Below are 57,671 nucleotides of genomic sequence, written 5' to 3'. Positions count from 1 at the left end.
AAATTTTTTAGTTTTTAATTTAAAATCTTTGTCTGCATCATAATTATTTTTGTCTAAAACTTTAGAACTAAAAATATACAAAAGAATTAAGTACAATTCCTCTTCAGAAAAGGTTATACTGTAACTTTTTTCGATACTTAAAATATCTTTTTTTAATATCGGAATATATACATCATAATTAGTGAGCTTATCTTTGATCTTTCCAACAGATGTAATATTTTTCCCAAGTTTTATTCTTTTTACTGATATAGCTAAATGTATTAGTAGGTTTTTTTTGGATTCAATTGTAAATTTAATATTAAAGTCATATTCAAGCTTATTAATAAATTCTATTAATGGATTTAGATCAATATTAAATAATTTATTAATATATAGTGGGACATCATTTTTTAATATCTCATTTTCTAAATTAAAGTCTGACTTCATAAATATGAGTTTTGATAATACTTTTCGCTTTGTTACTTCATCACCTTCAATTTTAAATATTTCATGTTTTTTTTATTATCTTTATATTATATTGGGAAAGAAAATTATTATTTATCTGGTTAATATCTCTACTCACAGTGCTACGACTAATAAAAAAATTTGCAGCTATATCTTTTACATAAGATTCATGAATAAACACATACAAGCAAATATCAATTTGTCGCATTGTAATTTCAAATTTGTTACTTGAAAGATTTTCAAAGATATAATTTTTTAATTTCTCTTTCTGCTCTGAAGAGCCAGTAATTTTTAATCCAGTTCCGGGCTTTTTCTTAATATTTAGTTGAAATTTACACAATACCGACTCTAATTTTTCAAGATCATTAAAAATCGTTTTAGTAGAAACTGAAAAGATATTAGATAATTGAGCACTAGAGAGATAATTATTCGATTCTATTAACTTAATTAATAATCTTGCTCTTCTTTCCATATCTATCACCTAATCGTCTAAGTCAATCTATTCTTAATTAACTCATCATAGTCATCATTTGCATTACGATTTGGATCTAAACCTAAGTAGGTAGGTATATAGTAAGCAAATAATTGGAAAACAATTCCAATAGTTATTGCCTCTAAGTAATATTTATGCTTTTTTATATTGAAATCTCCATTTTGCTTATCTACGGTATTAATTAGAATCATATTATTAATTTTTGTTTGAAAATAATTAGTAGTTTTTTCTAATGGATAAGCAGTACTATTAATTAAAAAAATGTTGCTATTTTGGTTAACTGGACGATGAAAACCATGTGGAAATTCCTCAGCAGTTGTAAATGAACTTTGAACTAACATAGTTTCTGACATTTTCAATGCTGCTTCTTTAGTAGCACCTAAATATGGTTCCGCTCCAACAACTAAAATATTGTTCATTCTAACTAATTCATGATGCTTACTAAACCAAAGCGGGAAACTTTCAATTAAATCTTTGATCTCTTTTTTTATTTCTTCAATTTCTTTAATCAACTTGCTACTATCAAAAGATGTATTAGCAAGCATAGTTCCTAATAAGTAAAGTAATATTAAATTATTTGTATAACCCTTTGTTTTTGCATTGCAGTTTTCCTCCCCACAACAAAAATTAAAATAATAATCACAATTATTCGCTAATGGTGAATTTTTATATTGTGTAAGAGCAATTGTTTTATAGCCATCTTTTCTAGCTTTGCTCAAGGCCATATTTGTATAAGTACTTGTTCCTGTTTCAGAAACTACCACTATTAGAGTACTTTGTTTACTTAAATTTAACTCTCTAATACTTAAAAAGGTATCAGGATAATAAACTTGAGTATTAAGTCCTAGATAATTTTCATAAAAAAATGTTACCTGACAGGCTGTGTTAAATGAGCTTCCTGAACCAATAAAAACTATATTTTTGGCAGCCGGAAGTTTATCTTTTGAGTAAACTCTTTCAAAAGTATCAAGAAGATCAGTAATTGCATTCGGCGTATCTTCAATATATCTCAACATTAAATCTGTATTCATTTTTCATCCCTTCTGTTTTCATGGATGCATCCCTAATTACACAATATATTTGAAAGCGCTATAATTCAATAGTATAAGTAACCAAAATAGTTCTACATTTATAGAACAATTTTTATTTATCACTATAATTTGACTATAGTTAGCATGCCAAAGGCTTATAATCTAAAATAAAATAAAAAGATTGTTTCCTTTTGTATATTGGAAACAATCCAGACTTAAGTATTTATAGTTTTTATCTAATAATTTTTTTACACCCTTTAGCCATCATATTTTACTCTTTGCATTTGTTTTATCTGGCCAAATACTTCTCCGCGTCGGCCAGCATCTAGTGTTAAAACTAATGAATCACCGGCTTTAATTAATGTTTGTCCGTTGGGAATTAGATACTGGCCATCATGATACACTGCCTTAACCAATGTATGTTTAGGCCATTTAATCTGCATAATCTTTTTGCCTGCAAGTTGACTATCCTCATAAATTGGTACCGTTAGTTGATCAGTTTTGCCTGATATTGCGGGAGTATTCTTCTTATTATTTGCAACCATTGCTCGCGCCAAAGTGCCATAAATTGGGTCTCCATTAAGCAATTCATCAACCAGTAAGGCAACAAAAGCTACCACAGCCAAAGGCATTAAATGCAGCAGCGACCCCACCATTTCCGTAATTAATATAATGGCTGTAAATGGGGCTCGAATTACAGCAGCAAAGAACCCAGCCATTGCAAAAATAACCAAGTTTATCACCAGCTTTGCAGGCAATAAATGTAATTGAACCAAAATAAGGCCGTAGCTTGCTCCAATTACAGCACCCATTGTCAATATGGGCAAGAAAATACCACTAGGCAAGCCTGAATCATAAGAAATAATAGAAAATATAATTCTCACAATAAAGAAAAATAGTAACATACCAACTATTTTCCAGCTACTTTGTTTAATAATTTGTGGTAAAGCTAAAATCAATCTATTTCCCGGACCAGTAATTAAGGGCCAAAAATAAGCAATTGGTATCAATAAAACAAGAGGTATTAACCCATATAGCCAACTAGGTAAGAAAGTGATTTTAGCATATAACTTTTTTACTTTAAATAAACCAACTTTATAAAGGTGACCTAGTAAGCCCAAAATTAAGCCTAAAAGTAACAAATAACCATATAGCTTTACGGGAAAAGTATGACGATAAATGAGAGACAAAGATGGCTTTTGGCCAAAAATATTTGATACGACAAAATCTGATACTAATGCTCCTGCCAATGCATTTAGCCAAACGCGGGGAGAGAAATTATGAAAAACTTCTTCAAGTACAAACAACGCACCACTTAATGGTGCTCCAAAAGCTGCGGCTAATCCACTAGCCGCTCCGGTAGCTAATAGTACTCGAGCATTAGTTTTCGACTCCTTAGTGCCCTCGCCAATACCTTGACCGATAGTTGAGCCTATCTGCAAAGAAGGTCCCTCAGGGCCTAAAAATAGGCCTGTACTGATCACTAAAATGCCCCCAATAACTTTACGCCATAATGTAGGCCACCATTGTAAAGTTAAATTTCCCTCAAGTTGCAATTTAACTTCCGGGATACCAGACCCACCAACATGGGGATATTGTTTAACAAAATAACCTGCGATTAATCCAACTAAAATAAGACCAAATATAATTGGGACGAACCACAATTCATTTTGATGTGCCACGTGAAACAGAGTAAGCCACAATTTCGTCATCTTGGCAATGCCAAAGCGAAAGATTCCCACGACAAAGCCACTAGCAAGCCCTACTAGTATAGCTTCTACTAAGAGTTTTATCTGTACTTTTTTATCTCTCATTTTACCTCCACTTTCTTTATTTAACACTAGCAAAAAACCAGTTAAAGTCGCGACTTAACTGGTTTTAGTTGTTACACGTGTAACATTATTTTTCTTCATACCATTCTGTGTGATAAACACCATCACGGTCATTTCTGAAGTATGTGTGAGCACCAAAGTAATCACGTTGACCCTGAATTAAGTTTGCAGGTAGACTAGGATTGAAAATTGATTCCAAGTAGTTCAATGATGCACTTAATGTTGGTGTTGGAATACCAGCTTTAGTTGCCAGCACAATTACATTTCGTAATGCTGGGATATTTTTATCCATTAAGTCTTTAAAGTAAGGATCTTGGAACATGTTGTCGAGCTTTTTACCCTCAGCAAATGCTTTTTCAATATCTTTTAGCATTGATGAGCGAATAATGCAGCCTGCTTCCCAAGATTGAGCAATTGCAGGATACCGTAAATCCCAGTTATATGCATCTGCAGCCATTTTTAGTTGTTGAAAGCCTTGAGCATATGCAACAGCTTGGCTTAATTGCAGTGCTTTACCCAAATTATCAACCAGGTCCTGTGGAACCTCACCATTCCACTTTATTTCTTTACCTTCACGAGTAGTGGCCTTAGACATGAAGCGACTAATAACTGCTTCTGCAATGACACTAATTGGAGCTCCTAAGTGAACGCCGTCTTCCAGCATCCAGTTCCCAGTACCCTTATAAGAAGCCACATTTAAAATATGGTCAACAACATGGTCAGGCGTCAGATTGTCTTTTTGTTTTAAAACCTCAGCCGTAATCTCACTAAGGTAGGCTTTAACCAGTCCTTCGTTCCAGTGAGCAAAAATAGCTGACATTTCATCATTTGTTTTGCCTGCAACTTTACGTAGGATATCATAAACTTCAGAGAATTCCTGCATAATGCCATATTCGATCCCATTATGCACCATCTTAACATAGTGACCGCTGCCTTCAGGTCCAATAAAGCTGACGCATGGATGACCTTCAGAGTTTTTAGCTGCAATTGCTTCTAAAATCGGAGCGACTTTCTTATAAGCATCTTCATCTCCACCTGGCATCAGAGCTGGACCTTTTAACGCACCCTCTTCACCGCCAGAAACACCCATACCAATAAAGTGAATACCATGTTGTTCCATTTCATGATAGCGACGGTTAGTATCATGAAAATTTGAATTTCCACCGTCAAGCAAGATATCGCCTTTATCTAAAAGCGGCAAAAGTTTTTGTAAAGTTTCATCAACTGGTTTACCAGCCGCAATTTGAATTAAAATCTTACGTGGTTTTTCCAAAGAATCAACAAATTCTTCCCATGAATATGTTGGCTTCAACTTATCATCTTCATATTTGGCAAAAGCATCTACTTCTGGTTTATCAATAGAAAAGCCAGAAACGGAAAAGCCATTATTTCTTACATTCAAAGCAAGGTTCTTACCCATTACTGATAAGCCTATAATCCCGAACTGTTGCATTTATAGTCCTCCATCATTTAAATTTCATACTCTATCATTATACTTGTAAGACCGCAAAAAAGCGAAACTTTCAAAAAGTTTCGCTTTTTTTCAAACCAATATATATGGCTATTAGTGAGCTGAAGCACCTGAAGTTGTGTCAGGCTCTGGTTCTGGCTCCGGTTCCTCTTCTTCAGCTTCTGAAGCACCTGAAGCAGCATCTGCTACCACACCGTACTTGTCAGCAAAGTAGCTAAATGGTTTCAATGCTTCTGCTTGATACTTCTTAACAAATTCTGGATCATCAAGAGTATTCAATTCACTTGAGTAAGGCATGTCATGAGTGAACTTAATGTCAACCAACATTGGTCCATCCATTTGCTTGAATTCCTTAACTGCGTCTTCGAATTCCTTCTTAGTACGTACAGTTACACCCTTCACGTTCATACCTTCAGCAACCTTAGCCCAGTCGTTATTAGGCATAATAACACCTGATAATGGTTGGTGTGATTCATCAACTTGCTCAGCTTCAATGTAACCTAAAGTTTCATTTGTAAAGACAACGTTTAAGATGTGCATGTTGTAGCGAGCTTCAGTCAACAATTCTTGGCTCATCATCGCAAAACCACCATCACCACTCAAGTTCCAAACTTCGCGTTCTGGGTGAGCAGTTGCAGCAGCAAGTGCAGCTGGTGAACCAAAGCCCATAGTTGCGTACAAGCCTGAAGTTGCCCAAGTTTGTTCATCGTGCAAGTTTACTAAACGTTGGAAGTCAATGTTGATGTTACCAACATCAATAGCAAATTGGGCATCATCAGCAGCGTATTTGTTAATAATATCAAAGATTGGTTCACGGCGAATTGGCATTTCGTCTGAATCGTCAAAGCTGTGTTCCCATTCTTCCCAGTTTTGACGGTCAGCAATAGCAGCCTTATAAAGTGGTGATTCTTCACGAGCTTGACCAGCATCAATAATAGCTTGTAAAGTCTTAGCACCATCAGCCAAAATTGGAACATCAACAGCGTGACGCTTACCTAATTTTTCTGAGTCAACATCAATTTGTACAACTTTAGCCTTAGGGTCAAAGAAGAACAATGAGAATGGTGAGTCATTACCTACCCAGATAACAGCATCTGCATGAGTTTGAATATCGTCACTTGGCTTAGGAGCTACACGACCAATTGAACCCATGTAAGCTGGGCATTTATCTTCAACAACACCCTTAGCCATAACTGAAGACATCAATGGAGTCTTGAATTTTTCAGCAAATTTTTCTAAGACATCGCCATGACCCTTCATACCTAAACCGAAGTAAACAACTGGGTTCTTTGCTTCTTCAAGAACCTTTACAGCTGCTTCAACTTCGTCTTTTCTTGGAGCTGCATAATTAGGAATTGCTTGCAATGCATTGTAATTTACACGGAAATTGTCATCAATCTTGTCCCAGCCAAAGTCCTTAGGAAGGATTAAGACAGCTGGACCCTTCTTAGCATATGCTTGACGGATTGCTTCATCCATCATTGAAGGAATTTGATCTGCGCGCTTAATTTGGTGATCCCAAACAGCGACTGGATCAAACCAAGGCTTTTCATCAAAAGCTTGGAAGAAATCCATATCCTGACGACCAGTTGGAACGTTAGCTACGATAGCAACCATAGGAACCTTGTCGTATTTTGCGTCATACAAACCGTTCATCAAGTGAACAGCACCAGGGCCGGCTGAACCAAAACATACGCCGACCTTGCCAGTAAATTTATACTCAGCTGAAGCTGCTAAAGCACCGGCTTCTTCATGCCGAACTTCAATATACTTCATCTTACCCTTAAAGTCATGGATAGCGTTCATTGTTGAGTCAAATGAGCCACCCGGAAAACCATAAATATGATCAATATGCCAGTCCAATAGAACTTGGAGCATGGCATTTGCGCCATTAATTTTTGCCATTTTAAAGTGCATCTCCTTAAATACATGTTTACTTACATATTGTATTAAAACATATAATTTCACAATTTCAAGTGAGCAAAATTTACGATTATCGCAAGATGTAAGCGCTTTGTAAAAATATTATCTTCACAAAGTTAAGCAATTAATTTATAACTTTTAGGTAATAGCAATAATCATATTTGTGATTATTTGATCATTACCACAAAATTTGTGTATCCTTTTGTGTGCATTATTTAAAGAAAAATATTTTTTATAAGTTTTAAATTTTTACTAAATTTATTTATGAATTTTAGCGTAGCGACCATTTTGCACGTAAACGCTTAGAATTGCCATGTCTGCCGGATTAACTCCAGAAATCCGTTCAGCCTGCGCAATTGTTTCTGGCCTGATTTTGGCAAATTTCTCGCGCGCTTCCGTTGCCAAGCCATCAATTGCATTATAGTCAATATCTGCAGGAATTTTCTTTGCTTCCTGCCGGTGTAATTTATTAATTTGCTGCTGTTCCTTTTTGATATAGCCAGCATACTTAACGTTGATTTCAATCTGCTCTCTGACATAGCGTTCATTCGAAATAGGCATCCCCGTCAAGCGCTCAATATCCGCTACCCTAACTTTGGGCCTTCTCAAGAAAACATCTGCTTTAACACCGGCTTTGAGCTTGTCTTCTCCGATACTGGCAAGGTAGTCCTGTACCTCCTTAGTGGGGTGAACAGTAATCTTTTTAACAGCATTAGCAGCTTGCGCAATTTGCTCTTTCTTTGCTAAAAACTGAGAATAGCGCTCTTCAGAGATTAAGCCCAGTTGAAAACCGTAATCAGTCAACCGCAAATCAGCATTGTCATGACGCAGAATCAAGCGATACTCTGCTCTTGAGGTCAACAAACGATAAGGCTCTTCTGTCCCCTTAGTTACTAAATCATCGATTAAAACACCGATATAAGCTTCATCACGACCTAATGTAAAGCCCGGCTGACCAGCAGCACGCAAAGCCGCATTAATACCGGCAATCAGTCCTTGTCCTGCTGCTTCTTCATAGCCGGACGTACCATTCATTTGTCCAGCGGTGAATAAATTTTTGATATTTTTCGTTTCCAAGGTATGTTTTAACTGCCAGGGATCGATTACATCGTATTCTATAGCATAACCTGGCCGCATCAATTCCGCATCCTCAAGACCAGCTACCGAATGCAACATCTTTAACTGAATTTCTTCTGGCATGGAGGTGGAAAAATCACCAACATAAACTTCTTTAGTATTTCTTCCTTCCGGTTCCAGAAAAATCTGGTGACGTGGCTTGTCTGCAAAACGAACAACTTTGGTTTCAATCGACGGACAATAACGCGGTCCCACTCCCTTAATTTCTCCTGAAAACATCGGGGACCGGGTCAGATTTTGGTTGATTATTTTATGTGTAGTCTTATTAGTATATGTCATCCAGCAGGAAACCTGATTTTTGAGGTAGTCTTCATCTTTAGTTTCATAAGAAAAATGACGCGGAACTTTATCACCAGGTTCTTCTTCAGTTTTAGTGTAGTCAATGGTGTTACTGTTAACACGTGGCGGTGTGCCCGTTTTAAAACGGCGCAGTTTGAATCCTAATTTTTCCAGATTCTCTGATAATTTAATTGCGGGTACTGTGTTATTGGGACCGGAAGAATAATTTAATTCACCAATAAAAATGCGCCCGCGAGCTGAAGTACCAGTGGTTAAAACAACGCTTTTAGCGTGATATTTAGCCCCCGTATTGGTAACTACGCCTTTGCAGACCCCATCTTCGACAATCAGTTCATCAACTGTCGCTTGCCTTAAAGTCAAGTTGGGCGTTTCTTCAATCACTTTTTTCATCTGCTCATGGTACTGCCATTTATCGGCTTGTGCCCGTAGTGCTCTTACAGCTGGTCCTTTACCCGTATTTAACATGCGCATCTGAATATAAGTTGCATCAATATTTTTACCCATTTGGCCACCTAAAGCATCAATTTCCCGCACTACCGTACCCTTGGCAGGACCGCCTACTGACGGATTGCAGGGCATAAATGCTACCATATCCAGACTAATTGTTAAAAGCAATGTCTTTTGGCCCATTCTGGCACTAGCTAAAGCTGCCTCACTGCCAGCGTGACCAGCACCAACAACAATGACATCATAATCATTTGAGTCATAACTTTTAATCATTAACTTACACCTATTTTCCTAAACAAAATTGACTAAACAATTCATTAACTAATTCATCAGGACTACTTTCTCCTGTAATCTGACCCAATGTATCCCAAGCACCGTTGAAATCTATTTGGACAATATCTAAAGGTACTTCGTCCTTTAATGCCTGAACGACATCTTGAAGCTGCTTTTTGGCCTTTTCCAAAAGACCAACTTGCCTCTGGTTAGTTACCATAACTTGATCATTAGAATTCTCGATACCCTGGAAAAACAGTTCCTTTATTGCATCTTCTAACTGAGCAAGATTTTGTTTCTGTAAAATTGAAATAGCAATTACCGGACTCTTGGTTAACTGTTTAACCTGAGCAACAGAAACTTTTTGCCCCAAATCCGTTTTGTTTAAAATGACAATACGCTTTTTCCCACTAGTAGCATTAATTAAGTCATAGTCTTCTTGAGTTAATTCCTTACTTGAATCAAACAAGAGCAAAACTAAATCTGCTTTTGCCAGTGCTTTTTTGGACCGTTCGACTCCTATTTTTTCTACCTTATTATCAGTATGTCTGATGCCGGCAGTATCAATTAATTTTAAGGGAACACCTTTAACTGAGACATATTCTTCTAATGTGTCACGGGTCGTGCCGGCGACATCGGTCACAATAGCGGTGTCGCTTTGGGTCAGATAATTAAGCAAAGATGATTTCCCGACATTAGGCTGACCAATGATTGCAGTGGCTAAGCCGTTACGTAACGCCGTTCCTTCCGCTGCCGTTTTGAGCAACTTATCTATTTTAGCAATAACCGCTTGGGAAACACTCATCATCTGCTTGGCTGTGACAGTATCTGCATCATATTCTGGATAATCAATATTAACTTCTACATTGGCTAGTGTATCTAAAATTTCCTGCCGCATTGCCCTGATTTTCTCAAGCAGGCCGCCTTGCAGCTGATTTTCAGCCACTTGTCTGGCCTTATCAGTTTTTGCGCGCACAATATCCATCACGCTTTCAGCTTGCGTTAAATCAATCCGGCCATTAACAAACGCCCTTTTAGTAAATTCACCAGGATCTGCCATGCGCGCTCCAGTTTTTAATAATAATTGCAAAATACGGTTAGTAACAACAATACCGCCATGACAATTAATCTCAACAATATCTTCCCTAGTAAAAGTCTTGGGTGCCAGCATCACGGACACCATAACTTCGTCAATCACCTGCTCACTTGCAGGATCAACTATATGCCCATAATGAATTGTATGCGTTGGCACTTTAGTTAAATTCGCACCCTTGAAAACCTGATTGGCAATTTTAACTGCTTCTTCACCCGACATGCGGACAATAGAAATGCCACCTTCACCAATTGGCGTTGAAATCGCTGCAATCGTATCAAACTCCGTTAAAGTTTGTGCCATGATTTTCTCCTTTTCAATAAAAAAAGCGCATTATTCCACCATGAATAATCATGATGGATAAAGCACTTTGACTACTTTATCTAAATCATTAATTTAGATTAATATTATTTTCTGCGTTTTAACCGTTTATACGTTCTTCTCAGTTGCCGTTTACGTTCGCGTTCTTGGCGCTCTTTTTCTTCCTGCTCACGCCGATATTTAATTGGATTCTGCAGAATAAAAGTCTGAACTACTTGGAATAAATTGGAAATTACCCAGTAAACTACGATAGCTGACTGGAAGTAAATACCCATTACACCAACCATAATTGACATACCATAAGTCATAATTTTTGATGACAAAGTCTGTGATTCCTTTGGCATTGAAAGTTGACTGATGTATGTTGACGCAAATGTCAAAACCATTGATAAAATCGGCATAATATAATATGGGTCAGGCTTACCTAAATCCATCCACATAAAGTGACCGGTCATCAGTTGTGGAGTTTGAGCAATCGCTCCGTATAATGCAAGCATAACTGGCATCTGAATAATTAAAGGCAAACAGCCGGCATAGGGATTAATCCCAGCTTCTTTATAGAGCTTATTCGTTTCTTGCGAAAGTAAAGTACGTGACTCTGTATCACTGCCCGGATATTTTTTACGCAAAGCGTCCATTTCCGGCTGAATTTTCTGCATCTTGGTAGTGCTCTTAATCTGAATTGCACTAAGTGGATACAAAATTAGCCGTACAATAATCGTAAAGATAATAATTGCCCAGCCATAATTATTGCCAATCAGCTTCGACAGCCACAATAAAAACGTGGACATGTAATAAATGACCCAGCGATCCCACCAGCTGCCACTTGTATGTGAAACTGGTTTTAGCGTGCCAGTTGATGCACAACCTGTTAAAACAACCGCTAATGCAACTACTGTCAACAATACAAGTAGACGCTTGACATTCTTTTTAGTTAAAATGTCTTTCACTCTAATCTTCCTCAACTTTATTCGGTATCTCTTCAATTATATTGGCTAAAAAGAGTGCATGCAAGAGGTTCTTACGAACATCATCCCATCCAAAATTGCGTGCATACGGTCTAGCAATCACTAGAAAGTCAATATGCGGCTTAATTAAAGGTTTATTTTCCGTAAGAACAGCACGAATATAACGTTTGAGGCGATTACGCACTACAGCAGTATGTCCAACCTTTTTACCAACAGAAATACCAACGCGAAAATGCTTATTTTCCGGTTTATCTAGTTGATAAATAACAAAAGCCCGGTTGGCTACTGAATTACCTGATTTAAAAACTGTTTGAAAATCATTTTCTGTTTTAACACGATAAGACTTTCTCAAAACGTTTCATTCCACTCTTATAAATTAAAAAAACCACTGGGATTTCAGTGGTTTAAGCAGATAAGACTTTTCTACCTTTTGCACGGCGTCTAGCCAAAACCTTACGGCCATTAGATGTACTCATCCGTTTCATAAAGCCATGAACTCTTGAACGGTGACGCTTTTTAGGTTGGTAAGTTCTTTTAGTTGTCATTAAACTACACCTCCAATTTTTTGTATGCAGACTGCACAATTTAGTATCTAGAATATCATGATTAAAGTAAAAAACCAAGTAAAAAGACAAAAAAATGCGAATTTATACCTAAATATATGGTCTCATTCTAATAGGTCTTGACCTTTTCCATTAAAGTGCTTGATCAACCTTATAATCTTATTTCCCCTTTCAAAGATGCAGTCTGTTTTTATTTTTTACCTTTAATATCTAGAACTTTTCCTGGGACAAGTCATCTTGCGTAATTTCAATTAAACGAATAGTGCCCGAGATCTGGTAAATATTTATCTAAAGGGCAGCTATAAACCATGTAATAGTTTCCTTTTTTTACTGGCATTTAATTCACATAAGTTTTGTTTTATTTTTCACAAATTGCTCTAAATGATATCATGTTCTTGCTTTTGAAACCTTTTGCAAATAGGGCTTTCACTTTGCTGCAATAACATCATTTTAAGATCAATTTGATTTACACATTATTTCACATTCTTTACACTTTTTTAATCATTGTATTACTTATTGATGATAAAATTATCTTTGTAGGCAAGCGTTTTCCATAGCGCTTAAAATAATTTTGATATAAAAAAGGAGATTTTTATGGTAAGTGGTGTTTTTAAAGGTGCTGCTCAAGGCTTTCACAGCTTATTAACCAGTAATGTTAGATTAAAGGACGGTAAAATAATCAAAGTTGCTGTTGACGGTGTCCAACCATATACGGTTGGTTCCTACGCAATACCAACAATGATTAACAGAATTGAAAAAGCAGGCAATACTGATGTTGATGTTGTTACATCAGCTTCAGTAAGCACCTCAGCAATTGTTAATGGCGTAAATAAAGCTTTAGAAGTTGCCCAAGGAAAATTATCTGCAGACGATGCCGTTAATCCTAAAGTAAAACCAAGTAAAAAGCCTAACTATCCGGTTTATGCCAAAGTAAACAATAACAAGTATATCGAATCTCAAGTGCAATTTGATGATACCTATGACGTGATTGTTGTTGGTTCAGGTATCTCCGGATTATCAGCTGCTATTGAAGCCAAAAAGCACGGTAACAGCGTAGTTATTTTTGAAAAAACAGGTATGGTCGGCGGTACCAGTAATTATTCCGCTGGTGTCATTCAAGGTTCTGGCGATAAATATCAAAAAGAATTTACGAAATATCAAAATGACAATCCTGAACTACACGCTCAAGAGTTAATTCAAGCAGGTGAAGGCAGAGTAAATCCTCAGATGATAAAAGAACTAGCTGAAGATTCTGCTAATAACATTGAATGGTTGGCCAGCTTAGGGATAAAGTGGACCTCTGTTTATGGCCACAGAGTCATTCCTTATGAAAACAAAGATTACTTTGCGCAAAGAATTCACGTTTATGAACACGGCGGTGGTTTAGGCAGCGGCTGTGTAATGATTGACGCAGTCAGAAAAGAAGCTGACCGTCTGGGAATAAAGATTTTCTTTGATACTCCTGTAATTAATTTGGTAACCACCAGCTATACTGACAAATCAATTGTTGGCGTAGTAACAAATTGTAAAGGCAAAACTAGTTATTATCGTGCTAATAAAGGAGTAGTCCTGGCTACTGCAGGTATTGACTATAACGAAAAACTAGCCAAAGAATATGCTCCGCAACAATATCGTGATATTAAAAATCATGCCTTGACTAATTCTAAATACGATACTGGTGACGGCATTTTGATGGGATTAGCACTTAACGCCGCAACTGAAGGTTTGGGTGGCTCTATGGATGTTGATTTCAAGAGCAATGTGGGTGCAGCAGATAATCTGCCGACACCACCAATGTTTTACGTAAATGGCAACGGTAAACGTTATGTCAACGAAGATACTACCTACGGCTATCTAACTCGTGCTACCTATCAGCAAGAATTAATTTGGAATAAGCCAACTTGGCAGATCTTCGATTCATCGACTTTTTCTGCTCCATTTTCACCTTGGAAATCTGACGCAGATACGCAAAAAGATATTAATTCCGGTCAAATGTATAAAGCAGACTCAATTGCAGAATTAGCTGCTAAAATCAAAGTACCAGCTGAAAACTTAAAGCGCCAATTAGACACCTGGAATGAGAACGCCGCAAATGGTGCAGATACAGAGTTTGGCCGTAAAGAAGGCTTGCAAGAATTACATGCCCCATTCTATGCTTACGCTCATAAGGACAGCAACTTTGGTGCAATTGGCGGCTTAAAAGTAACTACTAATTATGAGGTAGTTGATCAAGATGACCAAAAGATTGCTCACCTGTATGCTATCGGTTGCAATTCTGGTGGTTGGAACGCAAATTATTACCCATCATCAGGTACTGCCTTAGCCGAAGGGATGCATTCAGGCCGCAGAGTCGGCAAAGTTCTGTCCGGTCTGGTAGAAGAAGTTGGTGTTACTCCTGTAGAAACTGATGTAACAACAGGTTCATCAGAATATTAAAAGACTAATTTTTTAGAAAACTGCAAAAAGTGTTTTTACTAATTTTATTTTAGTAGAAACGCTTTTTATTCATTTACAAGTTTTAATAGACTTACAAATTCTCTTCAAAATATTCATAAAAACTATCTGCGGTTCATGAACAAGCAAGTATAAGCTTTATATTATTAACAGTAAAAATTTTAAAAGTAAAAATTGCTAATTGTAGTAGCATTTATTACTTTTTATTTTATGTTAAGACAAAAAGTAATTTTCCATTTAGCCTTCGTTTTATTTGTTTAAAATAGCAGCCCTTAAATTATCCACATGTTTCTAACTCACAGCATTTTGCACAAACTTATCCACAATCTACAGCCTGTTTAAAAAGTTTTGCACACTATGTGGATAATATGTTTCACGTTTCACGTAATATACTGCTACAACAGCAAAAGATTTCCACAGTTAAAATTGTAAATAAGCAAAACCATCTCAAATTTACTCATTTTTTTGTGTATTTTTCTGTAAATTATATCCACAGCTTGTTAATTCTGAATTCTTTTTGTGCACTTGTGGAAAACATTTTTAATAGATGGTAAAATAAGTTTTGCTTAACGTACGCGGAGGGAATTATTTTGTTTGACATTAATAAATTTTGGCATCATTTCAATAGTGAGATGCGTGAACATTTTAATGAAGTTGCTTATAATGCATGGTTTAAAAATACCAGACCAATTTCCTACAATAAGGATACGCACGAACTAAAAATTGCCGTGCAAAATCCTGTAACCAAAGGATATTGGGAAAAAAATTTAGCTTCGCAATTAATTCAGTCTGCATACGGCTACGCTAATATTGAGGTCATGCCGGTTTTTCAAATTGAAGGTGAAAAAAGTAGTGAACGACTGGTAACACCTAAGCCAAAAAACGAGTCAATATCGGAAAATACACGCCCACAAATGGAAAACGCGTTTGTGCGCAATCTTAAGCTTAATGAAAAGTACACTTTTGACAATTTTGTTCAGGGTGAAGGCAATAAGTTGGCCGCCGGTGCAGCCTTAGCTGTTGCAGACAGTCCCGGCAGCTTTTACAACCCACTTTTTATTTTTGGTGGCGTGGGACTAGGAAAAACACACTTGATGCAAGCTATTGGACATCAAATGCTGGCAGAGCGGCCCAACGCCAAAGTTGTTTATATTCAAAGCGAAACTTTTGTTAATGATTTTATAAACTCAATCAAAAACAAAACCCAAGATCAATTTCGTGCAAAATATCGCACTTGCGACTTGTTACTTGTAGATGATATCCAATTTTTCGCTAAAAAAGAGGGTATCCAAGAAGAATTTTTCCATACTTTTGAGACCCTTTATAATGATCAAAAGCAAATAGTCATGACGAGTGATCGCCTTCCAACTGAAATTCCTGATCTGTCAGAACGGCTGGTATCAAGATTTACTTGGGGCTTGCAAGTTGAAATTACTCCGCCCGATCTAGAGACGCGCATCGCGATTTTACGCAAAAAAGCTGAGGCTGAAAATTTAACAATCGACGACAGCACTTTAGACTACATTGCTTCGCAAGTTGATACTAATATTCGTGAACTCGAGGGGGCTTTGGTAAAAGTACAAGCCCACGCTACAATTGAGCATGAAGATATCAATGTTAATTTGGCTCGCGAAGCATTGGCAGATCTTAAACTAGTTCAAAAGAATCAGGGACTGCAGATTTCTAAAATTCAAGAAGTTGTTGCTAATTATTTCCAAACTTCAACAACTGAGTTGAAAGGAAAAAAGCGGGTCAGGCAAATTGTGGTTCCTAGGCAAATTGCAATGTACTTGTCCCGTGAACTGACTGATTCCAGCCTGCCTAAAATTGGTCAGGAATTTGGCGGTAAAGATCACACAACCGTGATGCATGCTTACGAAAAAATTAGCAGAGAAATTAAAACGAATTCTGATATTAAAACTGCAGTTTTTGACTTAAAGCAAATGCTTGACCGCTAAAAGTTATTAACTGTGGATAAGTAACGAACTTGTACACATTTTCTTAACCGTAATAATTACGTTATTTTAAGAGTCATATAACTTTTCAACAGAAATCACAGGACCTACTAATACTACTAATTAAATATATAATTAATATAAAGGAAACAGACAAAATAACAGGAGGCACCAAATGAAATTTACAGTAAACAGAAATCTTTTCTTAGACAATTTAAACAATGTAATGCATGCAATTTCTTCAAGAGCAACAATTCCCATTCTTAGTGGCATTAAGCTTAACTTAACGGAAACGGAATTACTCTTAATTGGTAGTGACACTGATATTTCAATTGAGATAAAGATACCGGTAAGTGAAGACTTAACTGTTGAATCAACAGGTTCAATTGTCTTACCAGCTCGTTTTTTTAGTGAAATTATTAGAAAATTACCCGGAAAAGAATTTTCATTAGAAGTTAAAGAAAGTTTTCAAACCCAGATTATCTCTGAAAACAGTGAATTTACTATTAATGGCTTAGATGCGAATAACTATCCAAGATTACCGGAAATTCCAGACGAGTCCTCTTTTGTTATTTCGGGAAAAACTTTTCGGGAAATTATCAACGAAACCCAATTTGCAGTGGCAACTCAGGAAAGTCGCTTAGTTTTGACTGGAGTGCACTTTACTTTTAGTCCTGATAAAATCCATGCTGTGGCCACAGACTCGCATAGGTTGTCTAGCCGCGCTTTGACTTTAGAAAATGGGCCACAAACGAAAACAGATCTGATTATTCCTGGAAAAAGTTTACTTGAATTAGCACGAATTATTGGTGAAACCGATCCTGAAATTAAAGTTTGTCCTGGTGAAAATCAAGTACTTTTTGAGATTGGCAATATTCTGTTTTATTCACGCTTACTTGAGGGCAGTTATCCCGATACTGAGCGCTTAATTCCGACTGACAGTACAACAACTGTAGAATTTGATTTAATGGAACTTTCCAGTGCATTAGACCGAGCAAGTCTATTGACGCATGCGGGACGTAATAATGTGGTTGACCTAACATTAGATATAGAAAAACAAAGTGCTAAATTATCTGGTGAGTCAGCAGAAATTGGTAATGTGGAAGAAGACGTTAGTTTTAAAAAACTTGAGGGCAACAATTTAAAGATTTCCTTCAACCCGGATTATCTGCGAGACGCACTAAAAGCCTCAGTAACAGATTCCGTCATCATGGATTTCACGCAGCCGCTACGTCCATTTACTGTCAATCCAGATAAAACTGATATTAATTTTGTTCAATTAATTACACCTGTTAGAACATTTTAATCATTGTCAAACTTAACAAAAAGAAAAAGTCATCAATTGATGGCTTTTTTTCTGGCAGAATTTTTATAATCGACCACAAAAGCTTGCTGGTTTATTTTTGAGGTCAATCACTATGAATTGTTTATTTGAAAAAAATCCGTTTATATGGCTTTATATGGGCTTTTAGTTGTTTTTTGCTTGTGAAACGAATATACTTATTATAGGTATTTAAAGGTTGAAGGTGGTTATGATCAAAGAAATAAAGTTAACGAGTGATTATATTACTCTGGGTCAATTTCTAAAAAAAGAAAGTATCATTTCTTCTGGTGGTCAGGCTAAGTGGTATTTGCAGGACAATCCAGTTTTATTAAACGGAATAAAGGAAAATCGGCGGGGTAAGAAGTTGCGCTCTGGCGATAAACTTGAAGTTAACCAAGAATCTTACGAATTGCGGTAGGTTATGTATCTCAAGCATTTTATCGCTCAAAATTACCGCAATCTGCAGCAATTCGAAGTTGATTTTGATCCTAATGTCAATATTTTTATAGGACAAAATGCGCAAGGCAAAACTAATCTGCTTGAAGCAATTTATTTTTTGGCCTTAACACGGTCCCACCGGACCAGTAATGACAAAGAACTAATTGCTTTTGGTAAAGATTATGCCAATGTTTCTGGGCACATTTATAAAAGTCAAGTTGATTTATCCTTGCGGGTTCTAATTACCACTAAGGGTAAAAAAGTTTGGGTAAATCGAGTTGAACAAGCGAAATTATCCAAGTATGTCGGACAATTAAACGCTATTTTATTTTCTCCTGAAGATTTAGACCTGATTAAAGGTGCACCTAATTTAAGACGACGTTTTATGGATCAAGAATTTGGACAAATTAGTGCGGAATACCTTTATTTTGCCGGCAAGTACAAGCAGGTCTTGCAGCAGAAAAACAATTATTTAAAGCAGTTAGCTAAAGGCGAAGCCCATGACACTATGTTTTTAGAAGTCCTATCAGATCAGCTGGCAGGTGTGGCTGCAGAAGTTATTGTTCGTCGCTTTCAATTCTTAAATTACTTAGATCAATACGCTCGTGATGCCTATGCTCACATTAGTACCAGTGCTGAAAAACTTGAAGTTATCTACCGGCCATCGGTAAAAGAAATTTCGGTAAAAGACAGCGTCGAAGAAGTTTATCATAAAGTATTAAATAATTTTCAAAAAAATCAGAAGCTTGAAATTCTCAAAGGTACGACATTGAGTGGCCCCCACAGGGATGACATTGAATTTGAACTTGACGGTAAAAATGCACATTTGTATGGCTCTCAGGGCCAACAAAGAACTATCGCGCTTAGTATTAAATTAGCTGAGATCCAGCTTGTGCACCAATTAACCGATGAATATCCATTATTACTACTTGATGATGTTATGAGTGAGCTTGATCATAACCGTCAAAGTGCCTTACTTGACTACATTCACGGCAAAACGCAAACATTTATTACGACAACAGATCTTGAGGGTATTTCCTGGGAAATAATTAAGAAGCCGAAAATATACCGCATAAAATCTGGACAAATTTATTTAGAAGAGGGGAAATTGCATGGCAGATAACAACAAAGAAAATCTTAAGCAAATTAAGCAATATGAAAAAGAAGCCGATAAATATAATGCCAGTCAGATTCAGGTCCTAGGCGGACTTGAAGCAGTTCGTAAACGTCCAGGAATGTATATTGGCTCAACTAGTTCTCAGGGTTTGCACCATTTAGTATGGGAAATAATTGATAATGGTATCGATGAAAGTCTAGCCGGTTTTGCCAGTAAGATTGAAGTCACTATCAATGAAGATGGCAGTGTCACTGTTCAAGATGATGGGCGTGGTATTCCGGTAGATATTGAAAAGAAAACCGGGCGGCCAGCTCTTGAAACGGTTTTTACTGTCTTGCATGCAGGCGGTAAATTTGGTGGTGGCGGCTACAAAGTATCTGGCGGTTTGCACGGCGTTGGTGCGTCTGTCGTTAACGCTTTGTCAACTAAACTTGACGTTACAACAATGCGTGATGGTAAAAAGTATTTTATTGACTTTAGTCGTGGTCGCGTAGTTGATGAAATGAAAATGATTGGAAGCGTGCCCTTATCTGAACATGGAACAATAGTACACTTTTTCCCAGATCCTGATATTTTTACTGAAACTACTTCTTTTGATGATAAAATTCTCAAAAATCGTATTCGTGAACTTGCCTTTTTAAACAAAGGCTTGAAATTAACCTTTACCGACAAGAGAAAAGATAGCGCAGAAACCGATGTTTACCACTATGAAGGTGGCATTCAGGAATATGTGTCATTCTTAAACCGTGATACAGAGGTACTATTTGATGAGCCAATCTATGTCGAAGGTAACGACAACGATATTAACGTTGAGGTATCTTTGCAATATACAAAAGGTTATAAAACAACGTTAATGACCTTTGCCAACAACATCCATACTTATGAAGGTGGAATGCATGAGGCAGGGTTCAAGACAGCTTTAACTAGGGTAGTTAATGATTATGCTCATAAGACTAAGCTGTTAAAAGATAATGATGACAACCTTTCCGGAGAAGATATTCGGGAAGGAATGACAGCTGTAGTTTCTGTCAAGCACCCTAACCCGCAATTCGAAGGTCAAACTAAAACTAAATTAGGAAATTCGGATGCTCGAACAGCCGTTGATCATGCTTTTTCTGAAACCTTCAACCGTTTCTTAATGGAAAATCCGCAAGTTGGCCGCAAAATTGTTGAAAAGGCTCAGTTAGCTGAACGTGCTCGGACAGCTGCTAAACGCGCTCGTGAGGTTACACGTAAAAAATCAGGACTAGAAATTGCCAATCTGCCTGGTAAGTTGGCTGACAACACCAGTAATGATCCTAGCATTTCTGAATTATTCATAGTTGAGGGTAACTCGGCTGGCGGTTCTGCTAAACAAGGACGTTCAAGATTAACTCAGGCAATTTTGCCGATCCGTGGTAAAATTCTGAACGTTGAAAAAGCTTCAATGGATCGTATTTTGGCTAACCAAGAAATTCGTTCACTTTTTACAGCTTTAGGTACCGGTTTTGGTGCAGACTTTGATGTTTCTAAGGCTCGTTATCATAAGTTAATCATTATGACAGATGCTGATGTCGATGGGGCTCATATTCGGACCTTGCTCTTAACCCTCTTTTATAATTACATGCGTCCGATGATTGAAAAAGGCTACGTTTATATTGCACGTCCGCCTCTATATCAAGTGCGCCAAGGCAAAGTCGTCAGATATTTAGATACCGACGAAGAATTGCATGACTATTTAGGTAGTTTACAACCAAGTCCTAAGCCACTGGTACAGCGCTATAAGGGACTAGGTGAAATGGATCCGGAACAGCTATGGGATACAACCATGAATCCTGAAAATAGAAGGCTTGACCGTGTCAGCCCAGAATATGCTAAAAATGCCGATGAGGTATTTGAATTGCTGATGGGCAATGAAGTAGGACCGCGGCGCAATTTTATTGAAACTAACGCTAAATACGTTGAAAACTTGGATGCATAGGAGGTTTAAATGGATAACGACAATCAAGGTCAGGATCACAGAATAAGAAACGTTGATTTGACCAGCGTAATGAATAGTTCATTCTTGGATTATGCCATGTCTGTTATCGTAGCACGGGCTTTACCCGATGTACGTGATGGCTTGAAGCCGGTTCAGCGCCGGATTCTTTATGGTATGAGTGAACTAGGAGTTACACCAGATAAACCGTACAAAAAGTCAGCCAGAATCGTTGGGGAAGTCATGGGTAAGTTTCACCCCCATGGTGACTCTTCAATTTATTTAGCGATGGCCCATATGGCACAAGATTTTAGCTACCGCTATATGCTTGTCGACGGACACGGCAACTTTGGTTCTGTTGATGGTGATGAGCCAGCCGCAATGCGTTATACTGAGGCACGTATGAGCAAAATTGCGGTTGAAATGCTGCGCGATATCAATAAAAACACTGTTGATTGGCAACGCAATTATGATGATTCTGAAAACGAACCAGTAGTTCTGCCGGCTAGAATACCAAATCTTTTGGTTAATGGTACTAGTGGTATTGCGGTTGGTATGACTACCAACATTCCACCGCACAATTTATCAGAAGTGATTAAGGGACTGCACATGCTAATGAACAATCCTGATGTCACTACTAAAGAACTAATGAAGGCAATCCCGGGTCCAGATTTTCCTACAGGTGGTACTATCATGGGTCGCGGTGGCATTTATCGCGCCTATGAAACTGGTCGTGGCAATATTGTTGTTCGTGCCAACACTAGTATCGAAACTGAAAAAAGTGGTCGCGAAAGAATAGTTGTTTCTGAAATACCTTACTTAGTTAATAAGGCTGAATTGGTTAAGAAAATTGCTGATTTAGCGCGGGCGAAAACAATTGATGGTATTACTGGTGTGCGGGATGAATCAGATCAAACGGGGATGAGAATCACTATTGATATCCGCCGTGATGCCAGTGCTAGTGTAGTTTTAAATAATTTGTTTAAGCTGACCCAAATGCAGGCTAATTTTGGCATGAATATGGTAGCAATCGTCGATGGTGCACCGCATTTTCTTAGCCTCAAGCAAATGTTGCAATACTACTTGGAACACCAAGAAGATGTTGTTACTCGCAGAACTAAGTTTGAACTGGAAAAGGCTGAAGCCCGGGCTCATATTCTTGAAGGCCTGCAAATTGCTCTTGATCATATTGACGAAATTGTCCATATCATTCGTCAAAGTCAATCAAGCGATATTGCAAAAGCTGCTTTAATCAGTCGCTTTGGTCTTGATGACAAGCAGTCACAAGCTATCTTAGATATGCGGCTGGTACGATTAACCGGTCTTGAACGAGACAAGGTTGAGGCTGAATATAAAGATTTACAAGCCAAGATCGCTGATTATAAAGATATTTTAGCAAAACCAGAGCGCATTAATGAAATCATTTATAATGAATTACTGGATATTCAAAAACGTTTTGGCGATGCTCGCCGGACTAAAATTGGCGCTAGCGAAGTTGTCTCAATTGAAGATGAGGATTTAATTGAAAAACAAGATGTTTTACTAACCTTAACCCATAGTGGCTACATTAAGCGGATGCCAATTAATGAATTTAAGACCCAAAATCGTGGTGGCAAAGGCATTAAAGGCATGGGCGTTAAAGATGGTGACTTTATTGCCAACCTGATTTACTCAAGCACGCATGATATGTTGCTGTTTTTCACCAACAAAGGCAAGGTTTATTCTAAGAAAGCCTATGAAATTCCAGAATTTGGCCGTACCGCTAAAGGATTGCCAATAGTCAACTTGTTGCAACTGGAAAAGGGCGAAAAGATCCAGACAATTGTTAATATTCCTGAAGATGCCGATGACCAGTACCTGTTCTTTATTACTAAGATGGGAACAGTCAAACGGACACATGTCAGTGAATTTGGTAACATCCGCAATAGTGGCCTAATTGCATTGACATTGCGCGATGGCGACGAGTTGAATAATGTTTTGGCTACAGATGGCAAGCAGGATATTTTAATCGGTACTCACTTAGGTTATGCAGTACGTTTTAATGAAAAAAATGTTAGATCAATGGGTCGAACTGCTGCCGGTGTTCGCGGTATTAATTTACGCGAAAATGACTATGTTGTTGGTTCCGGTGTCATTAAAAATAACGATGAAGTGTTAGTCATTTCTGAAAAAGGCTACGGCAAGAGGACAGCTGCTGCTGAATATCCGACAAAGGGTCGTGGCGGCAAAGGTATTAAAACCGCAAATATTACCGAGAAAAATGGTCCGTTGTCAGGAGTAACAGTAATTGATGGCAGTCAGGATATTATGGTTATCACTGATGATGGCATCATGATTCGCTTCAAGACAAATGACGTCTCTCAAACAGGTCGCAGCACTCTCGGTGTGCGCCTGATTAAAGTTAATGACAATAATAAAGTTGCCAGTTTGGCAATTGTTCCTGCTGAAGAAGATCAGGAAGTAGCAGCTTCTGCAGAAACTGATGAAGAGCAAGATTAATTAATAAACAAAAATATTTAAAAAATTATCAGATTATTTTACGTACTTACTAGTAAGAAATAAAAATTTCTTATTGGATCACGTGAAGATAGTTTGGTAATTTTTTGTTTATGTGCTAGAATTAGAGATTGCGAGTAATAAAATTACTCCTTGTTCTTGATTTTTAGCAAGAACCATTTAGTCCAGAAGGAGGTGCACTAGTATGACAACTACTAAGTACGAAATAACTTATATTATCAAGCCTGACATTGATGAGGAATCAAAAAAGGCGTTAGTTGAAAACTATGATAAGGTTATTACCGATAACGGTGGTACGATGGTTGAGTCAAAAGACTGGGAAAAGCGTCATTTCGCATATGAAATTAATAAATATCGTGAGGGATTATATCACGTTATGACTTTCACTGCTGATAATGCTGACGCAGTTAACGAATTTGACCGTTTGTCCAAGATTGATACTGCTGTTTTACGTTCAATGACCGTTAAAGTTGGCTAATTAATAACAAAAATTTTATCGTTTTCGTGATTTAGGAAAGGAAGGACCTAAAGTATGATTAATCGAGTTGTACTTGTTGGCCGTTTAACACGTGATCCTGAATTGCGTACTACTGGGAGTGGAATCTCGGTTGCTACGTTTACTCTTGCTGTAGATCGTCAATATACAAACGCTCAAGGTGAGAGAGGTGCAGATTTTATCAGTTGTGTCATTTGGCGCAAATCTGCAGAAAATTTCTGTAATTTTACGTCTAAAGGTTCACTTGTTGGTATAGATGGCCGAATTCAAACCAGAAGTTACGATAATAAAGACGGGCAAAGAGTATATGTAACTGAAGTTGTCGTTGACAACTTTGCATTACTTGAATCACGTAAAGATCGTGAAGCCCGTGGACAAAATGGTGGTTACACACCAAATAATAATGGCAATTTTGGCAATCAGAATACTAATAATACCCCTAACATGGGAGCATCGAATCAGAATAATTCCGCTAATAATGGACCGGACAATACTCAGGATCCATTTGCAGGTTCAGGTGATACCATTGATATTTCTGATGATGATTTACCATTCTAAATTAACAGAAAGGACCTAGGATATGGCTCAACAAAGAAGAGGCGGCGGCGCTCATCGTCGTCGTAAGGTTGACTACATTGCTGCCAACCATATTGATTACGTTGACTACAAGGACGTTGATTTGTTGAAACGTTTTATCTCTGAAAGAGGTAAAATCTTACCACGTCGTGTCACTGGCACTAGCGCTAAGAATCAACGTAAGGTAGCTAAGGCAATTGAAAGAGCTCGCATTATGGGCTTGTTGCCATTTGTTACTGAAGACTAAGATAAAATTTAAAGTACCCTTTAGATTGGACTATTTCCTATCTGAAGGGTTTTATTATGCTTAAATTATCTAAGCAAGAATAAAAGTAACTAGTTAAATTTTGACAGTTAAAGAGAGTAAAAATAACAAAAAAGTAATGATGGTTAAAACCTGAATATTGTAGAGTTTCTTATCCAGAGAATACAATGTATAATAATAATGATGTATTGTACATTATTTTAGGAAGGACCTTACATGAAAGATTTTTTACGTAAGCTTGAATTTCCTGCTTTTATTAAAGATTCCAGGCTCACGGCCTCAGTCATTATTATTTTAGCGTTATCGCTTTTGGGTAGTATCGTGGCAATGATCATGAACCCATTATTTGGCTTGGCCATGGTTTTGATCTTTATTTTGACTGTAGCATGCGTCGTTTACGGAGCATACATCTTAGCTGGCAATGCGAATAATTTTGCTGTTAGTTTGTCTTATCGGATTAAGCGCAGCGAGCAAGAGGCAATGATCAAAATGCCACTCGGCATTCTGCTTTACGATAAGGACCGGCAAATTCAGTGGGCTAATCCTTACCTGCAACTTTATTTAAAAAATGAAGATTTGATTGGCCATACAATTGCCTCTGTTGATCCTGAACTAGATAAATTGATTGATGAATCATTGAAGGCCAAAACAGCTGAAAATCATGTAGTAAATTGGGATGGTCATCAATTTGAGATGGTTATTCAGGACAATCTCGGTGTTGTTTATTTACTTGATATTACGCGTTATGCCAAAATCGAAGAAAAATACAATAACGAATTATTGGCTATTGGTCAGATTTTTATTGATAATTACGATGAATTAAGCGAAACAATGCATGACCAGGAGCTAACGACTACCAGTGCATATGTTCAGAATACTTTGAGTGATTATGCTAAAAATTTTAATGCCTACCTTAAGCGTATTGATGAAGATCACTTTTTGTTGTTACTGCACATGCAAGATTTGGTTAAAATGGAAAAAGACAAGTTTTCTGTTTTGGATAAAATGCGTTTGGAAACCAGCCGTAATAATACGCCTCTAACTTTGTCAATTGGTATTGCTTTTGGCAGCAGCTTAATTACCGAGTTAGCTGATCAAGCGCAGTCAAACCTTGACCTCGCGTTAGGCAGGGGCGGCGATCAAGTTGTTCTCAGTCAACCAGGCAAGGCTGCTCGTTTCTTTGGTGGTAAATCGAATCCGATGGAGAAAAGAACCAGAGTTAGAGCCAGAATGGTTTCGCAGGCGATTAGTGAGCTGTTCAAAGAGGCAGACCGAGTTTTTGTAGTTGGTCATGCCAGCCCTGACATGGACTCAATCGGCAGTGGCATTGGCGTTGTTAAAATCGCACGTCTGCATCATGTGAAGGCAAATTTTGTCTTAGATGTTAATAAAACCAATTATGATGTCAGCCGTTTAGTTGCTAAAATGGAAAAGGTAAAGGGAGATAATGATATTTTTATTGCTCCTGGGGATGCCTTGGAAGCAGTGACTGACAAGTCCATGTTGGTTATGGTTGATCACTCGAAATACTCTATTACTTATGCAAAAGAATTATATGATCGGTTAAGAGATAGAATTATTGTCATTGATCATCACCGTCGCGGTGAAGAATTTCCTGAAAATCCAATGCTGACATATGTTGAACCTTATGCCTCATCAGCCTGTGAACTGGTGACTGAAATGGTGGAATACCAGCAGCCTAGTTCTGGTAAGCGCGTTTTAACAGATCTTGACGCTACGGCAATGCTGGCAGGAATTACAGTTGATTCGAAAGAATTTTCTTTGCGTACTGGTACTCGGACGTTTGATGCTGCCAGTTACTTGCGGTCGATCGGTGCAAGCACGATGGGTGTTAGTGAACTGCTGAAAGAAGATATAGACAGTTTTTTGCAGCGTACCCGTTTGGTCAGCAGCTTAAAAATGATCAAGCCCAAAATGGCTGTTTTATGCGGTCCAGATGATAAGGAAATTGATCCTATTATCACGGCTCAAGCTGCAGATACGGCTCTTGATTTAGAAAATGTTGAAGCCAGTTTTGCAATCACCAGGCGGAATAAGGATACAATTGGTATATCTGCTCGTTCAATGGGTGATATTAATGTCCAGGTAATTATGGAGAAACTTGGCGGCGGTGGCCATTTGTCTAATGCAGCTACCCAAATTAAAGGAATATCTGTTCAGGAGGCACTTGCCAAATTGATGGATGCGGTAGATACTTATGAACAAGAAAATGAATAAAAGGAGAGCACAATGAAAGTTATTTTTACTAAAGATGTTAAAGGCCGGGGCAAACGCGGTGAAGTTAAAAATGTTCCTGATGGTTATGCCCAAAACTTTTTATTTAAGAGGGGCTTAGCCAAAGCTGCTACTAAAGCAAATATGCATACTTTGGAAAGAGTTGCTGCTAACGAAAAGGCAACTTATGAAGCTGAAAAAGCTGAAGCTGAAAAAATTAAGACCGAACTAGATAAGGATGAAACAGTAGTTAACTTTAAGTCTAAAGCCGGTTCAGATTCTAGATTGTTTGGCTCGATTTCTGGTAAAAAAATTGTCGAGGGCTTAGAAAAGCAATTTGGTATTAAGATTGACAAACGCAAATTAAACCTGCCTGAACCAATTAAATCGTTGGGCTACACCAATGTACCAGTTAAGTTATTTAAGGGCGTAGAAGGTAAGATCCGCGTCCATGTTACTGAACAGGATTAGCCTTTAGTTGAATTCTGAAAAAAGTGGGCGTGATTAATGGATAATATTGTCTCACAGCAGATACCGCATGACGATGAAGCTGAAAAAGCGGTTCTGGGCGCAATTTTTATAGATCCTGCAGCAATAGCTGATGCCAGTGCCGAAGTTCAGCCGGATGATTTTTATAAGAGAGCAAATCAGTTGGTTTTCCAGGCTATGCTTGATTTATCTGACCGTGAGGATGCAATTGATCCGTTAACTCTGCAGGATGAATTAACCAAAAAAAACCAGCTTGATGATATTGGCGGCATAGCTTATGTTTCTGAGCTGGCCCTGGCGACTCCGACAGCTGCTCATGTCACTTATTATGCTAAAATTGTACACCGCAAAGCATTATTGCGGCGACTTATTTCTGCCAGTCAAAAAATTATTACGACTGCAATGCAGGATTCCGATGATGTCACTGACATTTTAGATAACGCCGAAAGCGAGATTATGAATGTCTCATCGGAAAATAACGCCAATGGCTTTCGTAACATCAAGGATATTGTTAATTCCACGATTGATGAAATTAACAATATTCCTGAAGATGGCAATATGGTTACCGGTTTGCCTACTGGCTTTGTCGAACTGGATAAAATGACGACGGGTTTTCATGATGATGAACTGGTAATTGTGGCTGCTCGTCCTGGAGTGGGAAAGACTTCCTTTGCGCTTAATGTTGCCCAGTATGTTGGTTTGCATACTGATAAAACTGTGGCAATGTTTTCCTTGGAAATGAGTGGAGAACAGTTAGTGCAAAGAATGCTGGCTTCAGAAGGTTTAATTAATTCGCAGCACTTGCGGACTGGCCAACTGGACGAAGATGAGTGGCCTAAGCTGGTTGCGGCATCGGGTTCTTTAGCAACAGCTAATATTTATATTGATGACACTCCGGGTATTAAGATGAGTGAAATCAGGGCACAATCTCGCCGCTTAGCCAAAGAAAAAGGCAATTTAGGCTTAATTGTCATTGACTACTTGCAGTTGATTGAAGGTCCGCACAGTGAATCACGGCAACAGGAAGTTTCTGCTATTTCACGGCAATTGAAGAAACTGGCTAAAGAACTTCATGTGCCGGTTATTGCCTTATCGCAATTATCACGTTCAGTTGAACAGAGACAGGATAAAAGACCAGTTTTGTCCGATATTCGTGAGTCAGGTTCAATTGAGCAAGATGCCGATATTGTCTCCTTTCTTTATCGTGATGATTATTACCGTGATGAAGAAGAGGGCGAAGAAAATAAAGAGGTATCAGCTGAAGATGATAACGGTGAAGTGGAAGTTATCATTGAAAAGAACCGTTCTGGTAGTAGGGGAACAGTGAAATTAATGTTTTCTAAACCCTATAACCGCTTTTCGAACCTCGATTATAGTCATGATCAGCCTAACGAATAGAAATTAATAAAAGCCACAGTGTTTTAAAGAAAAACGCTATGGCTTTTTGATTTATACTATATTTTAACGAAAAATAAGGCGTTTTTAATGACAATATTTCTACTAAATTGTACTATTAAGGTGTGAATAGAAAAATTTCGCTAATTTTTTGGGAAAGGACCGATTAAAATGGCTGATAAAGGTTTTAAAGACAAGGTAGCTGGTAAAGCTAAAGAAGTCAAAGGTAAAGTGCAACAAGCTGCCGGTGATGTCAAAGACAAAGCTCAAGAAGCTACTGAAAACGTCAAAGACAAAGTTGATGACGTTAAGGATAAAATGAACAAATAATTATTTAATTAGTTAAAAAGAGGCTGGAAAACTAAATGTTTTCTCAGCCTCTTTTTTGGGTTACACATGAAACAATTTACCGTAATTTACGCTGGATGCTCTTTGGTAACTTAATATTGGGACGTTCCGGATCGTAAAATTCATAAAAGACTGGAGCCTTATTAGAATCATTACTTTTAGGATAAAGTTCATAGTTGCTGTTCATCAAAGGCAGAGTCATATTCTTTTTATATGAATTCCAGATGTTGCTTAGTACCTGTGTCAGCAATTTTCTTTCTTCGGATTCCAGGGATAAAAAGGCGCGGCCAAAGCGATAAGTTCCTACTATTTTATTACTGGTTAGCTGGTGTAATTCATCAATATCGTAATTTTCAAATGCCTCGAAAAGATCAGAAAAAGCATCGCTTCTTTCTTGATCAGGGATTGAATTATTAAAATTAATAAGAGCGTGTCTGATAACACGACTGCCTGACGATAACCCGTCAGCCAGGGTAAAACTGTCGCGCCCTACTGACCAGCGGCGCGGATCATGTTGGTTGCGCATAGGCACCGTACTTTTAACAACCAGTACTTGTTCAGGATGATCCAGCATTGCACCAAAGATTGAGCCTTGAGGGATGTAGGTTTTCATTTTAGGCATAGAAGCAGTGAAGCCACGGCTCGTATACACTTTATGGAAAAAGCCCGGCCCATCAAAACTAATAGCTTTGATTACCCGCTTTTGAATTTCAGGACTAACTGCACTTAAAGCAAATTGAGCAAAGTTGCCTCCTTTTGAATGACCTAAGAGGTAAATCTGTTGGTCATTAAACTTGTGTGCAATTTCGGTAAGATATTTAGCAGCCACTTCTTGACCATAAATTTCCGGCAAATAATTCATACCCATATCTTCATTTAAACCGATCATAGTGCCGTCGGTTCCCCGAAAGGCAATGGCTATGGTGTTTGAATCAATAAAAAAGGTGACAGCAGTAAATTGCAAGGGATGCGGTTCTTTTTCCAGCCTGTCAGTCCAATCCAAAATTTTAATATTACCGATTCTAGGACTTTCTGGTAATAACATGACTTCAGTTGCTGTTTCGGCATACATTTGATGTTGAAAAGAAGGCAACTTATGCAGTTTTTCTGCTACTTCCCCTAAAGTATGACCAGTGGCAGAACTATCAGCTGGCAAATAGGCAATGGATGACAATAGCGAAGCATCAACACTGTTAAATGCTTTTTCTGAAAAGCTTAAGTCACCGCGCCAACGTAAATAATCAAGTGGTCCAGCCATATAAATTCTCCTTTCACAAAAAAGTTTATATCAATATTGTAGTGAGTTTGCTCAGTTAAGATAAAAATTATGCAAAAAAAACAATAGAATTAACTATTGTTTAAAAAGTAACTTGCTTTATTTATCTATACTGGCATAACTGATGCGCTTGATGTCAGGATACTTGCGTAAGGCCATAATAATATCATTTTCATCAATATTATTGTTAATAATGCCGTCTACGAAAAAGATAATTCTTTCATCGCTGACAAAAAGTATCTTAACGGAAACATTTTCAACATGATTTGTTTCCAGTTCCTGCTCAATTATGTGCAGGATGTCAGGCTTATTAACGGCTTCTATCTGAATGTTGAACCTGATATGCATGATGATTTTATCAATTATGGCATCATCGTGAAACATCATCTGGATGACAAAGAGCAAGGCAGTTGCTAAAATACCAATAAAGTATAAACCAGAACCAATTGCCATCCCGATAGCAGCTGTTGCCCAGATACCAGCAGCAGTTGTCAAACCGGAAATCTGTTGCTTTTTAATTAAAATTGTACCGGCACCAATAAATGAAATACCTGAAACTATTTGCGCAGCAATTCTGGAAGGGTCCAAAGCAACGTCTGACATTTTTAATAAATCGCCAAAACCATACTTTGAAACTATCATAAATAGCGCGGAAGAAAAGGCAACTACAATATGTGTCCGCACTCCGGCACTTTTTCTTTGAATCGCACGTTCATAACCGATCAACGCTCCGCACAAAGAAGCTACTACAATTCTTAATAGCCATGGGAGTTCTGCGTTGATCGATGCTAAATTTGCCATTACATCCACTCCATTTCTAAATCTATTCTTATATTATACTCTTAAAAAAGCGCGCCAAATGACAGTTATGACAAAAACTGGGAAAAAGTCAAAAAATGCTTGCGTAAACTTTTAGAATATGTTTTAATTAATATCGTTGTCGAGATATGACAATGCTGACTTAGCTCAGTTGGCAGAGCACGTCATTAGTAATGATGAGGTCGGAGGTTCGAATCCTCTAGTCAGCATTCAGAAGAGTAAAATTAGTAAAATAACCTTGATATATCAATGTTTTCTGTTGGTAAGTTAAGGTTATTTTTTGTTTATTAAAGATAATTATGCACACAATACGGAACACATTTTTAGTTGTGTTCCGCGCAAAAACTTTTAGGTAGGCTTTTAGGTTGATATAACGGGATTTATAACCACTTTTTTGTGTGCAATGACAAAACTTTTTGCCTTTTGGTTTACACTAAAGCATTTATGTTTTATTTTATATATGTACATAGAGATAAAATAAAATATTTAAGTTTATCTTTTAAAATCTATTTTAGTATTGGGAAGATTTGGTAATTAAATTTTAAAGAAAGGAATGTAATCAATGCGTGAAGAATTGAAGGATTTAACCAGTAAGTCTCGTCATGAATTTGTTGGAAAGTTTGGTAGAACAGGTTTTAAAAGTGGTTATAAAGGTTATAAGCCCACAATTCTCTTAAAAGAAATTACTTTGATGGATAATAATGGTAATAATACGATAGTGGCTGATCATCTTTGGCTAAATTACACTAAAGGGTTTCTTGAACTAGGGGAATTAGAAATAGATGATTTAATTAAATTTAATGCACGTGTAAATAGGTATTTAAAAGGTCCTAAATACGCTAAAATTCCTGACTATGGGCTAAGCTACCCGTCAAAAGTAAGTATAGTTGGAAATAAAACTGTACGGCACCCAATGCCAATAAAAGACACGAATGCATTGATAGGTTATATAATGAAAAAGAATAAATACTTTTACGTATCAGAAAACCGTGGTTATAATGAATGGTATGTTGATTGCTATGAAGGATGGTTAAACAAATAGTTGTAGCAAGAAAGCTCATTAAGATTATTCCTGATTAAGCTGTTATATTAAAACATAAAATAAAAAGCGATTAGATTTATCTAACCGTTTTTTTTTATAAAATCCTTAATTATCCCTGCAAAAATTTACTTGTTTTAAGACAGAGAAAAAGCCCTAAAAAAAGATAGTTTAAAATACAAGAGAAAACCCCAAAAAGAAACTCAAAAAATAAACTTGAATTTATTCTTTGAGTTAATAACTATAATAGGTTTTATGAAAATTGATTAAATTATTCATTTTAATTGACGCTTTCCAATAAAACTAAATATGTATGGACTTTTATGTCTATACTAAACACAATGTTTTAAGAAAATTAAATAAAATCAGAAACTAAAAACTAAAGTTCTTTTTGTATGGTTTAAAACTATGGTAGTTAAGGGTACCAATTTGTTTGTAATATACTTTAGCTTTCTTAAATTGACTTAGATCACTCTGTTTAATGTAGACAACAGTTAAATCACCATTTGTGTTGTATGAGTATACTGGCAAATAGTTTTCATTGTCATTCATTAAAATAGGAGAGTGACCAATGAAGAAGCCTTGGTATTTTCCATTATGTTGACCATCGACTTTCATTGATAAAGCACGTTTGCTACCGTGATTTTTATAAATCGTATTAACCTTAGTATAATTGTAACCAAAGTCATCTAAGTATTCATCGTAACCGTTATAGGCGTTAGCAAGGGAACCAACGTAGCAGTAAACAGTTTTATGATTCTTTTTAAATTTCATACCATAAGGTAATTTGAAATATTCTGCTGGTGATAATATTTTTTTATTATTATAATCGGATGTAATAACATAGGCTCGATCCTTAAAAGTACCTGCACCGACTATATCAGCAAATTGACGACCCGGATCAGCTAATCCTTTTAAGTTTTTTTGTGTGGTAAAAGAATAAAAGGCAGCAACGTTATTTCCAGGAACCCAACTAGCATAAATTTTTGTTTTGACATAATGTGCACCGGGCTTTTTAGAAAGTTTTTGCAACTTATTGTAATCTTTTGTTTTTGCCATTGGTGCTGCATATACAGTTTCACTTGCATTTACTAAGGTAGTGGTAGTTCCACCTAGTAATGCGCCCGCAATTGCGAGTTTTGCTATTAATTTTTTAGTAATCATTTTCTTGAAATCTTCTTTCTTATGTAAATATCTATAATGTGGTCTAAGCTGTGCTGACAACTGTGGTTGTCAGCACAGTAAAAAACATATTAATGTTTTAAGGGGATTTATTGATATTATTTACAAAAGAAAGATTTTAAATGTTGGTAGTTTGTTGGTAGTATTTTAAAAATGACTGCTTTTAAAAATTAATGGTGAGATAAATTTTGCAAATACAGTGCATACGCAAATTTCACTTTTTCTTAATTATAGCACGACTTGCGCGTTAAAAGTGGTATCATAATAATATAATTACTAGTATATTCAAGGAAAGGATGGCGTAGTAATTATGTACGTACATACGAAAAAAGCGCATAAGCTTTACATCTCCGCGATGGCACTGCTGCTCATGTTTGGCACAGTTGCCGCACCAAGCGAAGTTGTTGGTCTGCAAATAGCGCAAGCTAAAACAGCCAAAAAGGCTAAAACTAAAGCCGCAAAGCCTAAAGTCTCCATGAAGGATAAAACTAGTGGTTTAGGTTTTATTCGTGATTTTAATGAAAAAGTTAAAAAAGTCTTGCTTTATTAGGCATTTAATCTAATCATTTTCTTGAAATTTTCTTTCAGTTCTCTATCTAAATACTACAAACATTTGAAACTAAATATTACAAACGTTTGAAATCTTCTCTCAGTTTTCTATGTAAATTTGATTTCCCCCGTTTACACATTATCTTTTACTACATTCATTTTAAATTTAAAAAACGGGAATGGCAAGACTTAAAATTAAAAAAATTATTAATTTATGGCCATTAATATGATATAATTAATGTGGTTAGAGTATGACTTAAGTTGGAAGATCAATTTCAATTTCGGTAGGTTAGGGCTACTGTGTTATTATCTAGCCTCTTTTACACTTTCGATATTAGCGATAAGCTATACTAAACACAATTCGATGTAAAATGATAAAAAGGTGGTATTTTAGTGCCACCTTTTTTAGTTATTATTTTTACCATAAAGTTTTATTTATCATATGATAAAGAGGGTAATTAAAATGTTAAATTATAAGGAATTCGCGTCAGAAATGTATCTTCGTTTAGATAATGGCGATATTTTGGTACGTCTAGAGGATGTACTTAAAAGTATTGTTAAACGAAGTATTTCTGTTACTGATACAACCAAAGACTGGGATACTGCTCAATTTACCAAATTTTTAAATGAAAACAATATTTCTGTCATTGAAATTGACCGGAAAGATTGTTCACTTTATTGCAACAGAAGAGGCGAAATAGTTGATGAATCAGCTGATAAAGCAAAAAAATTATCTTTTCTTGATTCAAAGTCTATTTTAAAGCTAGTTAAATTAATCCAGCAAGAGAATCCTTTATCACTTGCAAAAGGCAAAAAGTATAAAGAACTGTTGTCTTCAGGCTTTTATTTGGATTTAAAAACTGGCATGTTTTACTCAAAGTGTGAAAATGTAGTTAAAAATATTCTTAATCAACTTTATTATGATGGGAAATTTAATGTGGGAGCTACTTACCATGAATTTGAGCAATTTGCTAAAGAAAACAATATCCCTATTTATCAACTTGAAACAGCAAAAATTGAATTTGCGCAAATTCCAAAATCATGCGTTGGTGTTTTTCAAAGACAACATGATGATTCTAAATATCAGCCCTTCAGTATTAATGATGCAAAAAGCTCAAGTAAAAAAGTCATTGATGGCGAAGGATTGTTGCGGCTTTTTCAGGTTATGAAGAATCTTAAAAGACCATCAAATAATGAATCCTGTCATTATCAACAGTCAAAACCTGGTATTATCTACAAAAAAGATCAGTCTGACGAGTGGGCTGATTTTAAGAAAGAGTGGTATAGTATACAAGAGACACTCGAACAGATTCAAGGAAATAATTCTAAAGAGCATATTGATATCACAAAAAAAGCAGTTGAAAAACAAGTCAATAAACTAATTAAGATTAATCCAGACCTTTACCAGAAGAAATTAATTGCTGACGACGATATCGCTAAGAGTAGTCGACGACTATTAGATCTCTCCAATAAGGGAGGTCATAAGGAAACCTATGTCAATTATGCTATCGTAAGCGAACTTCAAGATCATTATTACTCTAGAAAGACTTCAAATTATCCTAAATCTGAGCCAGAGCTGGAATATAGCATCCCATTGTTAAGTGATTTTTTGATGGTTAAAAGTAACCCTCAGGATAAAAATGAAGTTAATATAACCATTAATGATATTAATGCAGCTAACAAGAAGTTTAATCGTTTTAAAAGTAAAATTAATGATTATGTTAAAGCTGAAATATCTTGGTTAGAGAATAAAAATGCTGGAGTCAAGGCTAAAGTAACAGCAGATATTAAACTTAAAAGTAAAATAAAGGCTGGCTGGCAAAATACAAGCCCAAATTATTCACTTTGGCGAGAAATAATACAACTTAAAGGTATTTCCGAAGATGTTTTTTCGTCTTGGATTAAAAAAGCTTCAAGGAGAAATAAGTTTATTTTTGAATTACAACCTCAAAGTACTTATTTGCCAGGATTCGAGTTAGAGACTACAGAAACAGATGCAAGAAACCTTTTAGAACTAATTTCATTAGTTGATGACAACCTCAGTGAAATTGAATCTTTTAATTCTGAGCTTGATCAAATTAATCTTAGGTCAATTGCCCTGAAAAAAATAAATGAAATTAATTCTTTCTATGTTCAAGAAATTAAAACTGAGGATAGGAAACTCGATTATCAAGCGGGAGTGAACATCCCTGTGATGGCTATTCGAGCTATTGATGACTATCTTAAAGAAAAAGTAGATAATATAATTGAAGTTATAAGACTTAAGATAAAAACAATTAAAGATATTCTTGATCAATTAACGAATGAGGTCGAAAGTATCATACTAGTATGGGAAGATTTGCAAGAGGAATTGCAATACTTTGATTATGACCAAATATCAGTAAAAAACCGACCGCAAGCAAGACAAACAACTAGTAAAATATTACAGAACGTAAAAACAAATTTGTCTTATAGATAAAAATAAAAAATGTAAGCGTCAGCAAATTCATGCTGGCGCTTTTTTTTGTGTAAAAACATGGACTAAGAAATGCTGATATAACAACGAAAATGGCCGGAACCAAAAGTGTCCACACTAATTTTTCACAGAAAATCTAAACTAAAAACGTAAGCTTAAGTTAGGCTTACGGGTCAAATGACTCCAAAATTAATTTCTTAAAAGGAGCTTTTAAAATGAGAGCAAGAAAAACCAGTGGCTATTCATCTGAAATAGCTCATCTTTATATTACTAGTAGCCAGCCTGTATACAGTTTGAGCACAGAACTCGAACAGCAGAGAAAATGGCGAAATAATCAACCGACTGATGAGATCGTGGGATATAGAGCTTGGTTCACTCAGAAAGGACTACCACCTTTTCAAGTAAAATTTTCGCAACAAATAAAATTACCAGAATACTTGAAAAAAATTGAGTTCCAAGACCTCGAGGCTTGCGAAGTTCGCAATAATGTCTACTTTCGTGCCAGCGATATTAAGGAGGTGCAAAAATAATGGCTCAACTAAAACAATATCTAACGCGGTGCCTCAACATGGCATTAGGCGTAGAAGGGGAAACCACGTATACCAACAGCTTTGACATATTAATCGAAGAAAATGGTTTCATTTTCGTCCCGCGAATGCCTGCGGGCTTCGTGCTCGATGATAGTCTATACCAAAGGATATATCAGATAGCTAACGCAGCGCTTTATCCTAATTACACCTTGTTGAAGCAGAATGGTATCTACTTTGTACCTATGTACGGACAGCCGTTAGAAATAAAACGAGGTCTGTTTTTCCCGTGGATTAAGGGCACTGCCAACCGATTATTAATTGCGGGTCTCGACGATTATTTCGCTAGTCGCGATGAGAGAAAACAAGGAAACGTCATACCATTAATGAAAGATTTCTCGTTGAACTACCAGAATGTTACCAGTGTCGCAATTGCAGGCAATTCAGGAGCTGGCAAAAGCTATTTTCTTTCCTATCTATTATCTGCTTTGTTGTGGATTTCTGATCTAATCATAATCGATCCTAAGCGTGACCAGCCTAGCCGCTGGGCTAGGGATCACTCAATTCGCGCTGTTTTCCCTAATTCTAATGCGTCCAAGTCTGACTATGTATCCAGTGTCAATGAACGACTAGAAGGCGCTCTCAACACTATCTATCGCAGGCAGGCAGAATTATACGCAGATGCTAGCAAGCACTTTCGCCCTGTCACAATCGTGATAGATGAGGTTCTAGCGCTAACAGAAGGCGTTAACCGGCAAATCAAGGATTCATTTTTCGCCCTATTATCGCAAATTGCCTTGCTCGGTCGGGCAGCTAATGTACATCTGATCATTTGTGGTCAGCGGCTAGACCACACGGCAATTCCAACATCGGTCAGAGAGCAATTCAACGTTCTTGTGCAACTGGGTAACATTAACTCGAAAACTACCCAGTTCCTATTCCCAGATCTCGATCCAACGGGAATTGTGATTCCGGTAGAGAAGGGCTCGGGTATAATCCAGGTCATAGACGATGAGCACCCCTACAATGTGCTGCCATTCCTAGCACCTACGTATTACCCGAAGAAAGAAGAGAAAAATTATGCGTAATAAAAATAAGCCAAGCTTAAGCTTAAAAATCGGGTATTATCTACCAGTATTAATTCTGGGATATGTAGTAATTATGGCAATTGTGCTTAAATTTTCTTCATTACTTAGACTCATTAAAAACACATTATTTTTAAATTTGCTATATCCTTTTTTTAATAATTTGCAGCCTAAGATGTGTCCTATTGGAGAGTTAGCAACACTTTTCTTAGTTTCAGTTCTAATTAGTATTTGGAACTATCAAAAAGATAATAGTTTTAGAAATTATTGCAAATCAATTGAATTAACATATGAACTAAGACAATTTTGCAAAAGAGAACCAGCGACCATATTAAATGATGAAAAGCAAGCAAAACAAAAAAATTCCGTAATAGGGACTTTTAACGAAAGTCTTAAAGAACTGTTTGTTGATGTTAGAAAAAACGGCTTGACTGTATGGTTCTTGATACCAGATAGGCAAGAATCAAAGCAAATTCTAAATAATGAAATGAACGATATTGTTGAGTGGGTTAAGCAAGCCAATCCTGACTATGCATTTTCAGAAGTTCAAATAATGGGATATTACTATTGCTTACAAGCCTCTAAACTAACTGCTTAATGGCAGCTCTGCCGCTTTCGCGTCAGCGAAGGGGCGGCAGAGAGCTGCCTGATGAAAAATTACAGAATCAAACTGTGCAGGGGTCTTTTAGCCCTACCATTAAGCCATTTTTCGGGCTTGTTATTAAAATGGCTTAATGTGTGCAACTGTGCAGGAAAAGCATGCAATACTACATGTATGCAATGCTACATGTATGCATTACTACATGCATACAATAAGAAAGGAGTTGATGCCTATGACCGATAGAAGATACCGTCAATTCATGTTTGTCCAAGACTTGCAACATTTGCAAATCAAAGAATCCGAGTTATCCAAGATATTGGATAAGTCAGGAGCACTTGAATGGGCTTACATCAACCATAACAAAGATGTTGATAATAGGGGACAACCTATAAGAGCACATTATCATGTGATCCTGAAATACGAGAATCCTCAGACGGTTGCTAGTGTAGCCAGCCTGTTCCAAGATAATCCCCAATATGTGCAGGTATGGCGCGGTCGCATCAATAATGCTTATTCTTACCTGATTCATGAGACAGAAGACGCTGATAGTGAGGGCAAGTATCATTATCCTGATTCTGAAGTAGTCGCTTCCTTTGACTTTCCAGCCAGGATGGAAAAAATAAGGAAGAAAATCAAACTCAGTCCCAAATATGAGAAGGAACAGATTAGGCGCTATTCCGAACAACAGATTACCCGCGAGCAATTGACGGAAGAGCTTGGGGTCTATGGTGTTGCTAGTCATCAACAACTCATCGATCGGATAGATTCAGAACTTGCAAATCAAGCACACCAGCAATGGCTACATGATTTCAAAGGTCACAAAATGACAACTCTCTGGCTTTATGGCGAGTCTGGTGTCGGTAAAACCCGTTTAGCTGAGCATATTTTTCGAAACGAAGACTATGTCACACTGGGTAGTTCGCGTGATCATTTCCAAGAGTACAACGGGGAGCATTTCATTATTATTAATGACTTGCGACCAAATGATTTCGAATACAGTGACCTGCTCCGAATGCTTGATCCTTACCAGCATGACAAGGCAGCACCTAGTAGATATCATGATAAGAAACTCAATGCAGAGAAAATTATCATTACTACTCCGTATGATCCGTTGACTTTTTACCGAAATATCGACTCAGTGAAAGATACACGCGTTGATACGTTTAATCAATTGTTACGCAGAATCAAGCCCATTAAAGTCACACCTGAGTTGATTTCTAGGATCAGAAGAAAAATAAAGCAAAGAAAAAAAGCTAAGCAAAAACCTCAAAAATTTGCCTAACTTTCAAATAATAAATACAAGTTCATTATATTTCATAAGGCAATAAAAGAAAAGAGTTATTAATATGAAAAAATTGTTATTAAATGGCAAGCAATTATGTCAGGAATTAAATATTAGTGCTCCCCTATTATATAAACTGCGTAGGTCAGGGATGCCCTATCATCAACTGCCCCACGGGCGCGCATATTACAATTTAGATGAAGTTACTAATTGGTTGCTAAAAGCAGGTTATCACCAGGAAAAAACTTGGTCTAAATAGCAAAAAAAGGGTAGACTATATGTTAAGTGGTTATTGATCACGAAACTAAAAGTCTACCTTTTGATTTCGAAAGGTAGATATCTATGATTAAAAAAGTAATGAGCAAGAAAAATCGCAACAAGTACAGTGTTAGAATCCAACCAACCGATAATGTAACTGGTAAACGCATTAGTTGGCCAGTAAAATATGCAGATACTAAGAAAGCCGCAGTTAAGATTGAACGTCAGATGTGGCAAGAATACGAAGATGGACTCAATCCCAGTGATTCTACGGTAGCTTTTGCTAAAGATTTTCAACGGTATGTAAATCACCGTGCTAAGTCAATCAGTCCAGTCACTTTGAGATCATGGCAAAATACTGCTAACTCAGTTAAAAAGTATTTTAAAAAGGCTCAAATTAGACAAATAACTACTCATTTAATTGAAAGTTATGCTCATGATTATGTTAAACAACACCATGCTACAGTCAGCCGTTCATCAAATATTGCTAAAATCTTGATTCATCTGCGAAATTATTTCAAATCACTTGAAGGCAAAATTATTAAAGAAAATCCTGTTCCGGAAAATGCTTTAAAAGTATTCTTCAAACAAAGTGATTTTACGGTACCACAAGAATGGCGTATTTTCACGAAGTCTGAATTAAAGCAAATTAGGAACTTGATAATGACTGATTTGCAAAAAAATCCAGTTCAGTTGAATGGCAGTAAATTAGCAATACTAATTGAAAGCTACACCGGGATGCGTGTTGGTGAACTGCAAGCTTTAAAATTCTCTGATATTGTGCAAGAAAAAGGTTATTGGACTTTTAGTATAAATGATAGTTGGTCAGATTACACTGAATCGTTTAATGGTTCATTAAAAGCTCGACCAAAAGGATATTCCAGAACACTTTTGCCAGTACCTGAAAATGTAATTGATCAAGTTGAGAAATATCAAACTGCGCAAAAAAGATTTTTAGCTGAATATAATCTAGATAACCCAGTAGATTTGATTTTCTTAAACTTACATGATTATAGACGATCTAGCAATTATCAACCTGTGCGTCAGAAGAGTATTAATGATATGCTAAAAGAAATTTGCACTAAGCTTTCAATTGAAAATGAGGGTAAGCGAATGAGTCTATATTCTTTTCGGCATACGGTGTGTAGCCAATTAGCAAGTACACCAGGAATGTCATACCCCTGGGCAGCCGAAAGAATGGGACACTCATTAAATATGTTCATGAAGACCTATGTTGGTGTTTCACAAGATATAAATCAAAAGATGAATCAACTATGGGTAAGCTGATTTACGAACAGATTACGGAACACGATCTAGTTATTAAGTTGGCTTAAGTATTGATAGAGAAGGATTTGTTTACTAAAAACTCTGATCTTCTAGTCAGCATTATTTAAACAACTTACAAGTTTTTAAGTCTATCATTTGAGTTCAAAAGAGCTTGATATGATAGACTTTTTTGTTACTTTTGATTATTTATGTAGTTTTAAAAATAGTTATGAATATTTAGTTTTACCACAAAAAATGCCACACTAAAATTTTGTGTGGCATCCTGTGTGGCAAAAGTTTATAGAGTATTGATTATAGAAGAAATGGCAAGCTTTAATAATAAAGAATCGGTATAGGCTACTTTTGCTTCACTCGATAAAGGGAGAGGAAAAACGCCTCTAGTTTTTTTGGGAATCAAAATATCTTTCCATATTTTTTTATCTGCTTTTATTTGCTCTATTTCTTTATCGTTTATTCGTATTTTAATGAATTCTTGAATAATTGCTTCAATCAATTTCTGAATAATTGTATTAGCCTTGGTAATCTCTGACATAATTTCAATTCCACTTTCAGGCCAATTGTTAATTACTGATTTGTCATGTTTATTGAAATGACCTTTTAAATCATTTCTTTTTATTGTAGGTCTTATCTTTGGTTCACTATTAGTTGATGATTCTGTAGTTAATCCAGATATTGGAATAGTTGCATGATTTGCATAGTTACGTAATACACGTAAATTTTCTTCACATGGAGTTTTCTCACATGAGTTAATTAGGGCATTAAGATTTGAATTATCTAATTGAATTATTAAATTTTTACAATTATCTATGAACATGCGATTAACCATTATGTAAATGGTTGTTTTCTGAATGGCTAAATCTGATCCTTGTTCACTTAAAATTGGAAGATTCTCTATAATATATGGTACTGCTCGTAGCTCAGTATATTGATTTTGTGTCATCTTATATGTTTGGACTATGTTCTCCAATGGAATTAATTTTTTAATTAACTGAGAATATATTTTAAACTGCTCTTTAGAGATAGTTATTGCAATATTTAAGTTATAATCTGAAAAATTATATTTGAATTGATTCATATTTTACCCAAATGATTATGTAGTATCAATTATTCTTGATAAGATATATTTTATTAAAAATGACAAGCTTTATTACTTACTTTTTTTGGCTTTCAAAGTACCCATGATTTAAGAATGACTTTCGATACTTTTTTAAGATTTCTATTTGATGGTCTATAGCAGGGATTAACGTATATGCATTGTTCTTATTGTAGAACTCATCCATTAGTTTAGTATTCGATTCTTTATAGTCGTTAATGAAATTACTATCATTTTGATTCATAATAATTTCTGCTAATTGCATACGAATAATTAAATTAACATTATTAATTATTTCCTGATCATTAGCGCCGTCCAATGATTCTTCAAATTGTTTATCAAATAGAAATTTAAATCTATCTTTCCAAAAGTTTATTATGTATGATTTATTTTTATAATCTTCATCATTTTTAGTAAAGGAATCAGCAGTCTCTTTATCTCTATTTATAGAAAGAAAATGAGAAATATTAGCTTTCATATTACTCAATTTTTTATTGTTATCATAATATACTGAAAAAAGTAGATTAACTAATTTACACTCTACTTATTTACCTCTAATTCCTTTGCCTTTTACATAAGATACTGTGACTTTAAATATTTCTGCTAAAGCTTTCCATACTTCTTCATTTGGAACTCTGCTTCCTGCTTTGTATTTTGCTATCGTTACCCGTGTAGCTGATATATTTTTATTTTTTAAAAGTTTAGAATAGATCTTATTACGTAAAGTTGTTTTTTTCTCTTAGTTCTTTAATTCAGCTTGGAGTCATATTGTTACCTCATTAGGATTAATTTTATACGATTAGTACATAATTAGCAAAAAGTTCAAAAAATGGGAACAAAGTTATTGGCTTATAAAATAAATAATTGTATATTATATGTAGCTATAAATGTCATATTTATATATAAATAACCACATTTGGAAACAAAATACAGAAAAAAAGATATCTATATTGTCCAATAATATAACAAAACAAGGTGAGTTGCTTTCCACCTTTAACGAGAACAACAGAATAGGATCAAGATTCAAGCGATGAAACTAAGACTATTCCTTGCGTAGGATTGGAGTGGAAATATCTCCGTAATGTGGAATGAATCAAGAAAAGATATGGGAATACACATCGACTGTACTGCGACAGACAAAGCGCTATATGAAAGTCCTGCTGAGTTACACGAACTTTCAGTTAGTTGGTCAGTTAATTGGAAGGAAATAATTGAATGGCTGTATGAAGTGTTGGGACATATTTCTAGACTAGATATAGCTATAGATTTAATTAATTACGGCTTTTCGGTTAATGAAACTATTCAACAAAGCATAAAGAATTGTTTGTTCTAAACAGACAAGGAATAAGAATAATTTTAATCACTTCAAGATAATTGAAATTATAATGAAGCTCAAACGCTGTATGCCGATAGCGGAAAAAGTGATGCTTTTTTGAGGATATATGATAAAAAGCAGAGCAAGAAGTTGTGAAAACTTGATTAGAGTAGAGGCAGAGTTTAAACATCGCTTAGCTAAAGAATTAGGAAAATATATTTCAATATTAACTACAAATAATATTTATCCTTACTTGCTGGGGTGTTTACTGTAACGATGGTCATTATTACTATTTAGATAAAATATATTCTGATACTAAAACTATTGCAAATTCTACATAGGGCTTGAACTTAGAGGAATATTTAGAATATTTGAAGGAGGAATTAGTTTAGGGAGATAAACAGAAAGGCAAGTACTACAGAGTTACTCAACTCTAGACAAATAGCAGAGGAATTAGGTATTAGCTATACTTACTTTTTTAAGCTAATTAAAACACTAGGCCTTATCATCAACTGGAAAATCAAGGACGTAAATATTATGTTTTGAAAGAAGTGCAAGAATGGTTATTAGTAAGTAGTCAACATTAATTAGAAGGCATAGTAACTTGCTATGCTTTTTTAGGAGAGAGAGCCATATACTGTTAAACTGGTTACTCAGTATTTTGGAAAGAAAAAAGTTAAAGATATTAAAGAAAAAGATATGCGGAGTTTTGCTAGAAATTATGTGTAAACGCATAGTACGACAGACAGGCAGTTACAGAATTTAAGAAGCTATTTTTCTACTTTAAAAGAATATGGTATCTTGAAAAATTCTGTTCCTATGAGACCATTAACAAAATTTTTTAGACGTGATGAATTAGTATGCTTGCTAAAAAATATGTTTTTAGTAATAGTGATATTGAAGATATTAAAGAAATAATTATAAGGAATTGAAAGTAATTAGAATAAGTTATTGGACAATTCGAATTGCAATTTTGATAGTTCTAGATGCTGAAATGCGACCTCAAGAGATTCAAACTATAAAATGAAATCAAATTATAGGTGACGGAAAATTTAAGGTTTTTCGGATAAATGATTCTTGGAATGAAAAAGAAAAACATCTTAACGGACATTTAAAAAGTGGACTACATGGAGAATCTAGACTAACCCTTTCCCTTTCTGAACCACTTTTGCAGTTATTGAATAAGTTTCACTATAGCCAGCGAGAACTTCTAAAGGAAAATGGTTTAACTAATTTTAACGATTGTATCTTATTGAATATCACAGATTACAGTTTGTGTGCACTTGGATATCCAATCTCTCAAAAAAGCATGAATGACATGTTGAAGTAATTGAATATGAAGGTAGGGGTTAATAATCAGAACTTAAATGTTAGTATGTATACTTGTCGGCACACGGTAGCAACTAAGTTAGGTAATACCCAAGGTATGTCATACCCTTGGGTAGCAAACAGATTAGGGCATTCTTTGAAATGTTTATGCACACTTATGTGCATGTTGATGAAGATAAAAGTGAGGAAAAGTTGTATCTTTGGCTAAGGAATAAAGTAAGATTATTGTACGAGAGAAACTGATAATGGCGAATGCAAATAAAGTTGAAAATAGATATTAGTTAGTTTGAAATAGAAAAATTATGAAGAAATTACCAAAAAGGTCTCAACAAATTTGGGGCATGGAAGCTAAAAAATTACAAGATAAAAAAGATTTAAAGCGTGCTGAAAAAATAATAAAACGAGAGCTTAGGAAAACAAAAGATGAATCAAAAAAAGAAAAATTTAAAGAAGTATTACAGGCTTTAATTAATGGCAGAGAAAATAATGATAAGCCCTATGCCACAGATGATTTTAAATTTGAACCAGATTATTTAATAATAAATGAAATAATCGAAAAAAGAAATTTAGATAATCTTTTAGACTGTATGTATAAGTTGAAAAATTATTTTAATGTTAGTGAAGAGAATTTCTTTAAAATTATATCGAGGGATGAGATAGAAGATTGTGTTAATTCAATAAACAATTGGATGGGCTATAGTGAATCCTATACGAATTTGCACCCTATTATATTTAACGATGAATTTGAAGATTTTACTGACCTTATAATTTGTTTTAATGACTTAACACCTTCTATGGTTAGTGTGGAATTTATTTTAAAATTTAAACGATCAACTAAGGAAAAATTAGAGGGCAATATAAGCAAAAATAATGCTGCTAGAAATGTATTTCCTTATTTTTTTAAAGTAGATGATAAAGAAGTTGCATCTACTAATGTTTATGCTGATTATATTGTAAAAAATAAAGTGTTTTCTGAAGATATAGCGAGAATAAAATGGAGTTTTTTATATTTTATAAATGAAGAAATAGGAATTAAGACATATCTTTACGAATTAGGTGTTCCTGCAGTAAGTATTCTATATTCAAAAATAAATTCAAAATATTTAGCAAATTATTCGAATGGTAATTTTGATAATATTCCAGTAATGAATGGATATAAAATTCCATTGCATTTAAGAAATAAAGTATGTGACTTTTTATACGTTGATGAGTCCTATGAGTTGTTAGATCAGGATTATAATTGCTTAAATTTATTAGTAAGTTCCGAATATAAAGATGATAAAAACATAGATGAAATTTGGGATAAAGTAATTAAACAATGGTACATGTTCGGGCAAATTTCTTCCATTTTTGCAGTTATTATGAAGAAAAAACAATTACAGGAAAAATATTTAAACAATAACTTAAATACGATATCTGAAGCAAAAATGTATAGGACAATTGTCAAACAAAATTATGATTATTCAGAATTGATTTTAAAATATAACGAATTACTTGAAGTGGTAAAAATATATCCTTTTAAAGATAAATTTATCAAAATGTCGAATAGTGCATATGGACAAAAACAGTTACGAAGAATTGTAAGCAATTTAAAAAAATCAATATACAAAATTAATGCAAGAACAAAGCAAGTAGAAAATTTAGTTGCCCAAAAGCAAAAAATAATAACTTCTAAATATGATTCTAAGAAAGAAAAAAGCCACTCCAGACATTCTGGCTGTAGTTTACTAATTGCTGTCATAGCGTTGGTAGTTTCTATTATTGGACAATGGGGAAATCTTGAACCATTAATTCACAACATTATTGTTTATTTTCAAGATATATAAAAGTTGATATATTAAATTTGAGATTTTAAAGTGTCTGAGGAAAATCTATTTTAAACTAATTTTAGACTTTACTTAAAATAAAAATCCTATTAAATCAAGGCTTGTTTGAAGTACAACTAAAAAGTTAGACATTTTAATATTACACAAGACCCAATACACGGTTCCGATATTTAATCAGAGTCGTGTATTTTAGTTTGTTTGATCTTCTAATATGGTTGAACCAGTAAACGTAATCACGCAGTACTTCCCGCATTTCTGCTAGTGAACTGATCTTAATGCGGTTAAGCTTCTCCCGTTTCATTAGGTTGAAGATTGTTTCTCTCGGTGCATTATCGTGGCAATTACCCTTGCGCGACATGATTTGCTTAATCTTCATCAAAAGCTTGAAACTCATTATGATGCAATTTGAAATGAAATATTAAATCTATAGAATTAGAAATTATTTGTAATTCTTTTTCGTCCCAATTCTCTGCTACAATAACAACTACAAATTTAGAATTTGGTTCTGCTTCTTTAATGTTGGAGATTGGTGTCATAATATCTCTAGAAAACAAATGAGAATATCCTCCTCCTTCAGTTTTTAGAGATTTTATTGGAAAATATATGTGAAAAGCTTTTTAAGAATTTAATAGCTCAATTGCTACATCCATAGTATCATTTCCAAATTTTCCTTGTTTAGGTTCAAGTTTGACTTTATATTTTCCATAATTTAAATGAGACTTGTATATGTTTGAATGGCTGTAGAAACTGCCAATCTTATTGAATTTTCCAGAGTATGATCTTGTGGTGATCGTCTAGATCCTTCTAATCTGTTTATAAATACATCTCTCAATGTATCCCATTCAAATGAATTGACAATCTTTCTATATTGTACAATTAATTTAGCTAGGCTCTCTATTTGTAAATCGGTGGTTTTAAGATCTACGACTTTATTTTTTCGTATTCTAGAAATTAAAAGTGAAAGACGTTGTTGAGAAGCATCTCGAATTAGCCATGCGGGAGAAAAATGTGACTTTTTTTATGTCTATAATGGCGACCGACTCCATGGACTAAAAAAGGTATATTTTTATTAGTTGAGAAATACATTATTTTAGATATAAGAAAAGAAATATTTTTTTATCTTGATTTTGTAAAATGCGATTTAAATCTTTACCAGTATTAAATAATTGTCGAGCTTGTCTTTCTACTCAGTCATAGAAAAGCTTTTCCCGGTCTGCTAATGAGTTAGTTGGGTTAATCTGTAATGTGATATGCTAACTTTTTGTATTACTAAAGGATTAGCAGTTTGTTTTTTTGATTATATTTTTTCATTATTATTTTATACTTAATGATACAAGCAATTATCAGACTATATATTATTAAATAATGCTCTGACACACGGTTTTTATAAAAGCAGTAAGATAAGTTGAATCAACAGTAGGTATTAACTAAGGGTTATCTGCTTCTAGTCAGCATTTAGAAGATTCTTTTAAATTAATTATCTTTGATTTATCAACGTTTATGAAGATAAACGGATAAACGAAGGATAATTTTTTGTATAAAGGTAAATGTTGCACACAATACGGAACACGTTTTTAACTGTGTTTCGCGCAAAAACTTTAGGTAGGCACTATGGCTGATATAGCGGTATTTATAACCCTCCTTTTTGTGTAGTAACAAATATTTTTCGGTGTAATAAACAAATTTACGGTGCAAAATAATTAAATTTTGCACTGATAAACTTTTAAATACATTGATACTTGGTATAAAATATGTAGGAAGAAACTAGCTTATAAAGGAGACATAATATTTTGAAAGTTTTTGATTATCAAACTTTAAATGGTTTGAAAGTAACCACGAAGATGATTGAAAAACTCAATCTGATCTATGAGCTCAAAGGTAAAACGGATCATATCTCCTTAAAGTCGAAAGACACAATGGATAAGTTATTGATGGTAGCAAAGATTGAGAGTACAGACTCATCAAATCGAATTGAAGGAATTGCAACAAGTGATGCACGGCTTAAGAAATTAATGGATCAAAAAACGACTCCGAAAAATCTGAGTGAAGAAGAGATCTCTGGCTATCGTGATGTTTTAGCAGTAATTCATGATAATTATAAATATATCAAGATTACGCCCAATAATATATTGACATTACATAAACAATTGTTCGATTTTACTGAAAGCAACTGGGGTGGTCAATTTAAGGACATTGATAATGAAATTATTACTACCTTTGCAGATGGTCATAAAAAAACTCGCTTTACTCCACCACCAGCTTGGATGACACCCAAATTAGTCCAAAGTTTATGTGAAACTTATAATGATGCAATTTGTGATAATTCTCTTCCGCCATTAATACTGGCGGCAGCATTTATGTTGGATTTTGTATCAATTCACCCATTTAGAGATGGTAATGGCAGAATGTCACGCTTGTTAATGCTACTTGAATTACAACAATTAGGTTTCGGAGTTGATAAGTATATTAGTTTGGAACGTTTAATAGAAAAAACTAAGGCGCAATATTATCGGACTTTGCTAGAAAGTTCAGGTAAAGCATGGATTAATAATGAAAACGATTATGAACCATATGTTGACTACTTTTTGAGTATCGTTTTGCAAGCTTATCGTGAATTAGATTCACGAATTGACATCACTAGTGATACTGAAAAGGATCCGGAATCATTGCTATTGAGTAAAATTACTAATAGTTTAAAGCCGCTATCTAGACAAGAACTAATGAATTTAGTGCCTCAATATGGTGAAAGTACCATTAAGCATGCTTTAGCCAAGTTGCGCAAAGAAGGAAAAATAGATTTAGTAGGCAAAGGAAAGGCAAGTCGCTATATTGCCAATGACTAAAGCAGTGTAATAAACAAGTTTGCGGTGCAAAATTTAATTATTTTGCACCGCAAATTACCGATAAAATTTATCCTCAACTTTTCAGGATTATTCTAAATTCAAGTTGAGTTTGGCCAACAATGTAGCAGTTTTTCGTCCAGGCGGTAACGCGAAAATTAAATCTGCATTGAAGAAGGCAGGACTAGAAACATTGCTTAAAGATAAAAAGATCGACTTAAACGCAATTTTAAATAAGGAATTTGCCAATGGTACAGAACTTTCAGGAGGACAGTGGCAAAGAATAGCACTTGCACGTGACCATGTATACTAATGCTCAAGTGGAGTTCTTGGATGAACCTACTGCTGCTTTAGATGCAAAAAGTGAAAATGAAATTTACCAGCATTTTTTGGCAGAAAACAAAGGCAAAACAATTATTTTTGTAACTCATCGCTTGTCAACCGTGAAATATGCGGATAAGATTCTCTTTTTACAAAATGGCAGAGTTCTGGGCTTTGATGCACACGAAAAATTAATCAGGAATAATGCTGATTATCACAATATGTATAATTTACAAAAGAGGCTTATATATAGACATAAATAGATGTAACAAAAATAGATAAAGCCTATGTTTACTTTAGTGATAAACATAGGCTTTATCTATTTTATATTTTAAAACTCTTAAATTGTTATTTTACTTTATCCATATCATCTTCAGCTAAACGGTGATGGTATAAGCTTTGATCTGTTTTATCTATGTCTGTTGTCAATGCTTCCTCAATAGCATGTTGAATATCAATCATGTTTTGCTTGTTATAAAATGGTACAGATATTTCGTAAGCTGAGCCACCCTTTTCAATTGATAATTTAGTCATAATACCATTTAAAAAGATGCCGATACCAATTAATAAAACAATAATACCGATTGCTGTATCAGAGTTAAACATTCCTAAGCCAATCATTGCTATAATCACACCAAAAATGAAGTCTTTAATGGAGTAAGATGTGTCAATTGAAGCATCAGATATGTTTTTTAAGGGAATATTTTGTTTATGCTTACCAGCTGGAAGGAGCCCCAGTACTGTATTTTGTTCAACTATTCTTACAAATCTATAGTCAACTGCTACCGAACCCTTAATCCAAAAAAGTAATGTACTAGCAGAAAATTCTTTTTTAAACCATGTCTTATTACGTGACTTATCCACTTCTACTTTCTTTTCTCCTGTTTCTTTTATTATTTCTGGCATATTTTTCCTCCTAAATTAATTATAAAAAAACCTTAAGGCCTTAATAAATTCTTATAAATTACTATAGCACATTAAAGCTGTTACTAACAGTGCTCTAGACCTATTTTGGACAATTTATCCCACGAAAAATTAGGTTCATTATATATGTGTGCAGCAAGTATATAGCAATTAAAAATCTGATGATTATGCGGTAAATTAAAGCAAAAAATACCCCCTAAATCTGGGGGTAATCCTATTTTTAAAAAAGCGTTTACTAATATAAAAATCCTTTATAGTGGCGCTTGTTCAACTTTTTAGCAAGTTTAACTGAGCGATACCAGTGAGACGTATTATGTATACTTGTTCCATCAATCGTGTTTGCAATTGATAATACCTGGTGACCCTTAAGTTTGGAGACGTTGAAAAATTCACCGCCATTTTCACCCCAGCCGCCGTCTTCACCATCATCACCAGTATTTGGTATACCGATGCCAGCAGGTTCGTTCCATTGCTTTACATTTAACCAAGTAATACCTCTTTGTTTCTGATAACCGGGGATGAATATCCAATCAGCTCTTTCAAAATCCGGTTTATCATGTGGTATATATTTATGTATTACTTTAGGTGTATATTCACCTAAAATATACGTTGTTTTAGTTATTTTTACTTTACTAAGATCTTTCTCAACTCCGTCAGTATAATACTGGTACCAAGTTCCGCGCATGTTCTTAGGAAAAACAGTAGGAACTCCTTTTGCTTGAGCAGTATTTGGAGTGTTACATACACTTCCGACGCCAATAGCTACAGCGATTAATGCCAATATTGTGAAAATTCTTTTCTTTAGTTTCATTTTCTTTCTCCTATTTTTACTACTAAATTGTATTATATACTACTAATCACTAGTATGAACCAAATTAATAGTAATGACGAAAATATTTGGCAAGATGTCTAACTTTAGCAGCATAGCGTCCAATCTTTTTAAAAACTACCATAACAAAAAATTAAAAATGTCGAATACGACAATTTCCTCTTTGCTTTTCTACCTGAATGTAACATTAAGCTAATAAAAAATTAAAAATAAGGAGAAAAACAAATGACTAAATTTAATATTCGTGGTGGCTTTGGCGATTCTACTAAACCTGATGTAAATATTCGTGAGCAAGATAACCTTTATTTAGCGGTTAATTCAAAATGGCTGCAAGAAAACCCTGTTCCTGCCAGCAGACCAATCATTGATGGCTTTAGCATCGCAGAGAAGAAGACTCGCAAAAACTTGGTAAAAGATTTTACTGATTTTTTAAGTGGGCAAAAGCCAATTCCGCACATTAAGAATTTTAATAAAGCGGTAGAGTTTTACCGGGTAGCTAAAGACGAGCAAAAAAGAACGGACGAAGGTGCAGCCCCAATTAAGAGCGATTTAGCCTTTTTAACCAGCCTCAATAATTTAGCTGATGTCAATGAGAATTTGACCAAACTATTGCTAATGGATAACTTGCCGTTCAAATTTGAAGTGGAGCCAGATTTTAAAAATGCACAGTTGAATATTGTCACTTTTTACCGGCAAAATTTGATTTTGGCTGATACCAGTTATTATGGTAATGAAAAAACTGCTAACTTGCTTGATGTTTGGCAAAAGCAAACCATTAACTTGCTGGTAATGAGTGGTATTAAGCAGGATGAAGCTGAACAATACGCCACAGGAGCAGTTAAATTGGATCAGCGTTTGGCGCAGGTTTACCAATCAGCAGAATATAATTCAGAGATTGAAAATATCTATCATCCAATGAGTGTGACAGAATTTGAAAACCAGAGTAAAAATATTCATTTAGCTGCTTTGCTGAAAGAAAATGGACTTGAAACTGCTAAAAAAGTTAATGTTACTGAGCCAGGCTATTTAGCTAAATTTGATGAATTGTTTAATGAAGAACATTTCTCTGAATTAAAGGGTTGGCTAATCGGATATTTTATTAATCAAGCAGCTGGATATTTATCACGTAAATTTAGAAAGGCAATACTGCCACTAAGAAAAGCAATGTATGGCATAGATTCTTTAGTTACAGACGAGCGCTTTGCTTATGATGAGACGGTCAGATTATTTGGCGATGTCATTGGCCAATATTATGGCGAAAAATACTTGGGTGCTGAAGCCAAAGCTGATGCTACTAAAATCGTTAAGAATATGATTGCAGTTTACCAAGATCATTTAAAAAAGAATGTTTGGCTGTCAGATACCACTAAGAAAAAGGCATTAAAGAAGCTAGATACTTTAGTCTTAAAAATTGGCTATCCAGAGCATGTTCAAGGGTTTTATGACAAATTCAAAGTAACACCAGCTTTAGAGGGTGGCAGCTTATATAGTAATGTTAAAGAAAATAGCCAGATTAAGCTTAAGGATAACTTTGCAGATATTAACAGACCCGTTGACCGCACACTTTGGATAATGTCGGCGGTAGAACCAAATGCTTGTTATGAACCATTGAGTAATGACATTACCTTCCCAGCACTTTTACTGCAAAAGCCTTTTTATGACTTACAGCAAGATCGTGCAGCTAATTATGGTGGTTTTGGTGCAGTTGTAGGTCATGAAATTTCGCATGCGTTTGACAACAACGGTGCTCAATTTGATGAATTAGGTAATATGGAAAACTGGTGGACTGATGAAGACTATGCCGAGTTTAATAAAAGGGTCAAAGCTGAGATTAAGCTGTTTGATGGTGTTGAAGTTGGTACGAGCAAGATTAACGGTAAATTAACAGTTTCAGAAAACATTGGTGATCAGGGTGGCTTGACAGTAGCTGTTGCAGCTAATAAGCAAGAAGGTGGAGACGCCAAAACTTTGTTTGAAAACTATGCGCGAATTTGGGCAACAAACGCTAAGCCTGAATTTTGGCAATTAGTCGCCGCATCTGATGTTCATGCACTTTCTCAGGCTCGAGCAAATGTGCAGGTACAATGTCAAGATGAGTTTTATCAGGCTTTCAATGTTAAAGAAGGAGATGGCATGTGGCTTGATCCAGATAAACGAGTACAAGTCTGGTAAAAAGTTGTAAAAATTTAATACTATAAATTAAGTCTTTTTTAAGAAAATCAGCTTCTGCTTTGTGCTAAAACAGATATAAGTCAAGCACGTGATGCTAGAAAATAGTAAAAATAATTTTTTAAGCAGGAGAAAATAATAATGAAAAATATTCAAAGACTAACTACTATATTAGCAATTGTTTTGTGGCTTGTCGTGATTGGCATTTTTGCAGTAGCCATCGCTAGAAATCAGTTGTGGAGTATGGGACCGATTATTACATATAACAGACCGCGAAATGCCCTTGGCTGGTTGATTGTAGCAGCTATTGCAGCATCAGCCGTCAGTGCAATTCTTAAGTTGACGCAAGATAAATAAAATTAAAAAAGAATATCACATCGCTAAAATAGGTCAAATTATATATGTAGTTACTGGTAGCCTTTTTAAAAATCTTGCGCACATTTCTAAAAAAGTGCCACTGCAATTAATAAATCTAACAGAAAATATACAAGATAAAATACCTGACAAGATTTAAATATTGTCAGGCTTTTTTGATGAAAGACAAATACTAAAGTATAATTAACATTAACGTGAAACTTCAATTTAAAGCTTTTTAGATAATGATCAATCTAGAGAAAAAAGCTTACAAACTAAGGGAGGGTTAGAATATGAGTAACATAAAAGTTTTAGTAACAGGAAGAATGCCAGAAGCTGGTTTAACGGAGTTAAGAAAAAACTTTGCTGTGACTCGTAAACCAGAAAAAGAAGGTAGAGCCTGGGTTTTAGCACATCTATCTGAGTATGAAGGTCTGATACTCATGGGAACACAGGCTGACCGTGAATTAATTGATGCCGGCACTAACTTGAAAATTATTTCTGCTAGTGGCGTTGGCTATGACAAAATTGACATTGACTATGCAAAGCAAAAAGGAATTGTTGTTGCCAATTGTCCTAAAAGCGTTCTTATTCCCACTGCTGAAATGACTTTTGCCCTAATTCTAGCAACTATGAGACGTTTGCATTTTTATGATAAATCCATTCGCACTGAAAAATGGGTTGATGTTTCTAAACCGGAAAATATGGGGACGGGACTCCAGGGAAAAACGCTTGGTATATACGGTATGGGGCGTATCGGCTCTGAAGTAGCCAAGTATGCCCAAGTCTTTGGCATGAAAGTCATTTACCATAACAGACATCAGTTAAGTTCTCAAGAAGAAGCAAAAAAGAATGTTCATTATGTAGATTTTGCTACTCTTGTTAAAACAGCAGATGTGATTACCCTGCACGCTCCGGCAACTCCTTCTACAACAGGCGTTTTCGATGCTCAAGTATTTAAGCAAATGAAAAAGACAGCTTATATTATCAATGTTGCTCGAGGTAAGCTGATTAAACAAAATGATTTAATTGCCGCATTGCAAAACAGTGATATTGCCGGAGCAGGTTTAGACGTATATGAAACTGAACCTAAAGTACCACAAGCTTTGTGCGAACTAGATAATGTGATTTTATCACCTCATGCAGGCTCAGGAACACTGTCTGCCCGCACGAATATTGCTGCTGAGGCTTCACAAAATCTCATTTCATATTTACGGGATCATAAGCCATTAAACCAAGTTAATAAGTAATTTTTTAATTAGTAAAAATAATCATGAATAAAAACCAGGTTTTTACTTGGCTTTTTTCTTTTACTGTAATAAAATATGAAGTTAACTACATGAAGCCAACTTCATATTGTTAAGAAGGTGAGATTATCAAAAATTTAGTTAAGGAAAATAGAAAAAAGCTGCACTTAACGCAACGTGAACTTGCTGTCAAAGTGGGTGTCACCGAACGAACGATTATCTCAGTAGAAAAGGGTAAATACAAGCCCTCACTCATCTTGGCGTATAAACTAGCGCAAGTTTTTAGGACCGATATTGAAACCTTATTTTGTTTACAGGAATATATAGAAAATGAAGAAGAATAAGAAAAGAAAGATCAAATATTATTTCGCAGCGTGCCTTTTTGTATTATTAGCATTTCTTGAGTTGGTGCTGATCAGCTTAGAGGTTATGCAGCACCGCAGGCAAACCGATATACCGAAAAATATTATTTATGCAGTTTTTGCTGTTAGTTTTGCTTTTTATCTTTATTATAAAGCCAAAACTGTGGGCACAGATAAAGATGATGAAGACGAGCGTGATGAGTTCATTGCAGTAAAAACTGATCACCAAATGTATAAAATAGCTAACTGGTTAATTTATATTCTGAGCCTGGTTTTTCTAATTGGGGCGGCGTTCATGTATGAATCTCAAGGCTTTACAACACTAGTCATAATATTGACAACCATTGCCGCTACTTTAAGCGTCTTATGGAACTTATTATTATTAATTGAAATGATTATAGGTATTACCAATGAACTTAGAAACTAGTAAGGTCTAAATATTTATAAGGATATAAAACTGGTTCTGCATTTTAGTATAAAATTTGTCCCACTTACTCTCCTGATAGTGACCTCTTAGTCAAATAGTATTGTAAACATGGCTTTTCTCAAGTTTAATTAATTTATCATCTTTGATGAATGAAAAAATTATTAACAAAACTGAGGGAGAAAAATAATGATTTACCATAACTATTCACATTTAAAATTCTTTTGGCTCAATGTTTTCGGTTTAATCTACAGTACTTTAAATATCTTTGCTGCTTATATGCTTAGCAATTTGATCAATATGGCAACTAAGAGACAATTTTCAGCTTTACCTTCTTTAATACTGCAGATCATAGTAGCATTAACTATAATCTTAATTTCAGGCTTACTATTTAATTACTTAAAAACCGATGCAGT

52 protein-coding genes, 1 tRNA gene and 1 pseudogene (2 of these 54 cut by a window edge) are annotated in these 57,671 nt (G+C 35.4%); 34 read left to right on the top strand and 20 right to left on the bottom strand.

Translation table 11 applies throughout. The annotated features are described in order from the left end of the window. The 11 genes from AAA926_RS04850 to rpmH form a co-directional block, all read right to left on the bottom strand. Window positions 1–426, bottom strand: the beginning of a protein-coding gene (locus tag AAA926_RS04850) for a BglG family transcription antiterminator (RefSeq protein WP_338212003.1). Its footprint begins 978 nt before the window's first position; only the first 426 of its 1,404 coding nucleotides appear in the window; its start codon is at window positions 424–426; the stop codon falls past the left edge of the window. 61 nt (window positions 427–487) lie between these two features. Further along, on the bottom strand, window positions 488–916 hold the full coding sequence (locus AAA926_RS04845) for an HTH domain-containing protein (protein WP_338212002.1): 429 nt from the start codon (window positions 914–916) through the stop codon (window positions 488–490). A gap of 17 nt (window positions 917–933) precedes the next feature. Beyond that, window positions 934–1,968 carry an SIS domain-containing protein gene (locus tag AAA926_RS04840; RefSeq protein ID WP_265893407.1) on the bottom strand — a complete coding sequence of 345 codons (1,035 nt, stop codon included), beginning with the start codon at window positions 1,966–1,968 and terminating at the stop codon, window positions 934–936. Between the two features lie 257 nt (window positions 1,969–2,225). Continuing rightward, complete coding sequence (locus AAA926_RS04835; RefSeq protein ID WP_338212001.1) at window positions 2,226–3,782, bottom strand: ClC family H(+)/Cl(-) exchange transporter; 1,557 nt, start codon at window positions 3,780–3,782, stop codon at window positions 2,226–2,228. Between the two features lie 85 nt (window positions 3,783–3,867). Beyond that, entirely contained in the window at window positions 3,868–5,253 is a 1,386-nt protein-coding gene (gene gnd / locus AAA926_RS04830) for an NADP-dependent phosphogluconate dehydrogenase (RefSeq protein ID WP_265893405.1), read from the bottom strand. 111 nt (window positions 5,254–5,364) lie between these two features. Beyond that, window positions 5,365–7,176, bottom strand: a complete 1,812-nt coding sequence (gene spxB, locus AAA926_RS04825) for a pyruvate oxidase (RefSeq protein WP_198180692.1) — start codon at window positions 7,174–7,176, stop codon at window positions 5,365–5,367. A 276-nt stretch (window positions 7,177–7,452) separates the two neighbouring features. Next, window positions 7,453–9,351, bottom strand: coding sequence for a tRNA uridine-5-carboxymethylaminomethyl(34) synthesis enzyme MnmG (gene mnmG / locus AAA926_RS04820; protein WP_338212000.1), 1,899 nt, complete (start codon window positions 9,349–9,351; stop codon window positions 7,453–7,455). A 10-nt stretch (window positions 9,352–9,361) separates the two neighbouring features. Continuing rightward, the gene (gene mnmE / locus AAA926_RS04815) at window positions 9,362–10,747 is read right to left on the bottom strand and encodes a tRNA uridine-5-carboxymethylaminomethyl(34) synthesis GTPase MnmE (RefSeq protein ID WP_338211999.1); all 1,386 of its coding nucleotides are present in this window, start codon (window positions 10,745–10,747) and stop codon (window positions 9,362–9,364) included. Window positions 10,748–10,851: 104 nt separating this feature from the next. Further along, a complete protein-coding gene (locus tag AAA926_RS04810; protein ID WP_198180695.1) occupies window positions 10,852–11,715 on the bottom strand; it encodes a membrane protein insertase YidC in 864 nt (287 codons plus the stop codon). A 1-nt stretch (window position 11,716) separates the two neighbouring features. Next, window positions 11,717–12,085, bottom strand: coding sequence for a ribonuclease P protein component (rnpA, locus tag AAA926_RS04805; RefSeq protein ID WP_338211998.1), 369 nt, complete (start codon window positions 12,083–12,085; stop codon window positions 11,717–11,719). A 52-nt stretch (window positions 12,086–12,137) separates the two neighbouring features. Beyond that, the gene (gene rpmH / locus AAA926_RS04800) at window positions 12,138–12,278 is read right to left on the bottom strand and encodes a 50S ribosomal protein L34 (protein WP_003549412.1); all 141 of its coding nucleotides are present in this window, start codon (window positions 12,276–12,278) and stop codon (window positions 12,138–12,140) included. Window positions 12,279–12,890: 612 nt separating this feature from the next. On the opposite strand from rpmH, the gene AAA926_RS04795 reads away from it, so the two are divergent. From AAA926_RS04795 to AAA926_RS04730, 14 genes are all read left to right on the top strand, one after another. Continuing rightward, window positions 12,891–14,732 carry an FAD-dependent oxidoreductase gene (locus AAA926_RS04795; RefSeq protein WP_338211997.1) on the top strand — a complete coding sequence of 614 codons (1,842 nt, stop codon included), beginning with the start codon at window positions 12,891–12,893 and terminating at the stop codon, window positions 14,730–14,732. 608 nt (window positions 14,733–15,340) lie between these two features. Further along, complete coding sequence (dnaA, locus tag AAA926_RS04790; RefSeq protein ID WP_198180706.1) at window positions 15,341–16,708, top strand: chromosomal replication initiator protein DnaA; 1,368 nt, start codon at window positions 15,341–15,343, stop codon at window positions 16,706–16,708. Between the two features lie 172 nt (window positions 16,709–16,880). Continuing rightward, the gene (gene dnaN / locus AAA926_RS04785) at window positions 16,881–18,011 is read left to right on the top strand and encodes a DNA polymerase III subunit beta (protein ID WP_338211996.1); all 1,131 of its coding nucleotides are present in this window, start codon (window positions 16,881–16,883) and stop codon (window positions 18,009–18,011) included. Window positions 18,012–18,237: 226 nt separating this feature from the next. Beyond that, a complete protein-coding gene (gene yaaA / locus AAA926_RS04780; protein ID WP_198180708.1) occupies window positions 18,238–18,447 on the top strand; it encodes a S4 domain-containing protein YaaA in 210 nt (69 codons plus the stop codon). 3 nt (window positions 18,448–18,450) lie between these two features. Next, a complete protein-coding gene (recF, locus tag AAA926_RS04775) occupies window positions 18,451–19,590 on the top strand; it encodes a DNA replication/repair protein RecF (protein WP_338211995.1) in 1,140 nt (379 codons plus the stop codon). After that, window positions 19,580–21,544 (top strand): DNA topoisomerase (ATP-hydrolyzing) subunit B, encoded by a 1,965-nt coding sequence (gene gyrB / locus AAA926_RS04770; RefSeq protein ID WP_198180710.1) that lies wholly within the window; start codon window positions 19,580–19,582, stop codon window positions 21,542–21,544. Before recF ends, gyrB begins: the two co-directional genes overlap by 11 nt. A gap of 9 nt (window positions 21,545–21,553) precedes the next feature. Then, a complete protein-coding gene (gene gyrA, locus AAA926_RS04765; protein WP_198180711.1) occupies window positions 21,554–24,040 on the top strand; it encodes a DNA gyrase subunit A in 2,487 nt (828 codons plus the stop codon). A gap of 202 nt (window positions 24,041–24,242) precedes the next feature. After that, window positions 24,243–24,536, top strand: coding sequence for a 30S ribosomal protein S6 (rpsF, locus tag AAA926_RS04760; RefSeq protein WP_034978626.1), 294 nt, complete (start codon window positions 24,243–24,245; stop codon window positions 24,534–24,536). 54 nt (window positions 24,537–24,590) lie between these two features. Then, on the top strand, window positions 24,591–25,112 hold the full coding sequence (ssb, locus tag AAA926_RS04755; protein WP_198180712.1) for a single-stranded DNA-binding protein: 522 nt from the start codon (window positions 24,591–24,593) through the stop codon (window positions 25,110–25,112). A gap of 22 nt (window positions 25,113–25,134) precedes the next feature. After that, complete coding sequence (gene rpsR, locus AAA926_RS04750) at window positions 25,135–25,377, top strand: 30S ribosomal protein S18 (protein ID WP_046331327.1); 243 nt, start codon at window positions 25,135–25,137, stop codon at window positions 25,375–25,377. A 234-nt stretch (window positions 25,378–25,611) separates the two neighbouring features. Next, the gene (locus AAA926_RS04745; RefSeq protein ID WP_338211994.1) at window positions 25,612–27,633 is read left to right on the top strand and encodes a DHH family phosphoesterase; all 2,022 of its coding nucleotides are present in this window, start codon (window positions 25,612–25,614) and stop codon (window positions 27,631–27,633) included. A gap of 12 nt (window positions 27,634–27,645) precedes the next feature. After that, window positions 27,646–28,101, top strand: a complete 456-nt coding sequence (rplI, locus tag AAA926_RS04740; RefSeq protein WP_034978644.1) for a 50S ribosomal protein L9 — start codon at window positions 27,646–27,648, stop codon at window positions 28,099–28,101. A 36-nt stretch (window positions 28,102–28,137) separates the two neighbouring features. Then, the gene (dnaB, locus tag AAA926_RS04735; protein ID WP_198180720.1) at window positions 28,138–29,517 is read left to right on the top strand and encodes a replicative DNA helicase; all 1,380 of its coding nucleotides are present in this window, start codon (window positions 28,138–28,140) and stop codon (window positions 29,515–29,517) included. Window positions 29,518–29,685: 168 nt separating this feature from the next. Then, window positions 29,686–29,844, top strand: a complete 159-nt coding sequence (locus AAA926_RS04730) for a CsbD family protein (protein ID WP_122051705.1) — start codon at window positions 29,686–29,688, stop codon at window positions 29,842–29,844. A 76-nt stretch (window positions 29,845–29,920) separates the two neighbouring features. Here the strand turns inward: AAA926_RS04730 and AAA926_RS04725 are convergent, their stop codons facing one another. Both AAA926_RS04725 and AAA926_RS04720 read right to left on the bottom strand, forming a co-directional pair. Then, window positions 29,921–31,120, bottom strand: a complete 1,200-nt coding sequence (locus AAA926_RS04725; RefSeq protein ID WP_198180721.1) for a DUF2974 domain-containing protein — start codon at window positions 31,118–31,120, stop codon at window positions 29,921–29,923. Window positions 31,121–31,237: 117 nt separating this feature from the next. Beyond that, complete coding sequence (locus tag AAA926_RS04720; protein ID WP_034978650.1) at window positions 31,238–31,939, bottom strand: MgtC/SapB family protein; 702 nt, start codon at window positions 31,937–31,939, stop codon at window positions 31,238–31,240. Between the two features lie 154 nt (window positions 31,940–32,093). Here AAA926_RS04720 and AAA926_RS04715 point away from each other — a divergent pair. Beyond that, a tRNA-Thr gene (locus AAA926_RS04715) sits at window positions 32,094–32,166 on the top strand. A 353-nt stretch (window positions 32,167–32,519) separates the two neighbouring features. Beyond that, on the top strand, window positions 32,520–32,999 hold the full coding sequence (locus AAA926_RS04710) for a hypothetical protein (protein ID WP_338211993.1): 480 nt from the start codon (window positions 32,520–32,522) through the stop codon (window positions 32,997–32,999). A gap of 369 nt (window positions 33,000–33,368) precedes the next feature. Here AAA926_RS04710 and AAA926_RS04705 read toward each other — a convergent pair whose 3' ends face one another. After that, window positions 33,369–34,160, bottom strand: a complete 792-nt coding sequence (locus AAA926_RS04705) for a hypothetical protein (RefSeq protein ID WP_338211992.1) — start codon at window positions 34,158–34,160, stop codon at window positions 33,369–33,371. Window positions 34,161–34,488: 328 nt separating this feature from the next. Here AAA926_RS04705 and AAA926_RS04700 point away from each other — a divergent pair, with 328 nt between their 5' ends. The 8 genes from AAA926_RS04700 to AAA926_RS04665 all read left to right on the top strand — a co-directional run bounded on the left by AAA926_RS04700 (window position 34,489) and on the right by AAA926_RS04665 (window position 42,222). After that, window positions 34,489–34,728, top strand: a complete 240-nt coding sequence (locus AAA926_RS04700; protein WP_338211991.1) for a hypothetical protein — start codon at window positions 34,489–34,491, stop codon at window positions 34,726–34,728. Between the two features lie 462 nt (window positions 34,729–35,190). Next, complete coding sequence (locus AAA926_RS04695) at window positions 35,191–37,185, top strand: hypothetical protein (RefSeq protein WP_338211990.1); 1,995 nt, start codon at window positions 35,191–35,193, stop codon at window positions 37,183–37,185. A 212-nt stretch (window positions 37,186–37,397) separates the two neighbouring features. After that, the gene (locus AAA926_RS04690) at window positions 37,398–37,712 is read left to right on the top strand and encodes a hypothetical protein (RefSeq protein WP_338211989.1); all 315 of its coding nucleotides are present in this window, start codon (window positions 37,398–37,400) and stop codon (window positions 37,710–37,712) included. Beyond that, the gene (locus AAA926_RS04685) at window positions 37,712–38,797 is read left to right on the top strand and encodes an AAA family ATPase (protein ID WP_338211988.1); all 1,086 of its coding nucleotides are present in this window, start codon (window positions 37,712–37,714) and stop codon (window positions 38,795–38,797) included. Before AAA926_RS04690 ends, AAA926_RS04685 begins: the two co-directional genes overlap by 1 nt. After that, complete coding sequence (locus AAA926_RS04680; RefSeq protein ID WP_338211987.1) at window positions 38,790–39,392, top strand: hypothetical protein; 603 nt, start codon at window positions 38,790–38,792, stop codon at window positions 39,390–39,392. Before AAA926_RS04685 ends, AAA926_RS04680 begins: the two co-directional genes overlap by 8 nt. Window positions 39,393–39,627: 235 nt before the next feature. After that, window positions 39,628–40,677: a Rep family protein gene (locus tag AAA926_RS04675; protein ID WP_338211986.1), complete on the top strand. Its 1,050-nt coding sequence runs from the start codon at window positions 39,628–39,630 to the stop codon at window positions 40,675–40,677. Window positions 40,678–40,741: 64 nt separating this feature from the next. After that, window positions 40,742–40,936 (top strand): hypothetical protein, encoded by a 195-nt coding sequence (locus AAA926_RS04670; protein WP_338211985.1) that lies wholly within the window; start codon window positions 40,742–40,744, stop codon window positions 40,934–40,936. Window positions 40,937–41,019: 83 nt separating this feature from the next. After that, window positions 41,020–42,222 (top strand): tyrosine-type recombinase/integrase, encoded by a 1,203-nt coding sequence (locus tag AAA926_RS04665; protein ID WP_338211984.1) that lies wholly within the window; start codon window positions 41,020–41,022, stop codon window positions 42,220–42,222. Between the two features lie 277 nt (window positions 42,223–42,499). Here the strand turns inward: AAA926_RS04665 and AAA926_RS04660 are convergent, their stop codons facing one another. Both AAA926_RS04660 and AAA926_RS04655 read right to left on the bottom strand, forming a co-directional pair. Continuing rightward, on the bottom strand, window positions 42,500–43,297 hold the full coding sequence (locus AAA926_RS04660; protein ID WP_338211983.1) for a hypothetical protein: 798 nt from the start codon (window positions 43,295–43,297) through the stop codon (window positions 42,500–42,502). A 76-nt stretch (window positions 43,298–43,373) separates the two neighbouring features. Further along, entirely contained in the window at window positions 43,374–43,793 is a 420-nt protein-coding gene (locus tag AAA926_RS04655) for a hypothetical protein (RefSeq protein WP_338211982.1), read from the bottom strand. A 2,468-nt stretch (window positions 43,794–46,261) separates the two neighbouring features. Between AAA926_RS04655 and AAA926_RS04645 the strand changes: the two genes are divergently transcribed. Beyond that, complete coding sequence (locus AAA926_RS04645) at window positions 46,262–47,785, top strand: hypothetical protein (protein ID WP_338211981.1); 1,524 nt, start codon at window positions 46,262–46,264, stop codon at window positions 47,783–47,785. Between the two features lie 139 nt (window positions 47,786–47,924). Here AAA926_RS04645 and AAA926_RS04640 read toward each other — a convergent pair. Together AAA926_RS04640 and AAA926_RS04635 are read right to left on the bottom strand one after the other, a co-directional pair. After that, window positions 47,925–48,161: pseudogene (locus tag AAA926_RS04640) on the bottom strand (IS3 family transposase); the annotation flags it as partial. After that, complete coding sequence (locus AAA926_RS04635) at window positions 48,151–48,339, bottom strand: hypothetical protein (RefSeq protein WP_338211980.1); 189 nt, start codon at window positions 48,337–48,339, stop codon at window positions 48,151–48,153. The gene AAA926_RS04635 and the pseudogene AAA926_RS04640, both read right to left, overlap by 11 nt. A gap of 1,236 nt (window positions 48,340–49,575) precedes the next feature. On the opposite strand from AAA926_RS04635, the gene AAA926_RS04630 reads away from it, so the two are divergent. The 3 genes from AAA926_RS04630 to AAA926_RS04620 all read left to right on the top strand — a co-directional run bounded on the left by AAA926_RS04630 (window position 49,576) and on the right by AAA926_RS04620 (window position 51,209). Beyond that, window positions 49,576–50,628, top strand: coding sequence for a Fic family protein (locus AAA926_RS04630; protein WP_338211979.1), 1,053 nt, complete (start codon window positions 49,576–49,578; stop codon window positions 50,626–50,628). A gap of 109 nt (window positions 50,629–50,737) precedes the next feature. Next, a complete protein-coding gene (locus AAA926_RS04625) occupies window positions 50,738–50,938 on the top strand; it encodes a hypothetical protein (protein WP_338211978.1) in 201 nt (66 codons plus the stop codon). A gap of 16 nt (window positions 50,939–50,954) precedes the next feature. Then, complete coding sequence (locus AAA926_RS04620; protein ID WP_338211977.1) at window positions 50,955–51,209, top strand: hypothetical protein; 255 nt, start codon at window positions 50,955–50,957, stop codon at window positions 51,207–51,209. A gap of 85 nt (window positions 51,210–51,294) precedes the next feature. Here AAA926_RS04620 and AAA926_RS04615 read toward each other — a convergent pair whose 3' ends face one another. Beyond that, on the bottom strand, window positions 51,295–51,852 hold the full coding sequence (locus tag AAA926_RS04615) for a hypothetical protein (protein WP_338211976.1): 558 nt from the start codon (window positions 51,850–51,852) through the stop codon (window positions 51,295–51,297). Window positions 51,853–52,105: 253 nt separating this feature from the next. Further along, window positions 52,106–52,681, bottom strand: coding sequence for a hypothetical protein (locus AAA926_RS04610; RefSeq protein ID WP_338211975.1), 576 nt, complete (start codon window positions 52,679–52,681; stop codon window positions 52,106–52,108). 243 nt (window positions 52,682–52,924) lie between these two features. On the opposite strand from AAA926_RS04610, the gene AAA926_RS04605 reads away from it, so the two are divergent. From AAA926_RS04605 to AAA926_RS04580, 6 genes are all read left to right on the top strand, one after another. Then, window positions 52,925–54,871 carry a M13-type metalloendopeptidase gene (locus tag AAA926_RS04605; protein WP_338211974.1) on the top strand — a complete coding sequence of 649 codons (1,947 nt, stop codon included), beginning with the start codon at window positions 52,925–52,927 and terminating at the stop codon, window positions 54,869–54,871. 138 nt (window positions 54,872–55,009) lie between these two features. Next, window positions 55,010–55,225 (top strand): hypothetical protein, encoded by a 216-nt coding sequence (locus tag AAA926_RS04600; protein WP_338211973.1) that lies wholly within the window; start codon window positions 55,010–55,012, stop codon window positions 55,223–55,225. Window positions 55,226–55,515: 290 nt separating this feature from the next. After that, window positions 55,516–56,472, top strand: coding sequence for an NAD(P)-dependent oxidoreductase (locus AAA926_RS04595; RefSeq protein WP_338211972.1), 957 nt, complete (start codon window positions 55,516–55,518; stop codon window positions 56,470–56,472). 122 nt (window positions 56,473–56,594) lie between these two features. After that, window positions 56,595–56,813: a helix-turn-helix transcriptional regulator gene (locus tag AAA926_RS04590; protein WP_338212257.1), complete on the top strand. Its 219-nt coding sequence runs from the start codon at window positions 56,595–56,597 to the stop codon at window positions 56,811–56,813. Then, window positions 56,800–57,258, top strand: a complete 459-nt coding sequence (locus tag AAA926_RS04585; protein WP_338211971.1) for a hypothetical protein — start codon at window positions 56,800–56,802, stop codon at window positions 57,256–57,258. The genes AAA926_RS04590 and AAA926_RS04585 overlap by 14 nt, the downstream gene beginning before the upstream one ends. Before the next feature lie 186 nt (window positions 57,259–57,444). Continuing rightward, a protein-coding gene (locus AAA926_RS04580; RefSeq protein ID WP_338211970.1) for an ATP-binding cassette domain-containing protein crosses the window boundary here: on the top strand, window positions 57,445–57,671 show its start. Its footprint extends 1,345 nt past the window's final position; the window shows 227 of its 1,572 coding nt (coding positions 1–227); its start codon is at window positions 57,445–57,447; its stop codon lies off the right edge, out of view.

Source organism: Lactobacillus juensis (assembly GCF_036246285.1).
GTDB lineage: Bacteria > Bacillota > Bacilli > Lactobacillales > Lactobacillaceae > Lactobacillus > Lactobacillus juensis.
This window is presented reverse-complemented; position numbering and strand designations above follow the sequence as displayed.

Coding starts and splice junctions, on each gene's coding strand:
- dnaB (WP_198180720.1), top strand. CDS start 28,138: ATGGATAATATTGTCTCACAGCAGATACCGCATGACGATGAAGCTGAA.
- AAA926_RS04720 (WP_034978650.1), bottom strand. CDS start 31,939: ATGGCAAATTTAGCATCGATCAACGCAGAACTCCCATGGCTATTAAGA.
- AAA926_RS04615 (WP_338211976.1), bottom strand. CDS start 51,852: ATGCCAGAAATAATAAAAGAAACAGGAGAAAAGAAAGTAGAAGTGGAT.
- AAA926_RS04725 (WP_198180721.1), bottom strand. CDS start 31,120: ATGGCTGGACCACTTGATTATTTACGTTGGCGCGGTGACTTAAGCTTT.
- AAA926_RS04690 (WP_338211989.1), top strand. CDS start 37,398: ATGAGAGCAAGAAAAACCAGTGGCTATTCATCTGAAATAGCTCATCTT.
- gnd (WP_265893405.1), bottom strand. CDS start 5,253: ATGCAACAGTTCGGGATTATAGGCTTATCAGTAATGGGTAAGAACCTT.
- spxB (WP_198180692.1), bottom strand. CDS start 7,176: ATGGCAAAAATTAATGGCGCAAATGCCATGCTCCAAGTTCTATTGGAC.
- rpmH (WP_003549412.1), bottom strand. CDS start 12,278: ATGACAACTAAAAGAACTTACCAACCTAAAAAGCGTCACCGTTCAAGA.
- mnmG (WP_338212000.1), bottom strand. CDS start 9,351: ATGATTAAAAGTTATGACTCAAATGATTATGATGTCATTGTTGTTGGT.
- recF (WP_338211995.1), top strand. CDS start 18,451: ATGTATCTCAAGCATTTTATCGCTCAAAATTACCGCAATCTGCAGCAA.
- AAA926_RS04730 (WP_122051705.1), top strand. CDS start 29,686: ATGGCTGATAAAGGTTTTAAAGACAAGGTAGCTGGTAAAGCTAAAGAA.
- rpsF (WP_034978626.1), top strand. CDS start 24,243: ATGACAACTACTAAGTACGAAATAACTTATATTATCAAGCCTGACATT.
- AAA926_RS04845 (WP_338212002.1), bottom strand. CDS start 916: ATGGAAAGAAGAGCAAGATTATTAATTAAGTTAATAGAATCGAATAAT.
- AAA926_RS04680 (WP_338211987.1), top strand. CDS start 38,790: ATGCGTAATAAAAATAAGCCAAGCTTAAGCTTAAAAATCGGGTATTAT.
- ssb (WP_198180712.1), top strand. CDS start 24,591: ATGATTAATCGAGTTGTACTTGTTGGCCGTTTAACACGTGATCCTGAA.
- AAA926_RS04685 (WP_338211988.1), top strand. CDS start 37,712: ATGGCTCAACTAAAACAATATCTAACGCGGTGCCTCAACATGGCATTA.
- AAA926_RS04645 (WP_338211981.1), top strand. CDS start 46,262: ATGAAGAAATTACCAAAAAGGTCTCAACAAATTTGGGGCATGGAAGCT.
- gyrB (WP_198180710.1), top strand. CDS start 19,580: ATGGCAGATAACAACAAAGAAAATCTTAAGCAAATTAAGCAATATGAA.
- rplI (WP_034978644.1), top strand. CDS start 27,646: ATGAAAGTTATTTTTACTAAAGATGTTAAAGGCCGGGGCAAACGCGGT.
- yaaA (WP_198180708.1), top strand. CDS start 18,238: ATGATCAAAGAAATAAAGTTAACGAGTGATTATATTACTCTGGGTCAA.
- AAA926_RS04675 (WP_338211986.1), top strand. CDS start 39,628: ATGACCGATAGAAGATACCGTCAATTCATGTTTGTCCAAGACTTGCAA.
- dnaN (WP_338211996.1), top strand. CDS start 16,881: ATGAAATTTACAGTAAACAGAAATCTTTTCTTAGACAATTTAAACAAT.
- AAA926_RS04610 (WP_338211975.1), bottom strand. CDS start 52,681: ATGAAACTAAAGAAAAGAATTTTCACAATATTGGCATTAATCGCTGTA.
- rpsR (WP_046331327.1), top strand. CDS start 25,135: ATGGCTCAACAAAGAAGAGGCGGCGGCGCTCATCGTCGTCGTAAGGTT.
- AAA926_RS04605 (WP_338211974.1), top strand. CDS start 52,925: ATGACTAAATTTAATATTCGTGGTGGCTTTGGCGATTCTACTAAACCT.
- mnmE (WP_338211999.1), bottom strand. CDS start 10,747: ATGGCACAAACTTTAACGGAGTTTGATACGATTGCAGCGATTTCAACG.
- AAA926_RS04695 (WP_338211990.1), top strand. CDS start 35,191: ATGTTAAATTATAAGGAATTCGCGTCAGAAATGTATCTTCGTTTAGAT.
- AAA926_RS04840 (WP_265893407.1), bottom strand. CDS start 1,968: ATGAATACAGATTTAATGTTGAGATATATTGAAGATACGCCGAATGCA.
- AAA926_RS04745 (WP_338211994.1), top strand. CDS start 25,612: ATGAAAGATTTTTTACGTAAGCTTGAATTTCCTGCTTTTATTAAAGAT.
- gyrA (WP_198180711.1), top strand. CDS start 21,554: ATGGATAACGACAATCAAGGTCAGGATCACAGAATAAGAAACGTTGAT.
- AAA926_RS04705 (WP_338211992.1), bottom strand. CDS start 34,160: ATGATTACTAAAAAATTAATAGCAAAACTCGCAATTGCGGGCGCATTA.
- AAA926_RS04700 (WP_338211991.1), top strand. CDS start 34,489: ATGTACGTACATACGAAAAAAGCGCATAAGCTTTACATCTCCGCGATG.
- AAA926_RS04660 (WP_338211983.1), bottom strand. CDS start 43,297: ATGAATCAATTCAAATATAATTTTTCAGATTATAACTTAAATATTGCA.
- AAA926_RS04670 (WP_338211985.1), top strand. CDS start 40,742: ATGAAAAAATTGTTATTAAATGGCAAGCAATTATGTCAGGAATTAAAT.
- AAA926_RS04585 (WP_338211971.1), top strand. CDS start 56,800: ATGAAGAAGAATAAGAAAAGAAAGATCAAATATTATTTCGCAGCGTGC.
- AAA926_RS04795 (WP_338211997.1), top strand. CDS start 12,891: ATGGTAAGTGGTGTTTTTAAAGGTGCTGCTCAAGGCTTTCACAGCTTA.
- AAA926_RS04835 (WP_338212001.1), bottom strand. CDS start 3,782: ATGAGAGATAAAAAAGTACAGATAAAACTCTTAGTAGAAGCTATACTA.
- AAA926_RS04710 (WP_338211993.1), top strand. CDS start 32,520: ATGCGTGAAGAATTGAAGGATTTAACCAGTAAGTCTCGTCATGAATTT.
- AAA926_RS04655 (WP_338211982.1), bottom strand. CDS start 43,793: ATGAAAGCTAATATTTCTCATTTTCTTTCTATAAATAGAGATAAAGAG.
- AAA926_RS04665 (WP_338211984.1), top strand. CDS start 41,020: ATGATTAAAAAAGTAATGAGCAAGAAAAATCGCAACAAGTACAGTGTT.
- AAA926_RS04595 (WP_338211972.1), top strand. CDS start 55,516: ATGAGTAACATAAAAGTTTTAGTAACAGGAAGAATGCCAGAAGCTGGT.
- AAA926_RS04600 (WP_338211973.1), top strand. CDS start 55,010: ATGAAAAATATTCAAAGACTAACTACTATATTAGCAATTGTTTTGTGG.